This window comes from Staphylococcus sp. ACRSN (genome assembly GCF_022346615.1).
Taxonomy (GTDB): domain Bacteria; phylum Bacillota; class Bacilli; order Staphylococcales; family Staphylococcaceae; genus Staphylococcus.
Genome location: NZ_JAKRNS010000005.1, coordinates 115,343 through 173,013 on the forward strand (window position 1 = coordinate 115,343; position 57,671 = coordinate 173,013).

Genomic DNA, 57,671 nt, shown 5'->3' on the forward strand with positions numbered 1-57,671 from the left:
ATACAGTAACTGGAACAGGAAATGAACCAGGAAATACAATCACAGTAACATTCCCAGATGGAACAACAGGAACAGGTACAGTAGGTGAAGATGGAAGCTGGAGCGTCGAAGTACCAGAAGGTACAGAATTAAATAATGGTGATGAAGTCACAGCAGTTGAAACAGACGAAGCAGGTAATGTATCAGACGAAGGAACAGCAACAGTTGTAGATACAACAGCACCAGATGCGCCAACAGTGAACGTACCAGAATCAGGAGCAGATACAGTAACTGGAACAGGAAGTGAACCAGGAAATACAATCACAGTAACATTCCCAGATGGAACAACAGGAACAGGTACAGTAGGTGAAGATGGAAGTTGGAGCGTCGAAGTACCAGAAGGTACAGAATTAAATAATGGTGACGAACTAACAGCAGTTGAAACAGATAAAGCAGGAAATGTATCAGACGAAGGAACAGCAGTAGTCGTTGATGATAGTGACGCAGATGCAGACAGCGACTCAGACGCGGACTCTGATTCAGATGCAGACAGTGACTCAGACGCGGACTCTGATTCAGATGCAGACAGCGACTCAGACGCGGACTCTGATTCCGATGCAGACAGTGATTCCGATGCAGACAGTGATTCCGATGCAGACAGTGATTCAGACGCGGACTCTGATTCCGATGCAGACAGTGATTCCGATGCAGACAGTGATTCCGATGCAGACAGTGATTCAGACGCGGACTCTGATTCAGATGCGGACAGTGACTCAGACGCAGACAGTGACTCAGACGCAGACAGTGATTCAGATGCGGACAGTGATTCAGACGCAGATAGTGACTCAGATGCGGACTCTGATTCCGACGCAGACAGTGACGCAAGCAACGGATCAAATGCAAATACAGGTAGCGATGTAGATGCAAATAATGGTTCAAATACAGACATGAATTCTAATAATAACTCAAATGGCGATACTACTTCTAATGACAATAGTCAAAATAATAATCATAAAGATAATGGAAAACAAGATAGCCAATCTTTACCTGATACAGGTGAAACGACTAACCAAAACGGTACTATTTTTGGTTCATTATTTGCAGCACTTGGTTCATTATTATTGTTCAGAAGACGTAATAAAAAGAATGAAGACAAATAATAATTATTATTAATATTAGGCTGGGCCTTAAGGTCCGGCTTATTTTTTGAAATAAGCAAATAAATTTGTGTTATATTATATACATAATAAATTGTTTGAAATTTAAAATATTAATTCATTAATGAGTTATACATTTAATTGTGGGAGGTTAATAAATGAATATTGAAAGTAGGGTAAAAAAACTTGTAAGTAACATTGAGAAGTCCCGAATTTCATTTCAATATGCTTTTTTAAGTTTAGGAAAGCCAAACATTAAAGCGAATGTAAAGTTGCTTAAAAATCCAAGATATTTAGAGCGAGATATCTTAAAGCAATGTCAAAAATTTTATAAAAAATCTGGGGAGCAAGCAAAATGGATCAAAGTAGATTTAGTAACTGAAACTGAAAATATATTATTTGATCAGGTTGTTCATCATCTCATTGAGCGACGTAGAAATTATATTGACTATGGTATTGCACTCGATAAATTTTGGAATTTGGCATTTTTACCAGAAGAAATAAATGTAAATGCATTTGTTCGACCATCGAAACAAACTAAAGGTGAGTTTATTCTGTCTGAAGATAATATCAACAATTATTTAAGAAAATATACAAATCAAAAGAAATCATTCACAATAGATTTTTATCAAGGTAAAGAGATAACAAAATTTTATACTCAAGGATTTATTTTAGATGAAAATGATGTTTTTGAACTGGGTGATAGAGGACTAACTAGAGACCTAAGAAAAGTTGATAATCTACATACAGAAATTGATAGATTGATTAATCACAGTGTAGATTTTTTAAATGGCATGATGCAAGAAAATGGTAAGTTTATCTATGGTTACTTCCCTCATTTTGATAAAAATATAAATTTCTATAATAACTTACGTCACTCTTCATCTACTTATGCATTAATTGAAGGTTTAAATTATTTAAATAAAAATGTTAAAACAGCGGAAAAGGCAATAGAGTATTTAATGAATCATTATTTATATAAGAAAGATAATGCAGGTTATATTTTTGATGATACAAATGATATGAATGAGATAAAATTAGGCCAAAATGCAGCCTTTATCTTTGCTATATGTGAATACCTAAAAGTTAACCCGGGAAATAAATCATATCTAAGTGCTGCACAAAGTGTCGCAAAAGGTATATTTAATATGATTGATCAAAATACTGGTGAAACTGTGCACGTATTAAACTATCCTGATTTAACAGTTAAAGAAGCAAACCGAATTGTATACTATGACGGAGAAGCAGCATTGGCATTATTACGTTTGTATCAAATTGACCAAAATCCACAATGGTTAAAAACAGTAAAATTATTATTTGAACACTTTATCACAAATGATTACTGGAAATATCATGACCATTGGTTAGGATATTGTACAAATGAATTAGTTCAAATTGAACCTGAAGAAAAGTATTATCGTTTTGGTATTCAAAACGTTAGTGGTTATTTAGATTATATGCAACAGCGTGAGACAACATACCCTACATTCTTAGAAATGCTTATGGCAACATACCATTTAGTTAAAAAGGCAAAAGATACTGGGTATAATCATATTGTAGAAGAATTACTAGATGAAGAAAAATTTATGAAAACAATTCATATTCGAGCTGATTATGAAAGAACTGGTTTCTTCTATCCAGAAATTGCCATGTACTTCAAAAATCCTGCTAGAATATTAAACAGTTTCTTTATCAAACACCATGGATATCGTGTACGTATTGATGATATAGAGCACTATGTATCTGGTTATGTACAATATCAAAAGGCATTTAAACCGTCTAATTAAAATTAAATAATAAGTCGATTTTGAGGATGATAGTATGACTGAAAATAATAAACATACAGATGAACTAAAACAATCAAATAATGAAAAAAGTGCGATAGACAAAGAAATTGAAGATTAACTATTTCTAAATGAAAGATTTGAATATGGTTAATAATATTGGGAAATCATTTTAGTAACCTTATAGAATAGTCCTCTAAAATAATATTATTGATTAAATGAATGTCCTCAGTATTGAGATTAGACTATACAATTATATAGGAATAAATATAAAAAGCACACATAATTTATCATGTGTGCTTTTTAATGATGAGTAATTAAAGATTTATTATTTTAAAAAAGGGTAGGTGAAATAGAAAGTTATAAAAATGAATAATATTTTGTAAGCGTTTTCTTTAGAGGTGTGAATTATTAAAGGGGGAATGACAAGTGGAAGATAAGGTAATGATTGTAACAGGCGGTAGTAGTGGAATGGGAAAGGCAATGGCGAAAAAATTTGCTGAAGAAGGTTCAAAAGTAGTGATTACAGGACGTTCCTTAGAACGACTTGAGCATACAAAGGCAGAAATAGAAAAATTTGATGGTCAAATACTATGTATTGATATGGATGTTAGAGATCCTGAGCGTGTGCAATATACAGTAGATGAAACATTGAGACAGTTTGGACAAATAGATGGATTAGTAAATAATGCAGCAGGAAATTTTATTTGTCCAGCAGAAGATTTATCTAAAAATGCTTGGAACTCTGTAGTGGATATTGTATTAAATGGGACATGGTATTGTACACAAGCGGTGGGTAAGGTATGGATAGAAAGTAATTATCCTGGAAAAATATTAAATATGGTTGCTACATATGCTTGGGGTGCTGGGCCAGGAGTTGTTCATTCAGCTAGCGCAAAAGCGGGTGTGTTAGCAATGACAAGAACGTTGGCTGTTGAATGGGGGTCAAAATATGGTATTTGTGTAAATGCAATTGCACCGGGCCCTATTGAAAATACAGGTGGTTCAGAAAGACTGACAATTTCAGAAGAAGCGAGACAACAAACATTAGAGAGCGTACCGATTGGTAGAATGGGACAAGTTGAAGAAATAGCCAATTTAGCAAACTTTTTATTTTCAGAACATGCTAATTATATTAATGGTGAATGTATAACAATGGATGGAGGTCAATGGTTAAATAAAAATCCATTTTAAATCAAATAGTAAATGACGAATCTATATAATATTTGATTTTGATAAATAGTAATATTGAAGTATTTAAACTGGGCCATTATGGTCCAGTTTTTTATTAAAATTGTAATCAATATCATTAAATGTATATAATTTATGTATGTAGGGAAGACAATAATAACAGCGAATAAGTGTGAGGGGTGTTTATAATGGAAGTTAGATTTCCAATAGGAGCATTAGAATTACCAGATAAAATTACATTACGCCATATAGATGAATGGTTAAATGAAATAGAACAATATATAGAAGATTTACGAGCAACTGTAATAGATTTAGATGAAGATGCTTTACAGAAAAAGTATCGTGAAGGAAGTTGGAATGTAAGAGAACTAGTACATCATATAGCTGATTCACAATTAAATATGTATCAAAGATTAAAGCTGGCATTAACAGATGATAATCCTAAAATAGTACCATTTAATCAAGATGAATGGATACAAACTAAAGATAATGAATTGCCGGTTCAAATATCTTTGCAGTTATTAGAAGGTCTAAATCAAAGGATTGTAGCAGTTGGCAAGACATTAGATGAAGAACAACTAAATAGAACATTTTCGTTAATAGGTGAGGGAAATATATCTGTTGGTGAAACAATAGCAAAATTATCATGGCATGAATCTCATCATTTAGCTCATATTAAAATTGCTTTATCATAGAAAGAAACTTGAATACCGTCTTCTACTGAAGGTGGTATTTTTTTTGAAGTTATATTTATTAAAAATAGAAGGATATATAAATATAACTTTCTACATTCCAATATAAGATTTTTTAAAAGGTAAAAGAAGGCATTTTTGTTTACATATTACACTAACATTACAGAGTATTTTACTAGAAATTGATCCTTTAGTACTGGCATGAAAGACTTTTTAACCATAATAAGTAAATACAGATTGAAATTTTATGTAATTAGGATGTAAAAAATCGATTGTTTTTTTCACCTCACTGTAACCTACAGTCCTTTTATAGATGTTAGAGTTGTAACTAGCAAATTAATCAAATAACTAATTACCTTATAGGAGGATTTTATTAAAATGAAAAAAACAGTAATCGCATCAACATTAGCAGTAGGTCTTGGAGTAACAGGTGTAGCAGCAGGAAATTCAGCGGACGCTGCAGAACAAGGTCAAGGTGTCAATAAAGCAGAACTAGCACAATTAGCGCAATCAAACTCACAACAATTAAATGAATCTCCAGTTCAAGAAGGTTCATATAACTATAATTTCAATCAAGATGGTGTGAACTATAACTTTAAATCAGACGGTGAAAACTTTACATGGAGTTACGGTGAAGGTTCAGGAAATAGTTCAAGTGCATCAGAACAAACAGAACAAGCACAACCAACTCAAACAGAACAACCACAACAAGAAGCAGCTCCACAAACGGAACAAACTCAACAACCACAACAAGAAGCAGCAACTCAACAACAATCATCACAACAACAAGAAGCAACAACTCAACAACAATCATCAAATACTTCAAGCAGTGAAGAATCATCAGGTTCTTCTGTAAATGTTAACTCTCATTTACAACAAATTGCTCAACGTGAATCAGGTGGCGACTTGAAAGCTGTTAACCCTTCATCAGGTGCAGCAGGTAAATATCAATTCTTACAAAGTACATGGGATTCAGTAGCACCTGCACAATATCAAGGTGTATCTCCTACGGAAGCTCCTGAATCAGTACAAGATGCAGCAGCAGTTAAACTTTATAACTCAGCTGGTGCTTCACAATGGGTAACTGCATAATCAAAAATATAAATTTATTAAATGATATCGATTTTGATTTTTTAAAGTAATAGTTAAAAAGAAACAGTAAATGAGCCTAGGTATTGCTACTTAGGCTCATTTTTTAATGAATAATTATAGAAATGTCTTTAATGAACGTGATTTTTCAAATCTCTCTTGATTAAGCGCTTCTAGCTTTACTGTTAATTTATCATCAATGTCATTTAACTCTTTTATTTTATTCCTAATTTCTTGTTGATAATTTTTAATATATATTTTACTTTCTTCAATTGTTAAGTTAGGAAATTTCGCTATTTCATTAGTACTGATGTTTAATTTTTTTAAATATTGAACCAATATTAACCAGTTAATATTTTCTTCCGTATATTGTCTATAATTATTTCTATTTCGAATTACGTTGGAAATTATGCCGATTTTTTCATAGTAACGAAGTGTGTCTTTTGAAAATCCAGTAAGTTCAATGACCTCTTTTGTAGAAAAAAATTTTGTCATCATTCATATAACCACCTTGCTATGGAGTTTGGTCCCTAGTATACAATGAAATTATTTAAAATACCAAGTATAAATTAGGAGGATAAAATTATGAATAAAATTGCAGTTATAACTGGTGGAACTTCTGGGGTAGGAAAAAAAACAGCTATTGATTTAGCCAAAAATAATATGACTATTTTATTAATTGGTCGAAATAAAGAAAAAGGAAAACAAGCGAAAGAAGAGATTATACAATTAACTGGAAATACTCAAGTAACTTTCTATTCTGTAGATTTAACATCTAAAGAAGATATTGATGTCTTTTCAAATAAATTACAATCAAAAATAGAAAGAGTAGATATTTTAGTGAATGCAGCAGGGGCTTTTTTAAAAAAAGAAGAACAAACCAAAAATGGATATAATAAAAATTTTGTCGTGAATTATTTAGGTCACTTTTGGCTCACTGAATCTTTGTTACCATTATTAAAACAATCTGAACAAGGCCGTATTCTGACTGTAGGAGGGCTACCAATGCTTATTAATAGAGGGAAAAAGAATTTTCCATCTTTTCAACAAATTTGTAGTAATCAAAGTAATATGATTATAGAAGCATTGACTGCTAAAGTATTATATACAAAAGCTTTATCAAGAAGATTAAGTGAAACATCAGTTACTGTGAATATATTCCATCCTGGTTTTGTCACTGATTCGAATTATGCTAGTCCTCATTCTTTCATAGGATCATTATCATACAAAATATTTGGTAAATTATTGGGTATGGTGTTTAATGTCTTTTCAGAAACAAATCCTAAGATTGGGTTGAAACTAGCATTGGACAAGAATTTATCAACAACAACAGGTAAATTTTTTAATGAAAAAGGCAAAATAATACAATTATCTAGTCAATATACAGAGGAGAAAATAAGAAGTATTGTGCAATTTAGCCAACGATTTTAATCATAGAATTAAATGATACTGGTATATTTTGTAGTTCGTGTTCAGCTAAATATAGAATGATTAAATTGAGGTGTAAATACTTAAAAGCACGACAAATGCTATCAGAATATAATAGCATTTGTCGTGCTTTTAAGATTTAAGAGGGAAGGCATAGTCAATTTAATAAATTAAATCAATAAGTAAGTACGTGAGTAAGGATAAACAAATAGAAGTAATAGTAACAGAAATTAAAGGTTTGAGTGCCCGGTGTCTTAAATCTTTTAAAGAAACATTGAGTCCTAAAGCGACCATTGCCATAAGTAAGCAAATGGTAGTTAGAACGTTAATAACATTCATAACTGCAACTGGAATATTTACATAGGTGTTTATGATTGCCATTAGTATAAACCCTATTAAAAAATAAGGTGTATTAATATGTTGTGATTGTTTATTGGATTTATCTTTAACTTTCATAATAAAAATCAATATAAGGCTTACAGGTATTAATAAAAATACACGTCCTAATTTACTTAATAAGGCAATTTTCAATGCTTGATCTCCAGAAAAATCTGCTGCTAATATGACATGTGCAATTTCATGAAGACTGGCACCAGACCAAGCGCCGTAACTTTGCGGAGATATTGAAAATATAGAATATATTAATGTGTAAGCTAATGAAAAAACTGTACCAATTAAAGCGATAATACCAATACTAATTGCGGTATCTTTCTCTTTTGTTTTTAGTATGGGCGTAACTGCTGCGATTGCTGCTGCACCACAAATCCCTGTTCCAATACCTAACAGTAAGGTAAGACTCTGGTCACCTTTGATGAAACGATTAATGAATAGAATGAATAATATGCTAAATACAATCACAACACAATCTATGATTAATAAATGACTACCATTGCCAATAACATCATTAATATTTAACTTTAGTCCATATAATATAATTGCTAATTTCAATAAACGCTTGGAAGAAAAAGTGATTCCTGAACGATATGCTTCGGGATAACCTTTTAATTGTCTAAAAATAATTGCGATGATAATAGCAATTGATAATGCACCAATCTTATTGATTATAGGTAAATGAGAACTTAATAGGCTTATGATAGCAATGAAAAAAGTAAATAAAAGTCCAAAATAAAAAGATTTGCTTTGTAGATTTTTCATATCAGTGTGCCCCCTTGTTTAAAAGTCTAGCACCAGATGATTATAACGTTAAATAAATATATTGAATTATATGTATAACAAATTTGTTATGATATAATTTTTACAAATCAATAGAGGTGATATTATGGATCCATATAAAGTGCTAACTGAAGTGGTAAAGGAACGAAGTTTCACAAAAGCAGCTGAAAATTTATATACATCTCAACCTTCTGTAAGTAGAGATATCAAGCGTTTGGAGAATAAATATGAGATAAAGGTATTTGAGTTTAATCATTCAAAAATGAGCTTAACAAATGATGGGAAAAAGCTGTTTCGATATGCATTACAGAGAGCTCAAATGGAAGCTGAACTTTGGCATGATTTAAAAGAGGAGCATAATAAAGTAGCTGGTGAACTAACAATTGGTAGTAGTTACACATACGGGGAATATAAACTATCACAACATTTAACAGATTTAGTAACATGCTATCCAGATTTACGTATTAATGTAAGATTAGATAATTCAGAAACGATGATTGAAAATATAAAAAATAATACAATTGATTTAGGGATAGTTGAAAAAGAAATTCAAGATCATATGATAAATACTTCACGAATTGCTAAAGATGAAATGGTTTTAATTCGGCGTAATATAAATGTAAGTAATGAAGATAGATGTTTTATTAGAGAACGAGGATCTGGAACCCGAGTATATCAAGAAATAGGTTTGTCCCAATTGAAATTAAATCCATATTTAGTAGAAATAAATAATACTACACTAATCAAACATATGGTACATGCAGGTAATGGCTTTGCAATTGTTTCAAAATCAACACTAACGCCTACAGATTATAAAATTTTAGATATAACCCCATTAAATATAGAGCGTTATTTTTATCTATTGACGCATAAAAATAAATATATTGATACTAATTTGAAAATTTTAATTGAGAATTTAGAGCATTCGTAAATGGTCGGATGTTAACTGTAATCTCACAAAATGATTGATTAATATACGACAGAAAATAGAAGTGAATTTTTAGTTATATTTATTAATAATGGAGGCGTGAAAATGGATTATAGATTATTAAAATATTTTAAGACTATTGCCGAAGAAAAGAGTATTTCACGTGCTGCGAGTGTATTACATATCACACAACCAACATTAAGTAGACAATTGAAAGCGTTCGAAGATGAACTAGGAACATCACTATTTTATAGAGAAAAAAAGGAACTACATTTAACGGATGCAGGACATTTTTTAAAAGATAGAGCTGATGAGATATTGCACTTAACAGAACAAACTGAAAAAGAATTTACTACACATAAAGAATTATTATTTAGTGGCCATATTTCAATTGGATGTGTAGAAGCTGATAATTCAGATACGCTTGCATTAATTCTTGAAGAGCTCGTTACAGATTATCCTCAAGTTACTTTTACGATTTTTAGTGGAACGAGTCATGATATTACAGATAAATTAGACAAGGGATTATTAGATTTAGCTATTTTATTAGAGCCTACAACAACCAATAAATATGAAAAAATCCGATTACCTAGAAAGGAGCAGTGGGGACTACTTGTTCCTGAAAAGTCAACGTTAGCGAATAAGTCATATGTTGAACCGATTGACTTAACTTTTTCACCACTATTGTGTTCCGGGAGAAAAGAGATTCAAAATATGTTGGAAGCATGGTCTGGGAATTATTTTAAAAATATTAAAATCATAGGAACGTATAATCTGATTTTTAATATTATACCGTTGGTTGATAATAAGGTGGCCAATGCATTAGCAATAAAAGGTTCAGGGACGGATTGGAATTCACAAGGCATCAAGTTTTTACCATTAAACCCACCGATTGAAACAGAGTGTATAGTTGCTTGGAAAAAGCAACGCGCATTAACACCTGTGGTACATGAATTCATTAAAAGAATGAAATATGCTTTTGAGGCATAAAAGTAAAACTATATAAGCATTGGTCAGAGATGAAAATGAGTCTTATGATAATAACTGTACATTAAATGAGTTGGTTTATTCATGTAAGTTATTATAAGGCTCATTTTTTAATTATATAAAGCATTTATTGGTAGGAGGTATTTGTGGTGAAAAAACAAATAGCCGGAAGAGATAATTTGGGTGAATTTGCACCTCAATTTGCTGAATTGAATGACGATGTATTATTTGGTGAAGTGTGGTCGAGAGAAGAAAAATTGTCATTACACCAAAGAAGTTTAATTACGTGTTCAAGTTTGTTAACGCAAGGCGCATTTCCTCAATTACGAGCACATATGAAAATAGCGAAAGAAAACGGAATAACAAAGGAAGAAATGGTTGAAGTTATAACACATTTGGCATTTTACAATGGGTGGCCTAGTGCATGGACCGCTTTTAATATTGCCCAGGAAATATATGAATCATAGTTTGATAAGTAATTCGGAGGAAAAAGAAATGGATATTGAAAAAGATATGATATTCGATATAGGAAAAAAGAATGAAACATTTGCTGAATATTTTATAGGGCAAAGTTATTTAAATATGCTATCAACTGAACGTGTTGTAGTTGGTAACGTAACCTTTGAACCAGCTTGTAGAAATAATTGGCATATTCACCATGGCGGTGGTCAAATTTTATTGATAACAGCAGGTGAAGGATACTATCAAGCATGGGGAGAGCCAGCTAAGAAACTTAAAGCAGGAGATGTAGTGAATATACCTCCAGAAGTGAAGCACTGGCATGGCGCAACACATGACAGTTGGTTTACTCATATTGCGATAGAAATTCCAGCTAAAAATGCATGGAATGAATGGTTAGAACCAGTATCTGATGAAGTTTATGAAAAATTATAAGTTATATTTATTGACCTAGAGCCCACTCTAAGGATTATGATACCAATATACAAAAAATGGAGGTTTTACTGATTATGGCAAATCAAAATGATAAAGTTATAGTTATTACAGGTGCTTCCAGCGGTATAGGCGAAGCAGCTGCATTATTATTAGCAGAGCAAGGAAATAAAATTGTATTAGCAGCTAGAAGAGAAGATAAATTAAAAGAAATAGTGAATAAAATCAAGTCACAAAACGGCGAGGCAATTTATCAAGTAACGGATGTGACTCAAATAGAAGAAGTAGAGCAACTAGCAAAATTAGCGCAAGACGAATTTGGTAGTATAGATGTTTGGATTAATAATGCTGGCTTAATGCCACATTCCGAATTTATTAAGAAGCGTATTGATGATTGGAATCAAATGATTGATGTAAATATCAAAGGTGTACTGAACGGCATTGCGGCTGGCTTACCTTATATGCGAGAGCAACAAAGTGGGCAATATATTAACATTTCGTCTGTAGCAGGACATCTTACACACCCTGGTGGCGGCGTCTATAGCGGTACAAAATATGCAGTTCGAGCAATTAGTGAAGCATTGAGACAAGAAGAAGCACAAGCACAAAGTAATATACGTGTGACAATTGTTTCTCCAGGTGCGATTGATACAGAATTACCAAATTCCGTGACTGATGATGAAAATAAACAAGGTATTGATCAGATGTATGACGCATTTGCTGTCAGTCCTGAAAGAATTGCAAAAACAATTGCGTTTGCGATTAATATGGACGAAGATACAGCAGTTAATGAATTTATTGTAAGACCTACAGCACAACAAGTTTAGAAATGATCAAGCGTACTTTATTATAAAATAAAGTACGCAATAGTTGTTTAAGTTACTATAGAACAAAACGCTTAAAAAGAAAGGTAAAACCGTATGCTGATATCAGAAGTTAGTGAAAAAATGAATATAAGTATAGATACATTGCGATACTATGAAAAAATTGGCATCATTCCTAAAATAAGCCGTTCATCCAGTGGTATTAGAAATTATAGTGAAGCAGATTTAAATTGGATTAATCTTGCTAAGTGTATGAGGAAATCTGGATTATCAATTGATGCCCTTTCGAAGTATATTGATTTATATCACCAAGGTGATGAAACAAAGGATACGAGACGTGACATTTTATATAAAGAAAGAGAAGCACTATTAAATAATATAGAACAAATGAAAGAAACTTTGACGCTGTTAAATACAAAAATTTCAATGTATGACACTGAAGAAGTTAATATGTTGGAGTCAGTACTCAACAATAATGAAGAAACTGAAATAACAATGAGAGGATGATAATAATGACAAATGTAACATTAAATAATGGCATTTCAATGCCACAATTGGGTTTTGGTGTATATCAAATTGAAAATTCAGATGAAGCAGTAAATAGTGTAAAGGCTGCACTAGCTAATGGGTATAGACATATTGATACTGCTGCAGCATATATGAACGAACGTGAAGTTGGTCAAGCAATTAAAGCATCGGGTGTACCGCGTGAAGAAATTTTTGTTACAACTAAACTTTGGGTTCAAGATGTAGGTTACGAAAATACGAAAAAAGCTTTTGAAAAATCATTGCAAAGATTAGACTTAGATTATATTGATTTATATTTAATCCATCAACCATATGGAGATGTACATGGCAGTTGGAAAGCGATGGAAGAATTGTATAAAGACGGTAAAATTAAAGCGATAGGTGTTTCTAATTTTTCAGAAGATCGTTTAATGGACCTCATTGCATTTAATGAAATTACGCCTGCTGTAAATCAAATTGAAGTTAACGTATTCCATCAACGTGATGATTTAGATCAGTTTAATAAATCACAAGGTGTTTATACAGAAGCTTGGGCACCATTTGCTGAAGGCAGAAACAACTTGTTTGAAAATGAAGTATTAATTGAAATTGGCGAGAAATATAATAAATCTGTGGCTCAAGTAATTTCAAGATGGCTAGTTCAAAGAGATATAATTGTGTTAGCAAAATCTGTTAAAGAAGAAAGAATTCGTCAAAATATTGATGTATTTGATTTTGAATTAACGGATGAAGATATGAAACGAATTACTGATTTGAATACAGATCAAAGTCAATTTTTTGACCATAAAGATCCTGAACGCATTAAAAACATTTCAAATGTGAAGTTTGATATTTAGTTTGTTCAAGTAACTGTTCAATATGTAAGTTAGAAATTATATAGCAATAAAGTGAGACGCCACATTAACTTGTGGCGTCTCCTTATTTATATATTTATAAATATTCATTGAAGAATAATTCTATACGGTTAAATGGTATTTTGTCTAAGTTGTCATATAAGTCGGTATGAACAGCATCAGCAACAATCATCAATGATTTATTGTCACCTGTTAAGTTACTGTACGCTGTTTCACTGAAATATCTTGAATGTGCACTATCACCGTGAACTAATAAAACAGCACTATTAATTTCATTAATATAGCTTAGTAAATGAGAATTTAAAAACGATAGAGGCATAGTGATGTTCCAACCGTTATTAGAGTTTAATGATCGGGAATGGTAGCCGCGTTTTGTCTTATAATAATTGTGATAGCCATTTACAAATTCTGGCGCATCATTTGGTAAAGGATCAACGATGCCACCATCTACTTCATAAGTATTATTAACAAAATCAGTGATACGTTGCTCGTTTAACGAACGACGTTTCTTGTCACGTTGTTCTGCACTGTCTTCTTCATCAAAGTAACCATTTGCATTTACACGCGTCATATCATACATCGTTAAAGTTACTGTTGCCTTTACACGTGTATCGATCGCAGCAGCACTCAATGCCATACCACCCCAACCACAAATTCCGATAAGACCGATTCTATTTGGATCAACCTTGTCATGAACTGATAAGAAATCAACTGCAGCTTGGAAATCTTCAGTATTGATGTCTGGAGAAGCTACATAGCGTGGAGTGCCACTACTTTCACCTGTATAAGAAGGATCAAAGGATATGGTTAGAAAGCCTCTTTCAGCCATTGTCTGTGCATATAGTCCTGAAGATTGTTCTTTTACAGCACCAAATGGACCACTAATTGCTAATGCTGGTAGTTTCTCTGAACTTATTTTTTGCGGCACGTATAAATCTGCAGCAATCAGTATACCGAATCGGTTTTTAAAAGTAACTTTCTGATGTTTTACATTTACGCTTTTTGGAAAAACTTTGTCCCAAGTATTTGTTAATTCTATTTTATCATTTGCCATATCTATGGTCTCCTTTGTAAATTTTAATTTTATAAATAGTGAATTTAGAGAAATACTATAACTGATAATAATTAATGATAGAATGAAAATCATTATATGTTAAATGCTTATATCGTAATATTAGATATGCTTAAAATGCATTATAAAAATTTAGAAGTGTTAATGAAAGTGTATTGGATTAATAGGAAGGTATTATTAAAGAGGTACCATGAAAAGTTCGTAAAATAACAAAAAACTAGTCATACATATTTTGTGAATGACTAGTTTGTGAGATGTGTATTATTTAGTTGCTTAAAAGGGCAGTTAATTCAGATTTAAATACAATGATGTCATTTTGATTATAGGTAGTGAGCGCAACTGTTAACAGTCCGTTTTCTTTTTTTATAGAATGCTTATTAGTAACTTCAGCTACAACGCGTAATGTATCGTTTGGGTAAACAGGTTTCGAAAATTTAACATTGTTCATTTGTGTACCTGCAACAACATCTTCACCATATTTTCCTGTTTCAACCCATAGTTTAAAAGATAATGACATGGTGTGCATACCAGAAGCAATAATGCCATTGAAGCGGCCTTCTGATGCTTTTTTCTTATCTATATGCATATATTGAGGATCGAATTCACTTGCAAATTTTATAATTTCGTCCTCGCTGATTTGATATGTTGCTGTCTTAAATGTATCGCCTATTGAAAAATCATCAAATTTCATATGTAAACTCACTTTCTAATATATTTCTATAAATTAAATTACTACTTATAGTTATACACTTAAAATGAAGGACCTTTCAATTCATACGATTAACAGTTTGAACTGAAATATAGGCAAATTGATATTTGTAATAATTGCTAAAGTTTTCTATTCAAGCTATGGAATAAGTAGTAAAATATGAAACATATAATTGTTTGAATTTTCTAAAAAGAGAGGGTTATATATGCATGTACTAATAGTAGGTAGCGGTATCAGTGGTTTGAGACTAGCAGATTTATTATCAAACTCTGATATTACATTTAATATGATAGAAGCACGTGACAGAATAGGTGGACGTATTTTAACAGAAATACCTTCGAGCGATAATTATTATGATTTAGGTCCAACTTGGTTTTGGCCAGAAAAGGAACCAAAAATTGTCAAACTAATAGAAGAATTAAAGTTATCAACGATAGAGCAATATAATAATGGGCAAAGTTTATTAGAATTGAATGACAACAAACCTGTAAAGTTTATTAAATCATCAGAACTTAACAGCTATTGTATGCGTATTGAAGGTGGTATTAATGCATTAGTACAAGCGATTTATCGAAGAATACCATCACTAGACATTGAACTTAACACACGTGCTAACGCTATAAAACATAATAAAAATCAAACATATACTATAACGGCAGTAAACAAATTGTCAGGAGAAGTAAAAAAATATGATGCAGATGCGGTCGTATTTACATTGCCACCGAGATTACTATTTGAGAATATTGACTTTACACCAGAGTTACCAGAAGAAGTGAAGGTGGATTTGTTAAATAAACCGACATGGATGGGTGCTCAAGCTAAAGCAATCATTACATATGAACAAGCATTTTGGAGAATAGATGGATTATCTGGCAATGCAATCAGTTGGCAAGGCCCGTTACGAGAAATTTATGATGTGTCAACGCCGAATGGTGATAGTGCTCTGTTTGGGTTCTTTGGTATGACACCAGCGGACAGAAGTAGAGAAACGGAAGCAAGCATTGAGGACAAGGTAATTAGTCAATTAGTGAGATTATTTGGTGAACAAGCAAGAGATTATAAAGCTTTTTACTATAAAGACTGGTCTCAAGACAAAAATACGGTGACATCAGGAGATACATTAAATATTGAAAGCTTTCCTACTTATGGACAACCGCCAGCTTACTTGGATAACGTATACTTCGCAGGGACTGAGTATGATACCAATAATGGAGGGCATCTTGAGGGGGCGTTAGCTTCTGCAGAATATGCATTCAACAATTTAACAAAGTGATATATGTCTAAGTTAAAAATAAGTTATAATGATTTGAACTTTTACAATTGAAATGATTGTGTAATTGTATTAATATGTGTGTTTGTGTTGAAAAAAATAATAAATAGCGTATGAAATTGAACTTTTTAGTTATTAGCTAAGAAGTTCTTTTTATGTGAAAAAGCATAGTAAATAATAGTCATATATAACTTAAAAATATAAAGAAAGTGAGGCTTGTGAAGATGGTCTATAGAATTCATTTAAAAAATATTTGTTTTTGTATTTTGGGAACTTTTCTTATCGCAATAGGGATCAATGCGTTTGTAATTGCTTCTAATTTAGGTGAAGGTGGTACGGTCGGTATATCTTTAATATTAAAATACACTTTAGGTTGGTCTCCAGCGCTTACATCATTAATTATTAATGTAATTCTGATTATGGTTGGTTGGAAATTTCTAAGTAAAACGACAGCAGTTTATACGTTGATTACAGTTGTATCTAGTTCGCTGTTTATTGGTCTAACTGAACATTTGACATTAAATGTAGATTCGGACTTTATTAATACAGTGTTTTCTGGTGTATTGATTGGTATTGGATCAGGATTTGTAATATCAGCACGAAGTACACTCGGTGGTACATCGGTTATTGCAAAAATAATTAATAAATATTCAGAGATTAAAACTTCTCAAGCCTTATTTATTTTAGATACTTTAATTGTAGTGTCATTTTTATTAGTGTTACCAGTACAAAATGTACTTTATACAATCGTAATGTTGTTTATTGTAGAGAAAAGTATGACCTTTGTGATTGAAGGATTTAATCCGAAAAAGGCAATTACGATTATGTCTGCTTATAATGCGAAAATCAGCCGTCAAATTAATGAGGATACGGGCCGGGGGTCTACATTACTAAATGGTGAAGGCGGATATGGCCAGCAAGAAAGTAAGATATTATATGTTGTTGTACCTCAAAATCAATTATCGCAAATTAAAAAAATTGTTAATATTTATGATGAAAATGCATTTCTAGTGATTCATGATGTGAGGGATGTCTTAGGGAATGGTTTCATGAAAGTTCAATAATAAAACTCTAAAATAAAAAATAGAAACAGAGCTAATCCAACGTTATTACGGATTAGCTCTGTTTTTTTATGAATAGATAATGATGTTTTAAACTTTAAATCTGCATCGTTTTATAATTTAGAAATAATTAATTATTGATTGACTAAAGTATTGAAGTTTTCAAGACGTTTCGCTTTTTCAGCGTCACTAATATCATGTTTTTTTACATAGCGATTGTTATCATGAGCAGCACATTCATGAGAACAAGCACCTAAATAACGTGCTTCATTTTCTTCTGACACTAAAATTTGTTTGTTACATTCTGGGTTACTACAATTAATGTAGCGTTCGCAAGGTGTGCCATCAAACCATTCTTTACCTACAATTGTTTTTTCTACATGGTTTACATCAACACTAATTCTTTCATCGAAGACATACATTTTACCGTCCCATAATTCACCTTGTACTTCAGGATCTTTACCATAAGTGGCAATACCACCTTCAAGTTGTGCTACGTCTTCAAATCCTTCTTTTAATAAGAAACCTGAAAATTTCTCGCAACGAATGCCGCCAGTACAATAAGTAACAATTTTTTTATCCATGAATTGCTCTTTATTTTCTTTAATCCAGTCAGGTAGATCTCTAAATCTTGTAATGTTTGGTCGTACTGCACCACGGAAATGACCTAAGTCATATTCGTAGTCGTTTCTAGCATCAATTACGATTGTATCATCCTCTAACAAAGCATTTTTAAATTCTTTTGGTGATAAATACTTACCAGTTAATTCATTAGGATTTACATCATCTTCCAAATCTAAAGCAACAATTTCATTTCTTGCACGTACGTGCATTTTTTTGAAAGCATGTGCCTCTGCTTCGTCTACTTTAAAAGTAATACCTTCAAAAAGTGGGTCTGCTTTTAAAGTTTCCATATATTTGTCAGTTGCTGCGATTGTACCAGACACTGTGCCATTAATACCTTCGCCTGACACTAAGATACGGCCTTTTAATTCTAAATCTTTACAAAAATCTAAATGCTCAGTTGCAAATGTTTCGGGGTCTTCAATGGTTGTATATTTATAATATAATAATACTCTGTAATCCATTTTACATGCTCCTTCTATTTATTTTTTCTTATCAATTTATATTAAGATCAGCTTGAATTGAAATTAATTTGATTTATAAAGTATTGAAATGGCTTTTTTAGTGCAAAAGCTAATACAATGTTATTGATTTGTGTAAAAACACAAAATTCTCCTCAATATATTGTAACAAAAAAGGTGTATTATTCAATTCAAAAATTTTGAAAAGTGTAAAGTATTATTCTGAACCAATTTAATTTGGACAATATTTTTTAATAAAACAATAAACAAAAACCATTCAATATATTGTAGTGTGGCTATTTTGCACTTTGGTTTCTCGTTGACATTTTTTGAGCAAAATTACATAATAGGTTAAGAATATAATTATCCGAATATTCAAAACATTAAAGTTTGGAATGATGTATTGTGCAAACTACACGAGATATATGCAATACGTACACAAGTTTAAAGGAGATTGACATATTTAAGGTTGAACAATTGGCTAATCATTTACAAGATATAGCGAATTTAAATCATGCATTTGTTTTTATTGATTGCCCATCCACGGAACCGGATCACTATATTGTGGTAGCAGAAGCCAGACCAAAATATGACGATGCGTTATATCAAACTTCTGTGTTGACTCAAAATGTCTATAAAAAATTTGAACCAGCAGTATTTAAAACAATAGAGACAGGTATTCCAGTATATCAACATCGTGCTGTTTCTCAAGAGGGAAAAGTGGTTGAACAAAATGTGACACCTATATCTGTTAATGAGTCGATTGTTGGGGCATTAATTATGGAAAAAGATGTTAGCGATACAGTATTGGAAGAAGATAAACTTAAGGCATTAACTGAGGCGACTGATACTTTGAGTAGGATCGTGTCGCAATCAAATGAAAGTCGTATCGGTTTTCCAGATATGATTGAAGAAAGTATTTTTAATATTGATTATGATTTAAATATTCGTTATTACAATTTAACTGCAGATGAATTAGTGAAAAACGCTTTGGAGGTCAATTGTAAAACAGGAATCTCATTTATTGAACTTTTTCCGTGTATTGAAAACATGCTTACGGACGGACAAATTATTACAATAGAAGAAAGAGAAATAAACGGTTATTATTTTCGAGTTAAATGTATTAGATTATTTGAACATAATGTAGTAACGGGTCACTTAATTTTAATGCAAGATATTACGGATTTAAAACAAAAAGAAAAAGAAGTAATTTCTAAATCAGTAGCTATTCGAGAGGTTCATCACCGAGTGAAAAATAATTTGCAAACTGTTGCGAGTTTATTAAGACTTCAAATGCGAAGGGGCTTACCTGAAGAAAGCAAAGGGCATTTTCAAGAAAGCTTAAATCGAATATTGAGTATTGCATCAGTATACGAAGTGATATTAGACGAATCTCATACAGATAAAGTAAATATAGGAAAACTAATTAAAAAAATTGGTAATATGCTCATATATAATGAAACTTCAGAAACATGTGATATACATATCTCGTACCATATAAATCAAAAGATTTTACTACCTTCTAACATAGCAGTTTCATTAGCTTTGATAGCGAATGAATTGATATCTAATTGCGTAAAACATGCATTTAATCATCAGAGCGAAGGTAATATTGAAATGAAATTAATTTATGAATCATATAAAAATGAAATGATATTAGTGGTACAAGATGATGGTAAAGGGGAACAGAAATATAAAGAATCATTTGGTCTCAATATTATTAATACCATAGCTGAAAATGATCTGGAGGGATCGTTTAAAATTGAAAGAAATCGAATTGGCACTATAGGACAAATTAATTTTCAATACAAGGGGAGCAATTGTTATGAAGAAAATTATGGTGGTTGAAGACGAATCGATTGTGCGTCTCGATATTGTCGAGATGTTAAAATCAGCGAATTATGATGTTGTTTCGGCAGTGAGTAATGGTGAAAAAGCAATAGAAGCTACAGCAGAGCGCATGCCTGACTTAATTATTATGGACATTAAAATGCCGAAGTTAAACGGTTTGAAGGCGAGTAAAATTATTAGTAAAAAATATGATATACCAATATTGATATTATCAGCATACAGTCAAAGTGAATTTGTAAATGAAGCAAAACAATCAAATATTGTAGGCTATATTGTGAAGCCGATAGCTGAAGCACAACTATTGCCAGCAGTAGAGATTGCATTGTCACAGTCAAATCGTATGAATGCTTTGAAACAAGAAGTTACACAATCTTACAAGCAAATCGAAAATCGAAAGCTTATTGAACGTGCAAAAGGTCTTATCATGCAAAGATTAAGCATCTCTGAAGAGGCGGCGTATCAAAGGTTGAGGAAATTGAGCATGGATAATCAGATAGAAATTGAAAAAGTAGCAATGAAAGTTATTAAACAATTAGAATCATAGTATTGTATTGATACAAGTGAATATATAAGAGCAAAGATGCTTATTTGTTAGAACAAATAGGCATCTTTTTGTGCATTTGGAGTATGAAACAAAGGGGTGGAGTATATGGAACATATAGGTACGATAATTATATATATTATTATGATTTGTGCAGTTCTAGGCGCTTTCGGGGCAATCAAAGATGCCCAACATGGTATAGGTAAAGAATTTATGGAAGGTATTTATACGATTGGTCCTATTTTTGCTAATTCAGCAGGTATTATGGCCTCAATACCATTTATTTCTAAATTTATTGAACATGTGTTTGGACCGATGTTTGATAAAATTGGGGCGGATCCAGCAATTGCTGCAACATCAATATTGGCTACAGATATGGGTGGATACCAATTGGCAGATGTTTTAAAGGAAAGTTATGAAGGATGGATAATGGCAATGATTGTTGGCTTTATGGCTGGAGCAACAATTGTATTTACAATACCATTAGGCTTACCGATGCTTGATAAACGAGATCATAAGTATATGGCATTAGGTATTCTTTCAGGTTTGTTAGCAATACCGTTTGGAGCCTTTGTTTCAACTGCTATTATGTTATTTAGTCATATGAAAGTTAGGACATTTGTAGGTACGACTGGTGCCGCAACGCATGTCTTTTCAATCAGTTTTACTTCAGTATTTTTAAATTTATTGCCTTTGATTATTTTCGTAGTTATTACGGCAATAGGACTATATTTCTTTTCAGATTTGATGATTAAACTTTTTATCATTTTTGGAAAAATATTGGATACTTGTATAAAACTTGTCTTTGTATTTTCTGTTGTACAGATATTTACAGGTTTTTTCACAAATGTTTTTGGTGTATGGGGATTTGATCCGATTATGGCTGATAAGGAAGACAACTTTAGAGCGTTAGAAAATGCAGGGAATATTGCGATAATGCTATCAGGTGCATTTCCTATGGTTTATTTAATTAGAAAATATTTTTCTAATGGATTAACACAAGTTGGAGGAAAGATTGGATTAAGTGAAGCGGGAAGTGCCGGAATTATTGCCACGATCGCAAATATACTTGCAATGTTTAAATTAATTAAAGATATGCCTCCGAAAGATAAAGTCATTAATATATCTTTTGGCGTTAGTTCTGCATTTTTATTAGGTGACCATTTATCTTATACTGCAAATTTTCAACCGTCATTGATTCCGGCGGTGCTAATCGGAAAATTGAGTGCCGGTATACTGTCTATCTTATTTGCGTATATTTTATGTTTAACAAAAGCGAAGAAATTAGAAAGAATTGATCGACAAACCGGTATTATTGGTTTAGATGAGTACAAAAATAATTAGGCTTTCATTATAGTCATTCAATGAGATGGATTTTAGTATAGGTTAATATGCTAAAATCTGTTTTTAAATTTTCAGATAGATGAATTCAATTCTGAAATTTAGAAATAAGACGTCGGGCAGTTTCATTACGTAAAAATAAGCTGGACATGAATTGTGTCTCAGCTTATTTTTAGAATCAAGGTCATCCCAGATTAGTTAGGATAGCGCATGATTTAAGAACAATGAATTGTCGTTATTTAATGTATAACCCTTATGAGCATGGATAAGATGAACTGTTAAAAGTAGTTAGCTGTTATTCCACCATCGACATTAATATTGGCACCATTAGTCCAATCAGCTTCATCCGAAGCTAAGTACAGTGCACAGTTCACAATATCTTCAGGCTTTCCAAAGCGTCCAGAAGGTTGTCTTCCTAACCGAACTTTTTTAGCGTCTTCATCAGAAACAAGCCATTCCATTAAGAGCGGTGTTTCTATAGGTCCAGGACTGATTGCATTAGTACGTATGCCTTTTGGTCTAAATTGGATAGCGAGTGATTTTGTAAGTGATACTACGGCTCCCTTAGAAGCGGTGTACGCGTCTTGTGGCACGGAGCACCCCATTTCTGCAACGAAAGATGCGATATTAATAATTGAGCCACTATTATTTTTTTCCATTTCAGGAATAACATATTTTGTCATAAAGAAGATGCCTTTAACATTAATATTCATGACTAAATCCCATATTTCTTCACTTGTATTGACTACTGAATTGTCTGCTTCTGGCATTACACCTGCGTTATTATATAACACATCAATTTTGCCATAAGTTTGAACGGTATCTACTACGGCTTGCTTTACATCATTTTCATTAGCGATATCGACTTGGAAGAAAGAAGCCTGTCCACCGTCTTGAAGAATTTCATCTACTGTGTTTTTACCAGCCTGACTATCTCTTTCGAACACCGCTATTTTTCCGCCTTCTTTTGCAAATCGTTTCGCAGCTTCTTTACCCATACCGCCACCAGCACCTGTTATTATACAAACTTTATTTTCTAATCTCATAGTCATTTCCTCCATATCGTTATTAGCTTTGTTCGAAATATCTAGAACGCTCCCATGTTGTAACGTAAGAATCAAAGTCATTCTGTTCTGATTGTGCAGCATGCAAATAGTGTTGAGCCACATCTTCACCTAATACCTCTTTGACTACGTCACTTTCTTTCCAAGTGATAATTGCTTCGTGTAATGAGGAAGGAATACGTTCTATTGAATCTTGGTTATAAGCATTTCCTTTTAATTCTTCAGGTAAGGATAGTTTATGTTCTATGCCATATAAACCAGCACCAATTAGTGCAGAATATGCTAAATAAGGATTCATATCGGCACCAGATATACGAGATTCAAAACGTAATGCATTACCGCAACCAACCATACGATAACCAGCAGAACGATTATCTCTACTCCATGCAATACTTACTGGAGCCCATGAATTAGGTGCGAATCGTTTATACGAGTTAACATAAGGTGCAAACATTAACGCGAAATCTCGTGTATATTTGATAATACCTGCTAAAAAATGTTTCATCGTATCCGATATTGGATTTTCAGCATGATCACCAGCATAAAATGCATTGTTATGAGTCCCTTTTTCCATCATACTAAGGTGAATATGGCCGCTTGACCCTGTCCATTCTGCATAAGGTTTAGCCATAAAAGTAACTGCTTTGTCATTTTGGATACATATTTCTTTCATCCCATGTTTAAACATCAAATGTTGGTCTGCAGCTTTTAAAGCATCCGAATATTTTAAATTGATTTCGTGTTGTCCTTTATAGGCTTCACCTTTAGATGATTCAATTGTAATGCCCATCAAATGCATTTGTTTACGTATCTCTTGATAAATAGGTTCATTTTTAGATCCTTGTAAAAGGTTATAATCTTCGTTTAAATGACCAGCAGGTTCCAACTTACTGTAGCCTTTTTTATCTATATTTGAGAATGAATCATTAAATAAATAAAATTCTAATTCGCTAGCCATATGAGGAGATAAGCCATAATTTTCGGCTTTTTTAATTTGTTCTTTTAATATATTTCTTGGTGCAATTTTAATTTGTTCTTCACCGTCTACTGTATAGACATCACAGAATACTAAAGCAGTTTTATCTAGCCAAGGAACTACTTTTAAAGTATTCCAATCAGGTTTGGCTAAATAATCACCATAGCCTTTATCCCAATTCATATATTCATAGCCATCGTCTGTATCCATTTCGAAATTAGTGCCTAATAAATAATTACAAAAATGTGTACCTTCTGAAATATCATTTTCTAAAATAAAATCACCAGTAATACGTTTGCCCATTAGGCGACCTTGCATATCACAAAATCCAAGGACAACTGTATCGATTGCTTCGTTTTTAACAAGATCTAGTAATTTCTCCTTAGAAATACTTCCAGTTACATTATTATTATTACTATTTGTTTCATGAATTTCATTAATCATAATATCTAGCCCCTTTAGCAATTATTCTTGTAATGATAATGAGATATATTTCAATTCTAGGAAACCTTCTAATCCATGATGTCCACCTTCGCGTCCCATACCGCTTTCTTTAATGCCACCGAATGGAGCCTGTGGAACACTAAGCTGTGTACCATTTACTCCGATCATACCGAATTCTAATTCTTCACTCATTTTATATATTGTGTTGATATTATTTGAAAAGAAGTAAGCAGCTAAGCCAAATTGAGATGAATTAGCAATTCCTATCGCTTCATCTATTGTTTTAAATGTAATGATAGGTGCTACTGGTCCGAAAATTTCATCTTGTGCAATAGCCATTGTATGTTGCACATTAGTAATGACAGTAGGTTGATAGAATAACCCATGGCTTGAAATAGGTAATTTATGGCCGCCAACTTTTATGGTCGCTCCATTTTTTGTTGCATCTTCAACTAGCTGCTCGACTTTATCAACTGCGCTTTTATTGATTAATGGACCAACTTGAACACCTTCATCTGTACCTATGCCAACTTTTAATTGTTGTACTCTAGTTATGATTTTTTCAGTTATTGCATCTTTGATGTCTTCATGTACAAGTACAGTATTGATGCCATTACACATTTGCCCTGTATTTTCAAATTTATTTTCCACAATAGCATCGGCTGCACTATCTAAATTAGCGTCGGGTAAGACAATTGTTGGAGCATTGCCACCGAGCTCTAGTGAAATTCTTTTAACTTGATCTGCAGCTTGTTTCATCAAGGTTTTACCAATAGCAGTTGAACCAGTAAATGAGATTTTACGTACATTTGGATTACTAAATAATGTGTTTGAAATCATAGATGAATTTCCTGTCACGATATTCGCTACACCATTGTCTATATCTGTATTCATTAATTCATCAAATATTGCGATTGCAATACGTGGCGTTTCACTTGAAGGTTTTACAATAACTGTACAGCCAGCTGCTAAAGCAGGTGCAACTTTACGCGCAATCATTGCACCTGGGAAATTCCATGGTGTAATTAAACCGCAGACACCAACAGGTTGCTTAATTACTGAAATACGCTGCTGAGTTGAAGAAGGTGGTATGATTTCTCCGTAGATGCGTTTACCTTCTTCGGCATTCCAGCGAATAAATTTTGCACATACACCAATTTCTCCATATGCTTCAGCGTAGGGTTTGCCCTGTTCTTCACTCATGATCTGTGCGAGATAATCTTGCTTAGTTAATAGATTTTTTGCCCATTGTTCTAAAATATTGGCGCGGTATTCTGCAGTGTAGTTAGACCAAATCTTAAATGATCTGTATGCTGCTTGAATTGCATCATTAACGTCGCTTTCAGATGTTTTTGGTACTTCTCCAATCAGTTCACCTGTCGCTGGATTGGTTACAGAAATAGATTCATTTGAAGTGATTTTATTTCCGTTAATCCAATTATGATTATAATTATCGTCCATATAAAAATCCTCCTTTGAATATAAAAAAGAAGCTCATACAACACGACATGAATCGGCGTTTGTATAAGCTTCTTTGCTTTATATGTATTTACTTGTAAAAATAAAAATACTCTCATGAGACAGTTTGTCTCTCAAGTTGATTAAATATTACTAAATTTTCAAAACCTTGTCAATTTTCAGACAATAAATTATACTGTGTGAAAATTCAACCCTTGAAGGAGGGACTATTTATGTCAAAAACTTTAGACTTATTGAAAGATTTGATTTCGTATAATAGTTCGAATAAAGAAACAGCTAATGAGACAATTATGTACTGTTATGAATGGTTAAAAAAAGAACAACTAGAACCTCAAATATTGACCAATGATGGTTATAAAATGTTGTTGTGTGAAGTCGGAGAAGGAAAGCATAAATTAATATTAAATGGGCATGTGGACGTAGTAAGTGGTAAAGACCATCAATTTATTCCTCAAGTGAAAGATGGAAAGGTCTATGGTAGAGGAGCTGCAGATATGAAATCAGGTGTAAGTGCAATGATGGTGGCGATGAGAGAGTTGAGAGATGTAGATTTAGGTGACACAACGGTTCAATTGCAACTTGTATCGGATGAAGAAATTGGCGGTAAACATTGTGCAGCATACTTAACAGAAGAAGGTTATTTAGGAGATTTTGTTGTTTGTGGTGAAGCAACACAGATGGGGATAGGGTTTCAAGCGAAGGGAATATTACAGTTTGATATTACTTTAACAGGCGAATCTGCGCATAGCAGTAGACCATGGGAAGGTGTAAACGCAATTGCTAAAGCATTAAGGTTACACGAAGCGATATTAGACTTACCATTTGCGAAGGCGTCTACAGAAATATATGCACAGCCGTCCATAAATTTAGCTAAAATAGCAGGTGGTGACGTCTACAATAAGGTACCGGATACTTGTGAAGTATCGTATGATATTCGTTATTTACCTTCACAAGACTATGAGGAGATACTATCTCAAGTTAGAAGTGTTACGGATGGTGAAATTAAGGTCCATTTGGTAGGTCCTTCAGTTCAGAATGATGTTGATCATCCGCATATACTCAACTTGGTACGCTCGATTAAGAAGACTATAGATGTTGAAGATGTAGCTGTTTTTGGTCAACACGGATTTGCAGATACAAGATATTTTTCTAGGTTCGAGGTTCCAGCTATTGAGTTTGGACCCACAGGTGCTGAATGGCATGGGGATGGTGAATATGTTGAAATAGAATCTATTGATGCATATAAAGCTATTTTAGTGCAATTTTCCAAAGACTTTGATAAGTAATAATCATTGGTTAATTTGTTATTAATTTAATAGTAAATTACACTAAGTATATTACTGTCAATGTCATTAATAAGGTAGACGATTTTTAAATTAAAAAATTTAGATATGAAGTTTAGTTAAAGGTTAATCATACTTAACGGAGGGGATGTAAATTTTTGGATGATAAAATTTATGTCCACCTCTCATATTTTTCAGACAAAGTCATATAGAAATAGAGAAGGTAGTGTTAATAGATGGAAACAATATATTTAGCAGGTGGTTGTCTTTGGGGTGTCCAAGCTTATATAAAGACATTGCCAGGTGTGATTGAAACTGAAGCAGGAAGGGCTAATGGAACTACAAATAACTTAGATGGTGCTTATGATGGATATGCAGAATGCGTGAAAACAGTATTTAATCCAGAATTAACAAGTGTATCTCAATTAATTTCTCAGTTGTTTGAAGTTATTGATCCTTATAGCGTTAATCAACAAGGTAATGATGTAGGGCCAAAATACAGAACAGGTATTTACAGTGAAAATCAACAACATTTAAATGTGGCAACTCACTTTATCGAACGTAGGGAAGACAAAGAAAAAATTGTGGTTGAAGTCTTACCTTTAAGTAATTATGTTAAAAGTGCAGAGGTACATCAAGATAGATTAGAAAAATATCAAGACGACTATTGTCACATTCCAACGTATTTATTAAATAAATATAAACAGTGAAAGTGACATAACGCGGATAAAAAATTATTTTTTAAAAATATTTGTGAAACCTTGACATCTAAAATAGATGCGCGTATTATTTGTGAATGTACATGGGGTGTACTAATAGAAAAAGGATACACCCATAATAAATTTAATAGTAATTAAAGTATATCCAATATAAACTACCCACAATATTGGGTATCATTTTGCCTCGATAGTACATGGGGTGTACAATTTTAAAAAAGGAAGGTTCAAAATATGTTCAATGAGTTCAAATTTATATTTAGAAATAAGATGTTAATTGTATCCCTTGTGTCAATTGCATTAGTTTCATTATTATACGTTGCCCTTTTCGTAGGTTCTATATGGGATCCATATGATAAGACAGATCAGCTGAAAATTTCAGTCGTCAATCAGGATGAATCAGCGAAAATGAATGGTAAAAAAGTAACAGTCGGCGATGATTTAGTCGATAAATTAAAAGACAATGATAATTTTAAATTCCAAGAAGTTTCGGAAGATAAAGCACAAAAAGAGTTAAACAAAGGTAAAAGTGCTGGAACAATCATCATTCCTAAAAATGCGTCTCATAATACAACAACATTATTAGATAAGCATCCTAAGAAAATTAAGTTAGAAACGCAAGTTAACCCTGGTTCAAGTTATACTGAAAGTCAAACTGCACAAAAAGCACTTGATAAAGTTACAACAACACTTAAAGAAGATATTCGTTCTAAATATTTAAATCAATTGTTTGCAGGAACTAAAAAATCGCAGTCTGGTTACCAAGATACATCAGATGCGCTTGGTAAAATGTCAGATTCAGAATCTCAATTGATTAGTGGTAATCAACAAGTTACAGATGGCTTGAAACAATTAGAACCAGCTGTAGGTCAACCTGCACAGCAACTAGAGTCTGGAAATCAACAAGTTACAGATGGTTTAAATCAATTAAAAGCGAATAACGATAAATTGAAACAACAAATTGACAGTTCAATTTCACAACAAGAAGATAAATCATTTGAAAGTAAAAATGAAAAGGCATTGAATAAAGTAACTAAAATAGACGAAAACAATCCAACTGAAGCGGATAAATATGGTGAAACAATTGTGCCTTATATGGCGAGTGTCAGTTTATTTGTAGTAGCAGTATCATTTAGTGCTATCTACCCACTAAGAAAAACATTAGACAGAGATGTACTATCAATTAAACAAGCAATAGGTAAGTTATTACTATATATTGTACAAGGTTCATTAGCAGCTTTATTTATGAGTTGTTGGGTAATCTTCGTGTTTGATATGTCTATTGATAACATTGGTCAATTTTTAATAACAGGTATTTTATGGGCAATTGCAGCAATCACGATTACGACATTCTTAGGATTATTCTTAGATAGAATTGGTTTATTCTTATCTATGATTTTGCTAATCTTACAACTGAGTGCGAGTGAAGGTATGTTCCCAATCGAAATGTCTGCTAAATTCTTTAGATGGATTCACCCATTCTCACCAATGACTTATGCTATTCAAGGTTATAGAGAAGCGATATTTACGAATGCAGGACACTTTAATTTTACATTTGTAGTTGGCGTATTAGTCGGAATTATTGTAGTAATGATGTTATTGCAATACTTAATTCTACTATGGTTTAATAAACGAGACAGACTACCATTTTCAATGCAATTTAAATAAGCATTGAATTTAAGGGGAGAAATAAATGGAACATGTAGATAGCAAAATTGAAGAGGCTATTACAAAATTTCAAACTGTTATGCTAAGGTTGAATAAAGAAATTGTCGAAGTAGTGAAAGAAACGGGAGTTAGTAATCTGCTTTCAAGGGAACAAATTGAAGCGATGAGAATAATTCACACAGAAGGCAAGGTAACAATTAACGAACTTGCAGCATTGCAAAATATATTTAAGACGGCTGCTTCAAAGCGAATAGGGAAATTAGAAGAAATGGGCTATGTTCAGAGAGCATATTCTGATAATAAGCGAATCAAATTGATTCAATTAAGTGAAGAGGGTGCAACCTTTTTACAAGAAGCAACATCAAAGATGGCTAAAGCTGTAAAAGAACGTATAGGCGATAAGTTTACTTTGGAAGAGGTAGAACACTTTGTCGATCAACTATATATGATTGAGAATGCGTTTAGTGAGAATAAGCGTAAAGCATAGCCTGTTTATAGACTGGCCATTAGATTTAAATATAATCTAATGGCTTTTCTTATACTTTAAAGGGTATAGAAATATAACTAAGAAGTTTAACAAATTGTTATCGTGATTAATTGGAAGGTAGCTATAATATTGATTTTTCAACGAGATATGAAATAGACTTATAGTTAAGAGATTAGTATACTTATATTGACAAATTTTTGTTATTTAAATAGATTTTACTTTGCGTTTTGTCTTATTTTAAATTAGTTAAATAATCAAGCAGGAGGTGCTTAAAATGAAAAGAACAGTAGAAAAAGTCCTCGCTTGGATCGGTGTTGCGTTACAAATTATTGGTGTTTTAGCGATAGGGTTAATGATTCCATTTATGGGCAACAATGAATTCAAGCAATCGGCTATTCAAGCTATGCAACAAGAAGATGCAACCATCTCAACGACTAATGCTACTGATGGTATAAATATGATATTAGGCTTGTTGGGATTTGGATTAGCATACGGAATCGTAGTGCTAATAATTAGTTTAATTGGTGCGATATTAATTGGAAAAAAAGCTAAAGTAGCAGCAATTTTATTAATTATTGCAGGTGTTTTATCATTATTAGGTAATTGGATCAACGTAATTCTTTGGATTGTAGCGGGTATTATGTTACTTGTTAGAAAGCCAAATACGAACAACGATACTAATAATGCAGCAACGACAAACTTTAAAGATGATTTGTCATCATTCGATTCATTAAATAAGAAAGATTCAAATAATGACTATAAATATTAATAAATTTTTCTCAAATGCAATAGAAATATAAACTAGATCAGTTAATTTGAAATATTGACATGATTTTGATGTATATATTAAGTGACTTTAGAGCAATAAATGGGCTATGATTAATTTATTCATTGTGATATTACTCAATGAAACAGTGGGGGAAATGTTTAAAGCGATGTTGTCGATAAAGTATCGAACAATAAATAGAAACATCGTCTTTTATATAAATCATTACACAGTTTTAAATGAGGTGAGACAGATGATGGTATTAGTAATGCTATCACCCCTTTTAGTAGTTGGCTTCATCGTGATGGCAATTTTAGAAGAAAAAAAGAGAAACCGTAAAAAATAAAATACGGATAATATATGAAAGTGGCTGCTTTTAGAACTAAATTTACAGTTCTTAAGCAGCTTTTTTATATTAATTTAAATATATCAATGTATGAAGAACTATCATGAAACAGATAGAACTACCTTCTTTTTTGTTGTCTTTGAAGTAGTGTTCAAGGAACTAGAGGAACACTACCGTTTGTCTGACGTAAGACAAACGGTAGTGGATAGAACATTGGTATACCAGTATTTCATAGAATGATGTATTTTAATTATAAGTTAGACTATTTAGCAATGTTGTTTGTCACATGATCTATTGATAAGATTTAAAATATTTATATAATAGCGTCGGAGTTGTTTTGTCCGGTCAAATTTCAGTTATATTATATTGGTTTTATTACAAATGGTTATAACTCATGTATAATTTCTAGAAAAGGGGGTTATGTTGTGAGTGAAATGTTGTATATATTAGAAACGGTATTATTGCCTATCTTTATTATGATTATTTTAGGATTTATACTGCAGCATAAATTTGATTTAGATTTGAACACTTTAGCAAAATTAAATATATACGTGTTTGTGCCAGGGTTTATTTTTGTGAAATTCTACAAAACTCATTTTGCACTTAGTTTATTATTTTACATAATTATATTTTTTGTATTATACATAATCATTCTATATATTATTGGACGTTTACTTGCCAAGTTTTCAAAGGGTGACAAGGGGGAGGTCACAACATTAACGAATAGTGTACTCTTTTTCAATTCTGGAAATTACGGGGTACCTGTTAATGATCTTGTATTTAAAGGTGACCCTTTGGCTATGTCTGTTCAAGTGTTGGTATTATCAATGCAAAATATTTTCACATTTTCATATGGTGTATTTGCTATTCAATCGCTACGTATTGGTAAATTAAAAGCGATGTTAGGTTACTTTAAAATGCCAGTACTTTATGCATTGTTATCAGCAATTATATTAAATTATGCACATGTACCAATACCAAAATTCATTTGGACACCAGCAAATTATGTCGCGGATGCAATGATTGCAATTGCTTTGTTAATGTTAGGTGCACAAATTGCAAGAATTAACTTTAGTTTTAAGTGGTCAGCTGCATATGCTTTTATTTTTGTCCGATTAGTGATTGGTCCAGTTATTGCCTGGGGAATAATTGCATTGATGGGACTAGAAGGTGTAATTGCGCAAGCATTATTTATAACGTCAGCTATGCCTACTTCTGTGAATAGCTCAGTCATTGCCCAAGAATATGACAATCATCCTGAATTGGCAGCGGAAATTGTCTTTCTTTCAACGTTACTGAGCTCTGTGACAGTCGTTGTTGTCATATATTTCTCAAAAATATTGTTTTAAATCAAATAAACTTTAGCGAATTTAGTTTAGTAGTGTTTATTAAATTATACGAAAGGGCCTTATTTTCTGAATAGCAAACTATATATTGTGCCGATTTTATAACGTGCTGATGTCTAAGGGAATCGTATGAGTGAGAGATTACAGGTTGAACCATACCCCATGCAAGCATGCACGGTCACAATCGTAAGATTTTAAATATAAAGAGGACTAATCCATAAAGGATTAGCCCTCTTTTTTGAGATTGGGTATTTATGTCCCAAACTGTTTTATATTTTAAAATTCAACAACTGAATATTGTTTCAATACCTTTTTAAATGGGCTTGGTTCTGCTTCGCCAGACTTAATTTTTTTATTCATTTCTTTATGTTCTTCAACATGTTCAGGTCGTGCTACCCAAGTTTGAAAATCCTTTTTGTCTTGCCACTTACTAACGATGACATATTCAACTTCATCACCCTTGGATTTAGTCCATACTTCAGCATTGATAAGTCCTTTGACGTTGTCATTTAATTCAGCTAAATTCTTTTTGGCTTTGTTGTATAGTCTTTCTTCATTTTCTTTATTTGTAGAAAATGCTACTTCTGTTATAAACATGTACTGCCTCCTAAAGTTAAATATTATATTAATGCTAGCATTTTTAAAATTTTTTCTCTAGTAAATTTTTAGAATTTGATTTTTTAATTAAACATGTTATAAATATGTCGTATAAAAAATCAAAAAGTATAACATGCTATTTTTTATTAAAAAAATACTTTGAAAAAGGACGATGAGCATGATTGAAGCGGTATTAGGAATAGATATAGGAACTGGGTCAGTAAAAGTCATAGCAGTAAATAAAGCGGGTGATGTGATTCAAACTGTTAGTGAACAATTAGAAATCATACAGCCTCAAAATGGATACAATGAACAACACCCTGATGATTGGTTTAAAGCAACAAAAAAATGTATAAGCAAACTTATAAAAGATCCACAAATGGAAAATGTAGATATTAAAGGTTTGTCATTATCTGGTCAGATGCATAGTCTTGTTATTCTCGATAAGCATTATAAACCAATTCGAAATGCAATTTTGTGGAATGATACAAGGACAACGGAACAATGTGCGGAAATTAAAAAAATGTTGGGAGACTATGTTTTATCGAATCCTGTATTGGAAGGATTTACACTTACTAAACTATTATGGATTAAAGACCATGAACCAGAACATTGGTATCAAATTGAAACGTTTTTATTACCCAAAGACTATGTGCGATTTAAACTGACAGGTAAGTTGAATATGGAATACTCGGACGCATCCAGTACACTGATGCTAGATCCTAAGACACAAAATTGGTCTGAAGAAACAGCGGAAATATTTGGTGTTGGTGATATATTTCCGAATCTTGTGGCATCCGAAGCATACGTTGGCAATGTATCATTGGATTTAGCGCGTGAGTTAGGGTTGAATGAGGATGTTGCGGTCTTTGCAGGTGGCGGTGACAATGCTTGTGGCGCATTAGGGGCAGGTATTATAAAAAATGATCAAACGTTATGTAGTATCGGAACTTCAGGTGTAATTTTAAGCTGTGAGACAGACTCAACGATAAGGTATCGAAATAATTTACATTTCTTTAATCATGTACTTTTCAATCAATCTTATGTGATGGGTGTCACACTTGCTGCTGGTGATAGTTTGAATTGGTTACGCAGTAATATATTGATCGATTTCTCGTACGAACAAATTTTTAAAGAAGCGCAGTTATCAACAATTGGTAGTAATGGTTTATTATTCACGCCTTATTTATCAGGTGAACGTACGCCTCATGGTGATTCAAACATACGGGGTAGCTTTATTGGTCTGAGTGGATTACATACAAGAGGAGATATGGCACGTGCAGTGATTGAAGGTATTACATTTTCATTATTTGAAACAATTTGCTTTATGAGGGCGCAAGGAAAAGAAATTACTGAAATTGTAGCCATTGGTGGTGGTGCAAAAAACGATTTTTGGCTACAGTTACAAGCAGATGTGTTTAATGCTAAAATCCATAAGTTGAAGTATGAAGAAGGACCATGTATGGGGGCAGCAATACTCGCAATCAATGGTTTGAAATGGTATGACAATATTGAGTCAATTGTCGAAAATTTTATTTCTTTCAAGCAGACTTTTGAGCCTAATTTGGACAATCATAAGCAATATACACAATACTTTCAAGTTTATAAAAAAGTTTACACACAAACACATACATTAACTGCAAATTTATTAGAATTATCAAAAAAATAAAAATTGTCGCTTGCTAATTTAATTTGAAAGCTATAGCATAGAATTAACTTATAATTTACAAAATGAATTAAGTTGAACTTGAAAATAATTGCATAATAAGTTAAGTTTAAAATAATTATTTACTAAATCAGACAAGCAACAATAAATATTAAAATTTCATAGTAACCACTGGAAGTGCCTTTATTAAAGGCTGAGACCGATGTAGTGACGGAGGGATTCCTTGAACCTGATCCAGTTTATACTGGCGTAGGAAAGTGGCGTTATAAACAATTGATATCCGTTCATTCAACGTTATTTTTCTACACAGAAAAATAACGTTTTTTTATTTTATCGAGGTGAGCATCGTGTTTGTAGCAATAACTAAAAATAAATATCTATCAAAAAAAGATATTATGCACTATCTTGCAATTGAATCACATATTGATTATTTAATTGTTCGTACACCAATGACTTCAGACGAATTGGTGAATTGGATTAATTTATTAGTGCAATATCATTTCCCAAAGAAAAAAATCATTATTCATGAAAATATAGACGTATTAATGCGTTGTGAATTAACTGCAATTCATTTTAAAGCATTGAATAATCAAGATTTATTTATCAAACAGCGATTTCCGCATATACAAGTGAGTAAATCTACACATACAAGTGATGCAATCGCTGAGGCAGAGCGACGAAATTTAGATTTTGTGTTGTTTAGTCATATATTTGAAACAAATTCTAAACCCAATTGTTTACCGAGAACAGCAAACGAAATTGAAGCGGCATTACAATATTCAATTCCAGTTGTCGCTTTAGGAGGTATTAATCACCGTACTATGAGTGACTTACCATCTGGATTTAAGGGTATAGCGGGTATTTCACTATTTGAAAAAAATAGCGTCCCATTTTTAGAGCGACTAAAGGAGGTATGGAAGTCTTATGTATGATGTTGTAATTATTGGTTCTGGGGTAATGGGAATGTCAGTTGCAAGGGCTTTGAGTGAATATGATATGCGCATTGCAGTTATTGACCGAGACATACCTGGTATGCATGCCTCATATAAGGCTGGTGGTATGTTAGGCGCACAAAATGAATTTATTAAAGATTCTAGCTTATTTCATATTGCACGTAAATCTCAACTTATGTTTCCTGATTTGTCAGAACAATTATTAGATGAAGTAGCTATAGATATCGAATATTTAAAAAGTGGTTTGATTAAGGTTAATGCAACAGCTAGTGAAGCGGCTCAAATTCGCGAACAGTATCAGTTTTTGAAAAAATATAATGATGCGATAGCACTATTATCAGAGCACAGGGTGTCAACGTTAACCAATGGCAATGTTGACATCAATGGCCGAGATGCATTGCATATACCAGATGACTATCAAGTTAATGCGAATCGTTATACGAAAGCATTGCTTCAATCAATAACACAGCGGAAAGTTCAACGTTATTACAAGACCGAGGTTACTAGTATTGATTCCATTTCACAAGGATATAAGGTAAGCACTCAAGAAAGTTCAATTTATGGAAAAAAAGTACTAGTTGCCGGTGGTGCATGGAGTAGTAAATTACTGTCTTCTAAATTGGAAATGCATCAGGTTACGGGTGTTAAAGGAGAAGCACTACTCGTTGAACATCCAAATTTAGCTATGGATAATACATTGTTTATCACAAATGGATGTTATATCATACCCAAAATGAAGCAGCGGTTTATGATTGGTGCTACGAGTTATTTTGATGATTTTTCAGTAGGTGTGTCTAAAAGTGGTCAAGATTGGCTTGTTCAACAAGCGATTAAATATATACCGAAATTAGAAGAAAGTCGTTTGATACATAAGTGGTCAGGTGTTCGACCTTACTGTAAAGACGAACATCCTGTTATGGATGAAGTAGATAAAGGTTTGTTTGTTATTACTGGTCATTACCGTAATGGCATCTTATTATCACCCTACATTGGTGCTTTGATGAGTGAATGGATTGTGAAAGGTAAAAGACCAGATATTTTATCGGATTTTAAAATTGAGAGGAGTGCTATCGATGCAATGTATTATTAATGGTGATCATTTCAAATTTGCTAAAGAATTAAATATACAAGAACTTATCAGTGAAATAGGATTGGACGAAAATCGTGTCATTGTCGAACATAATGAAGTATTGGTACAGCGTCAACAATTTCATATTCAAGTAGTTAGAGATCAAGACTGTTTAGAGTTGTTAGAATTTGTAGGAGGCGGATAAAATGATTGAAATAGGTAAATTTAAATTAAATTCTAGATTATTATTAGGTACTGGAAAATTTGAAAATGAAAATATTCAACAACAAGCGATTCAAGCATCAGAAACAGAAGTATTAACTTTTGCAGTGCGTCGTATGAATCTTTATGACAAGGATTTACCGAATCCTTTGGCAAAAGTTGATTTAGCTAATTTTGTTACATTTCCTAATACAGCTGGTGCTAAGACTGCTAAAGAAGCTGTGAGAATTGCCGAGATTGCAAACCATGCTGGTGTATGCGACATGATTAAAGTAGAAGTAATTGGAGATGAAGAAACATTATTACCTGACCCAATAGAAACGTATGAAGCGTGTAAAATTTTATTAGAAAAAGGTTATACAGTTTGCCCATATATTTCGAATGATGTTGTATTAGCTAAGCGTTTAGAAACACTAGGTGTACATGCAATTATGCCTTTAGCCTCCCCTATTGGAACAGGTCGAGGTATAAATAATCCTTTGAATCTAAGATATATTATAGAAAGAAGTAATGTGCCAGTGATCGTTGATGCTGGTATAGGTTCTCCTAAAGATGCTTGTTATGCTATGGAACTTGGTGCAGATGCGATACTATTAAATACTGCAATATCTAGTGCAAAAGAGCCAGTTAAAATGGCTGAAGCAATGAAGTTAGGTATTCATGCGGGAAGACTAAGCTTTGAAGCTGGAAGAATTCCTGTGAAATATACTGCGCAAGCATCAAGCCCAACAGAAGGTATTGGATTCTTATGATGAATAAATACCAACGTCAAGCGATGTATAAGCCATTTGGTGAAATAGGTCAAAGCCGACTTCAAGATACACATATAATGATATTTGGAGCTGGCGCGTTGGGGAGTCATTGTGCAGAAATATTAACTCGAATGGGGGCGGGAAGTCTAACCGTAGTGGATATGGATGTTGTTGAACTATCTAACTTACATAGGCAAGCCGTCTTTGATGAAGCGGATGCAGCACAATTACTTCCTAAAGTTGTTGCACTAAAAAAGAAACTTCAAAAAATTAATAGCGATGTGCATATTACTGGCTTATATCAAGAAATAACGAATAATAATATTGAAGCGCTTTTGAAGTCATATCAACCAGATATCATTTTGGATGGTATGGATAATTTTGCTATGCGATATCTAATCAATGAAGCTTGTCACAAACAACACATACCATGGATATATGGGGCGGCAGTTGGCAGTAAAGGCTCAGTATATGGTATAGACTATAAAGGTCCATGTTTTAAATGCATGTTGGAAACGATGCCCCAAACAGGTGAAAGTTGTGCGATTAATGGTGTCTTGCCGACAGTGATATATCAAGTTGCTAGTATGGAAGTTTCAGAATTATTAAGATGGCTATCAGGGCATGGATTTTCAAAAAAAATGATTACAATAGATAGCTTTACGTTAACGTTCAAAACGATGAATATCGATGTGTTAAAGCAACCGCAATGCCAAGTCTGTGCCCGTCAAGACTATGAATACTTGAATAAAAAAAGTACGAATAAAGTTGAGAAACAGTGTGGGTATACATTTTTATTGAGGTTCAACGCAATGATTTTTGATCATGTGGATATACTTCCAACTAAAGTTGTTAAAACCAATGCTTTTGCTAAATTAATGACATACAAAGGATATGATATGACATTGTTTAAAGATGGCAGGATGAATGTCTATGGTATAGAAGATGAACTGGATGCATATACACTTTATGAAACGTTAAACAAAAGTTTAAAATAATTAATAAAAATCGGTAAAAATAAACTTTAATAATTGTGATTTTTAAAAGCTAAACGATCTAATAAATTATGACTTCCCTTCATCGTGACCACTAAGATGAAGGGAAGTAGAATGATTGTCCAATTTCATCCATTTGAGATTAAAGGCAATTAATTTAATTTTATAGGTATGTTAGGCTTTTTATTTTTGTCTTAATTAATAATTTTAAGTTGCAACTAAAGTTCAATAATAGTTCAAAAAGATTTGGCAAATTTGTTAACAACCTCAATCTCATTTGATAACACTATATATAGTATTTTATATTTAAAATAAACACAATATATAGAATTGAGAGGGGATAAAATGAATAAACTTGAACTAGATTTAAAACGCTTAATAACAAAGGACCCGACGGTCGTTAATGAAAACGCAAATAAAGATAGTGCCACATTTTCAACTATGAGAGATTTAACGGCGGGTGTCGTTTCTAAATCTTATGCATTAAACTATCTTTTGCCTGAAAATGTTGCCAATGCACATAAAAAAGGGGAAATACATTTTCATGATTTAGATTATCATCCATTTCAGCCACTAACAAATTGTTGCTTAATCGATGCCAAAAAAATGTTAGCAGAAGGTTTCCAAATTGGAAATGCAACGGTGACCTCACCTAAATCAATACAGACTGCGTCAGCACAATTGGTACAAATTATTGCTAATGTATCGAGTAGTCAATATGGTGGATGTACAATCGATCGTGTTGATGAATTGTTGAGTAGTTATGTTACTTTTAACGAGCAAAAGCATCGTAAAACTGCTGAAAAGGTTGTTTCAACAGCATCTATAGATGCATATATTGATGAACAAATTACACGTGATATTAATGATGCGATTGAAAGTTTAGAATATGAAATTAATACATTATATACATCAAATGGTCAAACACCTTTTGTAACATTGGGATTTGGTTTGGGAACAGATTGTTATAGTCGTAAAATTCAACAGGCTATTTTAAAAACAAGAATCAAAGGTTTAGGTAAAAATAGAATAACGGCAATTTTTCCCAAATTAGTTTTTTCTATAAAAAAGGGTGTAAATTTAGAACAACAAGATCCAAATTACGACATTAAACAATTGGCGTTAGAATGTTCTACAAAACGCATGTATCCAGACATTTTAAACTATGATAAAACAATTGAACTACTCGGAGATTTTAAAGCGCCGATGGGTTGTCGCTCATTTTTACCGGCATGGAAAGATGAAAATGGGAATTTTGAAAACAACGGACGTTGTAATTTAGGTGTTGTAACTTTAAATGTGCCACGTATCGCGATTGAATCTAAAGGAGATATTGAGTTATTCTGGAAATTATTTCATGAACGTATGCAAATTATGCATGACGCATTGGTCTATCGCATTGACAGAATCAAACAAGCTACACCTGATAATGCACCAATTTTATATAAAAATGGAGCCTTTAAATATAAACTGACAGATGAAGATGAGGTATTTTCAATATTTAAAAATAAAAGAGCAACTTTATCGATAGGATATATCGGTTTATATGAAGCAGCTACGGTGTTTTATGGTCCTAACTGGGAAACAAAATCAAAGGCAAAAGCATTTACATTAGATGTATTAAAGGCTATGAAAGAGTATCAACTGAAATGGACTGAAATATACGATATATGGTTCAGTATTTATAGCACGCCAAGTGAATCACTTACAGATAGATTTTGTAGACTCGATCAAGAAGCGTTTGGCGAAATCCCAGATATTACAGATAAAGGTTATTATACAAATTCATTCCACTATGATGTAAGAAAGGATGTGAGTCCTTTTGAAAAAATAGATTTTGAAAAAGATTATCCGGTGTATGCAAGTGGTGGTTACATACATTATTGTGAATATCCAAAATTAAATCATAATATAAAGGCATTAGAATCAGTTTGGGATTACGCATATGACAAGGTGAGTTATTTAGGTACGAATATTCCAATTGATCATTGTCATGAGTGTGACTTTAAAGGTGATTTTAAAACGACAGAAACCGGCTATCAATGTCCGGATTGTGGTAATGATAATCCAAAAACTGTGGATGTTGTTAAACGGACATGTGGTTATTTGGGCAATCCTGTACAACGTCCTACGATTAAAGGTCGACATAAAGAAATATGTGCACGTGTAAAACACTTGAAAGATAAAACAGTATGAAAATACTTAACTTAATCCATGGGCAAGGTTATATAGCTAGAATTGAATCACAAAGTTTTGTTGATGGAGAAGGTGTGAGATGTAGTGTTTATGTCTCAGGGTGTCCCTTTGATTGTAAGGGATGTTATAACAAAGCAGCACAAAATTTTAGATATGGTGAGCAATTTAATAATGATGTATTGGAAGAAATATTGGATAATTGCGCACCAGATTATATTGATGGATTAAGTATATTAGGTGGAGAGCCATTTTGTAATTTAGATATTACATTGAAGTGTGCACGTGCATTTAGAGAAAGATTTGGTAATGGTAAATCTATATGGGTATGGAGTGGATTTTTATTTGAATATTTGGCACATGAAAATACGGAAAGACGTGCATTTTTAGAGTTGATTGACGTACTTGTAGATGGGCCTTTTATGTCACATTTGTATCGATCAAATTTACCTTATAAAGGATCGCTTAATCAGAGGATTATTAATGTGCAAGCATCATTGCAACAGGCATGCTTGTGTGAATATATTGCGACATAGGTTAAGTACATATTAAAAATAGCCCCTAAATGAATTTGGAAAATTCATTTAGGGGCTTATTTTATAACCTAATATGTGATATAGATTACTATTTTTTTAAATGTTTTTTTACTTCAGGTATGATTTTATCGCCAATTAATTCAATGTTTTTCATAATTTTATCAAAAGGCACGCCACCAAAATCAATTTGTGCCATAAAGCGTTGATGTTGATAAAGTTCATGTTGATAGAGTATTTTTTCGACTATTTGTTGAGGGCTTCCTACCATTAATGCATCTCGATAATCAGTAGCATGTTCAAATTGGTCTTTAGGATAGCCTTGTCCACGGATGAATGAAAAACCAACATTGAGATGTGGATAGTATTCATTTAGTGCTGCTTGTGATGTGTCCGCTGTATATAATAAGCTCGCTGTAGCAACCGGCATTTTTGATGGTGAAATGTCGTATCCACTTTCTTGAGCTGAAGTTCTATAGGCATCAATAGAATCTTTAAACATATTAGCAGGTCCACCCAATGTTGTAATCATCATGGGAATTCCTTGTTTACCAGCTTTAATTGCACTTTCTTGTCCCCCACCAACTGCACGCCATATAGGAAGTGAATTGTCTACAGGTCGTGGGAATATTTTTATATTATTTAAATCAGATCTGAATTTCCCAGACCATGTGATACGTTCAGATTCATTTAATTTACGTAATAAATCTAATTTTTCTTCATATAGTGCATCATAATCATTTATATCTAAACCAAATAATTCAAATAACCCTGTACGTGAAGCACGGCCTGCTACGATTTCTGCACGACCATGTGAAATTAAATCAAGTGTTGCAAAATCCTCAAAGACTCTCACTGGATCAGCCGCACTAATAATAGAAGAGGAGCTAGAAATTTTTATATTTTTAGTGGCTTGGGTAATCGCACCTAACACAACACTATGTGCTTGTGTAGTGAAATGTTCTTGGTGACTTTCTCCGACAGCAAAAACATCCAACCCAGCTTGATCAGCCAATTTACTTGCTTCAATTAATTCTTGAATACGTTGTTCATAGCTTACTTTTTTACCATTGTGTGGATTTAATAAATGATCTCCTAATGAATAAATTCCAAATTCAAGTGGTGTGTTTTTATTTATATCTAGTCGTGCCAATTTAATTACCTCCTTGTTATAAATCGTGTAAATTTCTTTCTATTTCGTCACGTCTGTCTTCCATAAAGTCTGGAAGATTAAGATTTTCGCCCAAATGCTCTGGCGCAGTATCTACTGTGAATCCAGGTTGTTCGGTAGCAAATTCAAAAAGAATCCGATTTTGTCTAAAGTATAATGATTTAAAGAAATAGCGATCAATGATACCAGAATTAGGCTTTGAATAACGGTTGATTGTTGATAGTACAGCATTTAAATCTTCATCTTGAGGTGTAGTTACAGCAATATGATGCACGTAGCCTTGGCCAGGGCGAGCGCGCTCACCTTGTTGTTCTATAACAACAAAATCAGTGTATAGTCCATCGCTATCTAATGTCATTACAGTTGTGTGTTCATCATTGTCTATTGTTCTATGTTGGTAATTTAAATCATTTTTTAAAAATTCTATTGTAGGTTTACTATCTCTCACTCTTAATTCGACTGGTCCCATGCCAAGAATTTGGTGTTGCATAGGTATATCAGTATATGGATTTTTACGCCAAATTGATGGGATTTTGTAATCGTTATTTACTAAAAGTAATAAATTTAATCCGTCTGGATCTTTAAAATTAATTGCGGGTTGAGATAAATAAGTAATAGGTTCCCATTGTACGTCATTTTCCTCGAAACGTGTTTTGTAGAAATCTAAAGCATCCACATTAGGTACAAGTAGTGATAGTCGATAAATGGAGTCTGTACCTGGACGGTTCTGTCCGATATTGGGTATTTCAAAAAAACTTAATAATGTTCCTGGTGCGCCTAGCTCATCACCAAAGAATAAATGATACATTGTTGGATTATCTTGATTCACAGACTTTTCAACTAAACGTAATCCGAGAACTTGAGTATAAAAATTTTTATTGATTTGTGCATTTTTTGTATACATTGAAATATGATGATGACCTGTTACGTGCATTTGAAGAACCCCCTAATAAATTGACAGTTAATAATTATTTACTTGCTAATAGCCATAATTTATAGATATAAAACATTAATAGATATAAAAAGTATACTTCGTACATATAATATACTACTTGTTTTTATAAAAAGCAACAGTCGTTGTTTAAAGGTGTATTTAAAAAGCAGCAACACATATACAAAGCTAGTGTTGCTACTTAATTAAGATTAATCATGCATTTTGAAATTTAAGTAGTATAAACTAAATTCCAAATCTTTTTTTAGGTGATCTTCTAACAATGAAACTGCGAGTTCAATATTTCTATTAAACAGAGCGTCAACAATGGCACGATGTTCCTCAATTAAACCAGGACGTCTTTTATTTATTACAGTTTGACTAAAGAGATAAATAAAACTTTTGTATTTTTGATATGTGTCTAAAATAAATTGATTATTTGTAGCATGCATAATCTTTTGGTGAAACTTATCATTAATATCGATGATTTTATCTTCGGATTCATGATCGATATCTATCTCGGTGTAACTACGTAATTCCTCTAAATCAGACGAAGTATAAACAATTGCAGCTTTTCTCAACGCATGACTTTCCAACATAATACGCATTTCGAAAATTTGTCTATATTCTTCTGTAGTAGGACTAAAGATATATGAATTTTTGATAAAATATTCTAATTCTAACTGTTTCAAAGCTTCTCTGATTGGCGTACGACTAACGTTATATTTCTTAGCTAGTTTAGCTTCTGTTATTTTTTCATTTTTACTTAATTCTCCAGAAATAATGTCATTTCTAATCTTCTCATAGACTGATAGTTCATTTATATTCAATTGCTTCACCTCATCATTTATAGTGTACTATAAAAAATTATGTATTAAAATGTATACATTTTATTTGTTTTAGTATACACTAATTATTGAAAGCGATTTCAGAAAGGGTGTTCAATTATGAATATAGGATTTATTGGTTTAGGTATTATGGGCAAACCCATGGTTAAAAATTTATTAAAAGCAAATGTCACAGTATACGTGAATGATTTAAATAAAGATGCAGAAGAAGAGGTTGCACAATTAGGTGCTAAAGCAGTTTCTATACAAAAAATGGCTGCAGAAGTGGAACATATCATTATTTCACTACCTAATGGCGCTATCGTTAAGTCTGTTTTATATAGTGGAGAAGCAGCATTGCTGAAAGAGAATGTAAGTAATGTGAAATCAATTATCGACACGAGTTCATTAACACCAAATGAATCTTTAGAAATTAGTAAAGTGCTTGGGGAACGTCATATCAAATATATAGATGCACCTGTAAGTGGTGGTGAACCACTAGCTATCAGTGGCGAGTTATCTGTCATGATCGGTTGTGATATAGCAGATGTAGCAGTGACACAACAAGTGTTGGAACCTATTGCTGTATCAGTGATTAGAGTGGGGGATGTTGGATCAGGTAGCGTCGTTAAATTAGCCAATCAAATTATAGTTAACACTAATATTGCGGCATTGTCAGAGGCAGTAGTATTAGCTAAACGCTTCGATATTGACTTAGAAAGTATGCATGAAGCTATTAAAGGTGGGCTAGCAGGTTCAAGCGTTATGGAAGCTAAATTTCCAAAAATGATAAATGAGAATTATCAACCAGGCGGTACTTTAAATATTAATCTTAAAGATATGAAAAATGTAGCTTCGACAGCAGATACTGTAGGTCTTACATTACCAATAGCCAATCAAATTAAAGAAATTTATAAATCAGAAGTTGCACACGGCAATGGTATGAATGATCATTCTGGTATTATTAAATATTTTGAAAAAATTAATCATATGTAGGTGAAATAATGTTAACAAATGAACTAATTCAAGCAACTGTAAAAGACAATATAGATAAAAACTTGGAGAATTTTAACTACAAAATTATTGTATTAGATGACGACCCAACTGGAACTCAAACGGTTAAGGACTTGCCAGTATATACAGAATGGTCAGAAGATTTAATAGAAGATGGGTTTAAACAAACGAATGGCATGTTCTATATCTTAACAAATTCTAGAGCATTAAATGATGAACAGACGATTGATTTACATCAACAAATTAGTAAGAACATTGAAGCTGTTTCCCAAAAACTTGGTCATCCATATATCGTCATTAGTAGGGGTGATTCGACCTTGCGTGGACACTTCTATTTAGAACCTAAAGTTTTAAGCGAAGCAACAGATGTGCAATTTGATGCAGTATTTTATTTGCCTGAATTTTTTGAAGGTAACCGATACACATATAATGGTACGCATTACTTGAAGGAAGGCAATGATTATATACCTGTTGCCCAAAGTGAATTTGCTACAGATACGACATTTGGTTTCGAATCAGTAACAATGGCAGATTTTATTGAAGAGAAGAGTAATGGTGAAATTAGCGCACAAGATGTCTATCACATTGATTTGGAGACGATACGACGTCGAGACCAATCATTTTTATGGCATGTGTTTGAATCTGTTTCCAATTTCGATGCGGTTGTAGTAGATGCATTGAATGATGAAGATATGGATTACTTTGTCAGTTGTTTAACTGCATTTTTAAATGAAAATGACAAAAAATTCATGTTTCGAACAGCTGCATCATTTGTTAAGGCGATTTGTCAAACACCAGGAGAAATAATCAATTTAAATACATATAGTAGCAACGATAATGGTGGCATTATAATCGTTGGTTCTCATGTGAAGAAAACATCTACACAGTTAAGACATTTATTAGCGCATACGTCATTAACTAGTATTGAATTTGATGTGAAACAAGTGACAAAAGCAACTTTAGACGATTATATTCAACAACAAATTCAAGTTGCTGAGAGATTAATTAAACAAGGTGAAGATGTTGTCATCTATACTTCGAGGGATGTTATTAAAACTGAAGATTTGAATAATAACTTAAGTATATCGACTAATATTTCCAATGCGTTAGTAGCTATTATTCAAGGATTGATGATACAGCCTCGCTTTATTATTGCTAAGGGTGGTATTACTTCTAGTGATGTTGCAACGAAGGGATTAAATATCAAGAAAGCAATGGTCATAGGTCAAATTACGCAAGGTGTACCAGTTTGGTTGACTGGAGAAGAAGCAAAATATAGCGCTATGCCTTATGTGATTTTCCCGGGAAATATCGGTGAGGAAAGTACATTAACAGAAGTTTATCAAATTAATTCTAAAGATAGAGATAAATAGAAAGTAGGGGTTCACATGATGGGAGAAATTTGGCCACTCATTGCAGTTGTCATTGGTGTCATCGTATTGTTGATATTAATAATGGGATTCAAGCTCAATACATTTATCGCATTAATTATTACATCCATGGTAACAGGTATTTTACTTGGCATGAGGCTAGATACAATCGTTACTACAATTGAAAAAGGCATGGGTGATACTTTAGGGCACATCGCTATTATATTTGGTTTAGGATCTATATTAGGGAAGTTGCTATCAGATGGTGGTGGTGCAACACGAATTGCAGATACATTAATCAACGTTTTTGGTAAGAAGTATGTTACATGGGCAATGATTGTTGCTTCATTTATAATTGGTATTTCTTTATTTTTAGAAGTAGCTTTTGTATTGTTAGTACCACTTGTATTTACACTGGCAAAAAGAATGAAGATATCAAATTTAAAAGTAGGTTTACCTATGGGTACATCTATTGCAGTGACACATGGGTTCTTGCCACCACATCCAGGACCAGTTGCGATTGCAGAAGCGGTTCATGCTAATATTGGACATGTATTAATGTATGGCATTATTATCGGTGTCCCATTAGCAGCAATTGTCGGCGGTATTTTTCCAAAAATCGCATTGAAAATTGCACCAACTGCATTTGAGCGATTGGGGAATCAAGCTGCGGTAGGTGAAGTGAAATCATTGAAACACAATGAACTACCGAGCTTTGGTATTAGCTTATTAACTGCTTTATCGCCAGTTATACTTATGTTACTTGCTACAGTTGTTCAATTAATAACAGGTAATGAAGATGGGCATGCACAAGGTATTGAAGGGTTCATTTACTTTATTGGAACATCAGTCACTGCGATGTTAATTGCAGTATTGTTTGCCATCTATACGATGGGAATTAGAAGGCAACAAAGTATGAAAGAAATTATGGATACCGTAACGAATGCGATAACGCCAATTGCTATGTTAATACTAATTATTGGTGGTGGTGGTACCTTTAAACAAATATTAATTGACGGTGGTGTTGGGGACACGATTTCAGAAATATTTAAAGGTAGTGAGATGTCTCCGCTTATACTTGCATGGTTGGCTGCAGCATTATTGCGTACTGCACTTGGTTCTACTACGGTTGCAGCAATATCATCTGTGGGAATTGTTTTACCACTATTACAAACCACAGATGTAAATCTTTCGCTAGTGGTATTGGCGATTGGAGCAGGAAGTATATTTTGTTCTCATGTTAATGATGCAGGATTTTGGATGTTTAAAGAATACTTCGGATTAACAATCAAAGAAACATTTTTAACCTGGACATTATTAGAATCCATACTATCCGTTGTTGGTTTAGGATTGATTTTAGTATTAAATTTTGTAATCTAATCATTTGATAAAAAATAGTAAAAATCTTTGTGCACAAGTCAGATGATGCGCAAAGATTTTTAATTTTTGCAAAGTTTGAGTGTATTTCTACATTGACTTAATCTTCAGAAAATGGTAATTTATTACCTATTAAATTAATCGGAATAATAACTAATTTTGGAGGAGTCAAAATGGGGAGAATGAAATTAGGTCTTTTTTTAGCAGGATATGGGCATCATTTAGCGAGCTGGCGTCATCCAAAGTCGGTAGAACAAGGTCCAGTAGATATCGATCATATTGTAAATATTAGCAAGATTGCAGAACGTGGAAAATTTGATTTAGTATTTTTATCAGATGCATTATATATAGATGAAAATGCACATCCAGATTTAATGAGCCGTTTAGATCCATTCACTTTAATGACAATTATAGCTAGAGAAACATTAGACATTGGTTTAGCAGCAACTGTTTCAACAACGTACTCTCAACCGTTTCATCTAGCTCGTGCATTTAGTTCTTTAGATCATGTCAGTGGGGGACGTGCAGCATGGAATATTGTGACATCGGCAGTCAACAGTACGGCGCAAAATTTCAATGGTACTGTGAATGTTGAACACGATTTGAGATATGAACAAGCAGGCGAATTTGTCGATGTTGCTAATAAGTTATGGCACTCATGGGAAAAAGATACATTTGTTAAAGATAAAAATCGTGGTGTCTTTGTAGATCAATCAAAGTTACAACCTATTAATCATGATGGTAAATATTATAAAGTGAAAGGGCCACTTAATTTGGAGCGTTCACCACAAGGTAGCCCATTATTGATTCAAGCAGGTTCTTCATCTGCAGGTACAGATTTAGCATCACGTATCGCTGATGTTGTTTTTACCGCACAAACAAGTGCTGATGAAGCAAAGCAATTTAATGATGGTTTACGTGATAAGATTACCAATCAAAGTCGTAAGCAATCAGATGTTTCCATTATGCCTGGACTATTTCCTGTGATTGGTGACACAGAAGAGGAAGCTAAAGCAAATTACGAAGAATTACAAGATTTAATCTTGCCAGAAGAAGGATTGAAATTATTGTCTCCATATGTAGGTGATGTTGATTTATCTAAATATGATATAAAAATTCCATTTGAACAAGTAGAATCTTCGGATGGTAATGGAATCAAAAGTAGATATGAGCTCATTAAAAAAGAAGCGATTGAACATAATCTAACATTAGAAGATGTAATGAAAAAAATAGCTGGTGCAAGAGGACACTTTATGGTCATCGGTACACCAGAACAAATTGCGGATACAATGCAATATTGGTTTGAACAAGGTGCTGCTGATGGTTTTAATATTATGCCACCACTATTACCAACGCAATTAGAATTATTTGTTGATAAAGTTATACCAATCTTACAAGCACGTGGCTTAGCACAAACCGAATATGTTACAGGTACGTTGAAAGAAAAGTTTGGTTTGGAAAACGATTAATAAATAGATGAAATAATTTTTTGGAAAACGATATCTAATAAATAACGCGCTCACTAATTATGGCAGTGAGCGCGTTATTTTTGCTTGTCTAAATTTCAGCTAAACAAAAGTCTAGCCAGTCGATATAGGATTGTTCTCTTAATAGGGCTTTTTTTAAAATCAGAATATGTTGTAAGTCTGCTTTAGGATCTAATTGATTGTAAATTGCTTGCAAATGTATTAATTTTTGTTCTTTTTCAACTTTCTTTTGAGTAAGCAATTGTTGTTTACTTTCATCTTCTAAACTATCGAAAAAATAAACTTTTATTGCAAATGGATCTTTATTACTTTCGTCTTCTTCAGCATTTTCAATCCAGTGAAATAGAGTTTCCTTACCTAAATCAGTAATACTATAAACCTTCTTAGTCACTTTACTCGTTTCGTCAATATTTGAAATATAAATATGTTCACTCTTTAGTAATTTTTTAAGCTCATTATAAATTTGACTATGCTTAGCATTCCAAATCTCGCCAATGACTTCACTGAATGATTTATAAATTTCGTATCCGGTCAGCGATTGATTATTGAGTAATCCTAAAATTGTATATTGAAGCACGTTTTTCATAAAGTTCCTCCTGTGTTCTTTGACAGAATTAGTTTATAGGATTATCATGTAAAAGTAAACATGTAATTAATTACATGTTTTAGAAGGAGGAAATGTTAATGAATACTTTAAACGACTTTATAGGATCACATATGATTTATACTTATGATAATGGATGGGAATATGAAATGTATGTAAAAAATGAAAATACCATCGATTATCGAATCCATTCAGGTATGGTTGCCGGTAGATGGGTGAAGAACCAACAAGCAGACATAGTTCAAATTATTGCAGGTGTCTATAAAATTTCTTGGACAGAGCCAACAGGCACAGATGTCTCACTCAATTTCGTTCCAGACCAAAACATCATGCATGGCGTTATATTTTTCCCTAAATGGGTACATGAACGACCAGATATCACAGTATGCTACCAAAATGATTATATCGATTTGATGGAAACATCAAGAGAGAAATATGATACTTATCCAAAATATGTTGTTCCAGAATTCGCTAACATCACTTATGTGGGTCAACCAGGAATTAACAATGAACAAGTTGTTTCTGAAGCGCCATACGACGGTATGACTCAAGATATTAGAGATGGTAAATTCGCTATTTTAAATAGCTAGAGAGCAGTGTTATTGATGATGGAAAAGGTTTTTGAAATTAAAATGCATGTCGGAAAACCGATTGTAGTTGGTCAAGATAATCAAGTTGGTAGACGACAATTGATACCAATCGTCTCAGGCACAGTAAAATCTGCCCATTTTTCTGGTGAAGTCTTACCAGGAGGCGTTGATAGTCAAAGGATTGATTCAAATGGTAAATGCACTCTCTCCGCAAGGTATGCTATACGATTAACTGATGGCGCAACGATTTATATTGAAAATAATGGTATTAGAACAGTACCGGAAAGTTATAAAGAAACAGTAATCCATGGTGGATTTGTGGATCCCGAATTATATTATTTTCGCACTACACCAACTTTTGAAACCTATGATGCATCATATAAATGGTTAATGGAAAAAATATTTGTCGGTTACGCGACTAGAACGACAGATGAAGTTCTATTAACGATTTATATGGTTTGATATGACTAGGTTGAAACTATTATGATTTTTGTATAAAAAAGAATTATAACTTGTACTAAGCATGAATAATGACTAAATAAAATGAATTTAATATTATAAGAACTAAAGCAAATCTCACATTCATATATAGTTGTAATGGATGGCAACCTCTACTAAATAACATATTAGAGGTTGCTATTTTTTTGTGTTGAATGAACACGGATTGCATTTGAATTTGATAATGATTTATATAATAGGGTATGTGAGAAGAATATTTCTGAATAGCAAGCGACAATCATTTTAAAGGTGGATATAATAATGATTCTAGAAGCGGCAATATTAAATGTAAAAGAGCATAAACGAGACAACTTTGAAGAAACATTTCGCAAAGCTTCAAAGATAATTGAAGCAATACCTGGTTACATTCAACACACGCTAAATAAATGCTTAGAAGAAGAAGGTAAATATTTATTACTAGTCGAATGGCAGAATCTAGAAGATCATACAATTGGGTTTAGAGAGTCTGAGGCGTATAAGGAGTGGAAAGCATTATTGCATCATTACTATGAGCCGTTTCCTACTGTAGAACATTTTGAAAAAGTAGATTTAGCAAATTCATAACTTAATAGATGTACTAGTAACAGATGAAGTAACAGGAGAAAGTTTACTAGAACAAAATTAACGACGTTCCAATCAGTGTATTGGGGCGTTTTTTTATTAATGGCGTTGATATATAACATTACGAACGTAAATATTTTTAAAAATTCAATAAATTCAGAAATTATATTGACGCTTAAAAGATAATAGCCTATAATTTCATTATTCTTATTGAAATGGTAAGGATTAGTGAGGAGGATACACAGTGATTGAATTTGAGAACGTAAATAAAGTGTTTCATAAGAAAAAAGAACGTATCCACGCTTTGAAAGATATATCATTTACTGTTAATAAGAACGATATCTTTGGCGTAATTGGATATAGCGGTGCCGGTAAAAGTACATTGGTTCGATTGGTAAATCAATTGGAACGTGTAAGCGAAGGTAAGGTCATCGTTGACGGACATGAGTTAGATACATATAAAGAAAAAGAATTGAGAAACGTAAAAAAGGAAATAGGCATGATCTTTCAACATTTTAATTTGTTGAATTCTAGTACAGTATATAAAAATATAGCGATGCCATTGATATTAAGTGGTGTCGATAAAGCTGAAATAAAAAAGAAAGTTGAAGAAATGCTCGCATTTGTCAATTTATCGGATAAGATGTATCAATATCCGGATGAACTTTCAGGTGGACAAAAGCAACGTGTCGCAATTGCGCGTGCATTAGTTACAAATCCTAAAATTTTACTGTGTGATGAGGCAACGAGTGCCCTTGATCCAGCGACAACAAGCTCAATTTTAGATTTGCTAAAACGTGTTAATGAAACGTTTGGTGTAACTATTTTAATTATTACTCATGAAATGGGTGTGATTCAAAAAATATGTAATAGAGTTGCAGTTATGGAAAAGGGTGAAGTTGTTGAGATAGGCAATGTTAAAGATGTGTTTAGTCATCCACAAACGACCACAGCACAAAACTTTGTTTCAACGGTAATTAATACAGAGCCATCTGAGGCACTAAAAAATACTTTTAATCAACGTAAAGATAATGCGTATATTGATTATCGATTGTTCTTAGAAACTGAGCAAATAGAACAACCAATTATTAATGAATTAACAAACCAATATCAAGCAGAAGTAAATGTGCTGTTTTCATCTATGTCCACGATACAAGATGACACAGTTTGTTACTTATGGTTGAGATTTGAAACAAATCAACATTTTAATCAAGAAGCCATTGAATCGTATTTTAAAAATAAATCAATAACATTTGAGGAGGTGTAGTCATATGCTTGGTTCGAGTATTGATAGCGCACAGTTATTTGAATCTTTATATCAGACCTTATATATGGTTACAGTCTCGTTAATCATAGGTTCGATTATAGGTATACCATTAGGCATTTTATTAGTTGCGACTCGAAAAAAAGGAATATGGCCAAACGCAATCGTACATCAAATCTTAAATCCAATTATTAATATATTAAGATCGATACCTTTTATTATCTTATTAATTTCTATTGTGCCATTTACCAAATTATTGGTCGGAACTTCGATTGGAACGACAGCTGCAATTGTACCGTTAACAGTTTACGTTGCACCATATATTGCACGCCTTGTAGAGAATTCATTGCTAGAAGTTGATGAAGGTATTGTTGAAGCGGCTAAAGCAATGGGGGCTTCTCCTGTACAAATTATTAGATACTTCTTATTACCAGAAGCATTAGGGTCACTTGTATTAGCGATTACGACTGCAATCATTGGATTGGTCGGAGCTACTGCAATGGCAGGTGCCGTTGGTGGCGGTGGTATAGGTGACTTGGCACTCGTATACGGTTATCAACGTTTTGATACATTAGTTATTATTATTACGGTTGTTGTATTAGTCATTATTGTGCAAATTATACAAACACTTGGAAATTACTTATCTAAAAAAATTAGACGAAATTAATAGGGAGGATATTGATTAATGAAGAAGTTATTATTTTTAATTGTGTCAGCATTATTTATATTAGCTGCATGTTCTGGAGGTAAGGAAAAAGTTACAGTTGGCGTCGCATCAAATGACACGAAAGCATGGGAAAAAGTAAAAGAATTAGCAAAAGATGAAGACATCGATTTAGAAATCAAACAATTTTCAGATTATAACGTACCAAATAAGGCTTTAAGTGATGGGGATATTGATATGAATGCCTTTCAACATTTTGCATTTTTAAATGAATATAAAAAGGCACATAAAGATGCAGATATTTCAGCTGTTAGTACGACGGTATTAGCACCATTAGGTATTTATTCTGATGATATTAAAGACATCAAAAAAGTGAAAAATGGTGCAAAAGTTATTGTACCAAATGATGTATCTAATCAAGCACGTTCGTTGAAGTTATTGGAAGATGCAGGATTAATTCAATTAGATAAAAACTTTGGATTAAGTGGTTCGATCAAAGATATTAAATCCAATCCTAAGCATTTGAAGATTAAGGCGGTAGATGCTCAACAGACTGCACGAGCATTATCGGATGTAGACTTATCAGTAATCAATAATGGTGTTGCTACTAAAGCAGGTCTAGATACGAAAAAAGATCCAATTTATAAAGAAGATTCTAAAAATGATGCAGTAAAACCATATATCAATGTTATTGCTACAAAAGATAATAAACAAGATGACAAAACATACAAAAAAATCATTAAATTATATCATTCAAAAGAAGCACAACAAGCACTTAAGAAAGATACAAAAGAGGGAGAATATCCTGTAGACTTATCTAAAAAAGAAATTAAGAAAATTGAGGATAGTTTAGAAAAATAAATGAAAGTTAACTGTCTAGAAAAATAGTGTAATTATTTTTTGAAACTATAGAATATGGTCATAAATATATATTAATAAAGAGAGCTAATCCATTTGGATTAGCTCTCTTTTGATCATTAGTCATTAAAAATGATTGAATTAATAATATCTAAAACCGAAGAAATTCATAATGAAATCCATCCACAGTCCTCCTCTCTCTGCGTATTGAGGATTTTATTATATCATTATATTAAAATATATCAATAAAATTCTATAATAAAATTATAGAAAACAAGAGGATCTATATCGTGTTTTATAATAATACAATTGTGGAATGAATGTATGCATGCTTATATAGGTGTATTTTGCTAATAATTTATCAGTGAAATGCGCCGCTAGATTTAACTAAATATCATACTTTAATAAATTATCAGGATTAAAAGCATTATTACTTAAATTAATTAGGAATAGTCGGAACTTCAGATATGAGTTTTTGTGTATATGAAGCTTGAGGATGTTCAATGATACTTTCTGAATCATTAATTTCGACGATATTACCATTTTGCATTACTGCAATGCGGTCGCACATTTCCTTTATAACACCCATATCGTGTGTAATGAATATATAAGTAATTTCCATTTCTTCTTGAATACTTTTGAGCAATTGAATGATTTCTTTTTGAACGGAAACATCTAATGCAGATACAGCTTCATCGCAAACAATTATTTTCGGGTTAATGGCAATTGCGCGTGCGATGCTAACTCTCTGACGTTGTCCTCCAGAAAGTTCATGAGGATAGCGATATAAAAACGTTTCATCTAAATCAACCTTTTGTAGAAGTTCTTTTACTTGTTCTTTTAAAGTATGTTCATTTGACACTAGATGATGAATTTTTAATGTACGTCCAATAATATCGATAACTTTAAATCTAGGATTTATAGAAGCAAATGGATCTTGGAAAATCATCTGTATATCTTTCCGTAATGGTTGCATTTCTTTAGAACTAAATAGACTTAAAGGAATATCTTTATACCATACATAACCATCTGAAACGGAATTAAGACCGACTACCGTTTTTGCTAATGAAGACTTTCCTGAACCTGATTCACCAACAATACCTAATGATTCACCCTTTTTAATATCTAAATCAATATGATTAACAGCTGTAAATGTATCATTATTTCCTATTGGATATTCTACACTGACATTTTCAAATTTTAGAATAATTTCATCGCTAATTTGTCTTGGGTATTTAGGCGCATGTAAATTAGGTACAGAATTTATAAGTTTTTGTGTATAAGCAGATGTTGGATTGTTAAAAATATTCTCTACTGAACCTGACTCTACTACCTCACCTTGCTTCATCACAATCATTTCATCGCAAAATTGATAAACAACGCCCAAGTCGTGTGTAATAAATATAATTGAGGTATCGATATAGTCATATAAATCTTTCATCAATTCTAGTAGTTGATTTTGAGTGCTAACATCTAGTGCTGTGGTTGGTTCATCTGCAATTAAAATTTGTGGTTCTAGTACAAGGGCCATAGCAATCATTACACGTTGTCGCATACCTCCAGAAAATTCATAAGGATAAGCATTAAAATTACGCTCGATATTCTGTATACCAACTTTTTGTAAAATATCTAAAGCCATTGTCTTTGCTTGTCGTTTATTTATTTTTTTATGTTGAAGTATAACTTCTGTAATTTGTTTACCGATTGTGGTTCTAGGATTTAGTGACGATATAGGATCTTGGAAGATCATCGCAATATCTTTACCGCGTATTTTTTGAAAGGCTTTACTATTAAATTGAGTTAAATTTTGATTGTTAAATGAAATTTCACCAGAAATAACAGGAGCAGGAGAATCTGGCAGTAGACCCATAATTGATTTAGCAGTAATACTTTTACCAGAACCTGATTCACCAACGATTCCCAAAATTTTCTTCTTATCTAATTTGAAACTTACATTTTTGACTGCATTAATTGCATTATTGCCGTGATTGAATGTCACACCTAAATTTTTAACATCTAATAATGGTGGCATGTGGCAATCCTCCCTATTCACAAATATATGTTTTTAATCTATACTTTATATATCATACTAATCTACTCGAGTATAACTTACAAGGAGGGATATTTATCTATCAATATAGTCAGGCATTCAACTCATTGTATAATCAACTGTTGTATCGTATTTTATTTTCAATATTAAGTTTACCTATTTTTTTATATGCCATTATAAAATATTTATTTTCTGATAATAACAGTGTAGGCAAACAACAGACTTTAGAGATTGAAAAAATTGTTCAAGCATTACAACAAAAATATGTATATCTAAAAGAGCAAAAGTCAAAGCATCAATTAACTAAAGAAGCACAGCATATTTATAATAGAAGAAATCGTTATGATGATAGCAAAATAACGAATGACTTTACTTCATTTTATAAAAAACTACTGTTTAATAATCATCTGATATT

The 57,671-nt window shown here is 32.6% G+C and carries 57 protein-coding genes, 1 pseudogene and 1 riboswitch (2 of these 59 running past the window's edge); of the genes and pseudogenes, 44 read left to right on the forward strand and 14 right to left on the reverse strand.

The genetic code is table 11. The features are described 5' to 3' along the window. The 5 genes from MHZ36_RS06480 to MHZ36_RS06500 all read left to right on the forward strand — a co-directional run. Nucleotides 1-1,139 carry the 3' portion of an Ig-like domain-containing protein gene (locus MHZ36_RS06480; RefSeq protein ID WP_239230423.1) on the forward strand. The gene continues 3,316 nt to the left of window position 1, outside the view, so the window shows 1,139 of its 4,455 coding nt (coding positions 3,317-4,455); the start codon falls outside the window, past its left edge; its stop codon occupies nt 1,137-1,139. A gap of 155 nt (nt 1,140-1,294) precedes the next feature. Beyond that, complete coding sequence (locus tag MHZ36_RS06485; protein ID WP_239230425.1) at nt 1,295-2,923, forward strand: poly(glycerol-phosphate) alpha-glucosyltransferase; 1,629 nt, start codon at nt 1,295-1,297, stop codon at nt 2,921-2,923. Between the two features lie 426 nt (nt 2,924-3,349). Continuing rightward, nucleotides 3,350-4,114, forward strand: a complete 765-nt coding sequence (fadH, locus tag MHZ36_RS06490; RefSeq protein WP_239230427.1) for a 2,4-dienoyl-CoA reductase — start codon at nt 3,350-3,352, stop codon at nt 4,112-4,114. A gap of 185 nt (nt 4,115-4,299) precedes the next feature. After that, complete coding sequence (locus MHZ36_RS06495; RefSeq protein WP_239230429.1) at nt 4,300-4,806, forward strand: YfiT family bacillithiol transferase; 507 nt, start codon at nt 4,300-4,302, stop codon at nt 4,804-4,806. 375 nt (nt 4,807-5,181) lie between these two features. Next, nucleotides 5,182-5,895 (forward strand): transglycosylase family protein, encoded by a 714-nt coding sequence (locus MHZ36_RS06500; RefSeq protein WP_239230431.1) that lies wholly within the window; start codon nt 5,182-5,184, stop codon nt 5,893-5,895. Between the two features lie 114 nt (nt 5,896-6,009). On the opposite strand, the gene MHZ36_RS06505 is transcribed toward MHZ36_RS06500, so the two are convergent. Next, complete coding sequence (locus tag MHZ36_RS06505) at nt 6,010-6,390, reverse strand: MerR family transcriptional regulator (protein ID WP_239230433.1); 381 nt, start codon at nt 6,388-6,390, stop codon at nt 6,010-6,012. Nucleotides 6,391-6,477: 87 nt separating this feature from the next. Here MHZ36_RS06505 and MHZ36_RS06510 point away from each other — a divergent pair, with 87 nt between their 5' ends. After that, complete coding sequence (locus MHZ36_RS06510) at nt 6,478-7,323, forward strand: SDR family NAD(P)-dependent oxidoreductase (protein WP_239230435.1); 846 nt, start codon at nt 6,478-6,480, stop codon at nt 7,321-7,323. A gap of 159 nt (nt 7,324-7,482) precedes the next feature. Here MHZ36_RS06510 and MHZ36_RS06515 read toward each other — a convergent pair whose 3' ends face one another. Continuing rightward, on the reverse strand, nt 7,483-8,475 hold the full coding sequence (locus MHZ36_RS06515; RefSeq protein WP_239230437.1) for a YeiH family protein: 993 nt from the start codon (nt 8,473-8,475) through the stop codon (nt 7,483-7,485). 124 nt (nt 8,476-8,599) lie between these two features. Here MHZ36_RS06515 and MHZ36_RS06520 point away from each other — a divergent pair, with 124 nt between their 5' ends. From MHZ36_RS06520 to MHZ36_RS06550, 7 genes are all read left to right on the forward strand, one after another. Continuing rightward, on the forward strand, nt 8,600-9,424 hold the full coding sequence (locus MHZ36_RS06520; RefSeq protein WP_239230438.1) for a LysR substrate-binding domain-containing protein: 825 nt from the start codon (nt 8,600-8,602) through the stop codon (nt 9,422-9,424). Between the two features lie 102 nt (nt 9,425-9,526). After that, nucleotides 9,527-10,411 carry a LysR family transcriptional regulator gene (locus MHZ36_RS06525; RefSeq protein ID WP_239230440.1) on the forward strand — a complete coding sequence of 295 codons (885 nt, stop codon included), beginning with the start codon at nt 9,527-9,529 and terminating at the stop codon, nt 10,409-10,411. A gap of 143 nt (nt 10,412-10,554) precedes the next feature. Beyond that, nucleotides 10,555-10,875 (forward strand): carboxymuconolactone decarboxylase family protein, encoded by a 321-nt coding sequence (locus tag MHZ36_RS06530; protein WP_239230442.1) that lies wholly within the window; start codon nt 10,555-10,557, stop codon nt 10,873-10,875. Between the two features lie 28 nt (nt 10,876-10,903). Next, the gene (locus MHZ36_RS06535) at nt 10,904-11,302 is read left to right on the forward strand and encodes a cupin domain-containing protein (RefSeq protein WP_239230444.1); all 399 of its coding nucleotides are present in this window, start codon (nt 10,904-10,906) and stop codon (nt 11,300-11,302) included. 74 nt (nt 11,303-11,376) lie between these two features. Continuing rightward, complete coding sequence (locus MHZ36_RS06540) at nt 11,377-12,126, forward strand: SDR family oxidoreductase (protein ID WP_239230446.1); 750 nt, start codon at nt 11,377-11,379, stop codon at nt 12,124-12,126. 93 nt (nt 12,127-12,219) lie between these two features. Further along, nucleotides 12,220-12,630: a MerR family transcriptional regulator gene (locus tag MHZ36_RS06545; protein WP_275432153.1), complete on the forward strand. Its 411-nt coding sequence runs from the start codon at nt 12,220-12,222 to the stop codon at nt 12,628-12,630. Nucleotides 12,631-12,635: 5 nt separating this feature from the next. Next, on the forward strand, nt 12,636-13,487 hold the full coding sequence (locus tag MHZ36_RS06550; RefSeq protein ID WP_239230450.1) for an aldo/keto reductase: 852 nt from the start codon (nt 12,636-12,638) through the stop codon (nt 13,485-13,487). Nucleotides 13,488-13,581: 94 nt separating this feature from the next. Here MHZ36_RS06550 and MHZ36_RS06555 read toward each other — a convergent pair whose 3' ends face one another. Beyond that, nucleotides 13,582-14,559 carry an alpha/beta hydrolase gene (locus MHZ36_RS06555; protein WP_239230452.1) on the reverse strand — a complete coding sequence of 326 codons (978 nt, stop codon included), beginning with the start codon at nt 14,557-14,559 and terminating at the stop codon, nt 13,582-13,584. 283 nt (nt 14,560-14,842) lie between these two features. Further along, nucleotides 14,843-15,268, reverse strand: coding sequence for a MaoC family dehydratase (locus tag MHZ36_RS06560; protein ID WP_239230454.1), 426 nt, complete (start codon nt 15,266-15,268; stop codon nt 14,843-14,845). Nucleotides 15,269-15,491: 223 nt separating this feature from the next. Here MHZ36_RS06560 and MHZ36_RS06565 point away from each other — a divergent pair, with 223 nt between their 5' ends. Next, on the forward strand, nt 15,492-16,559 hold the full coding sequence (locus tag MHZ36_RS06565; protein WP_239230455.1) for a flavin monoamine oxidase family protein: 1,068 nt from the start codon (nt 15,492-15,494) through the stop codon (nt 16,557-16,559). 221 nt (nt 16,560-16,780) lie between these two features. Then, a complete protein-coding gene (locus MHZ36_RS06570) occupies nt 16,781-17,620 on the forward strand; it encodes a YitT family protein (RefSeq protein ID WP_239230457.1) in 840 nt (279 codons plus the stop codon). Between the two features lie 131 nt (nt 17,621-17,751). On the opposite strand, the gene trhO is transcribed toward MHZ36_RS06570, so the two are convergent. Then, nucleotides 17,752-18,705, reverse strand: coding sequence for an oxygen-dependent tRNA uridine(34) hydroxylase TrhO (gene trhO, locus MHZ36_RS06575; protein ID WP_239230459.1), 954 nt, complete (start codon nt 18,703-18,705; stop codon nt 17,752-17,754). A gap of 402 nt (nt 18,706-19,107) precedes the next feature. On the opposite strand from trhO, the gene MHZ36_RS14380 reads away from it, so the two are divergent. The 3 genes from MHZ36_RS14380 (at nt 19,108) to eutH (ending at nt 22,438) form a co-directional block, all read left to right on the forward strand. Beyond that, a complete protein-coding gene (locus tag MHZ36_RS14380; RefSeq protein WP_343237202.1) occupies nt 19,108-20,550 on the forward strand; it encodes a sensor histidine kinase in 1,443 nt (480 codons plus the stop codon). Continuing rightward, entirely contained in the window at nt 20,528-21,097 is a 570-nt protein-coding gene (locus tag MHZ36_RS06585) for an ANTAR domain-containing response regulator (RefSeq protein ID WP_239230463.1), read from the forward strand. The genes MHZ36_RS14380 and MHZ36_RS06585 overlap by 23 nt, the downstream gene beginning before the upstream one ends. Before the next feature lie 105 nt (nt 21,098-21,202). Next, nucleotides 21,203-22,438 (forward strand): ethanolamine utilization protein EutH, encoded by a 1,236-nt coding sequence (eutH, locus tag MHZ36_RS06590; RefSeq protein ID WP_239230465.1) that lies wholly within the window; start codon nt 21,203-21,205, stop codon nt 22,436-22,438. 275 nt (nt 22,439-22,713) lie between these two features. On the opposite strand, the gene MHZ36_RS06595 is transcribed toward eutH, so the two are convergent. Genes MHZ36_RS06595 through MHZ36_RS06605 form a run of 3 tightly spaced genes read right to left on the reverse strand, consistent with a single transcriptional unit; the run spans nt 22,714 to nt 26,380 of the window. Continuing rightward, complete coding sequence (locus MHZ36_RS06595; RefSeq protein WP_239230467.1) at nt 22,714-23,481, reverse strand: SDR family NAD(P)-dependent oxidoreductase; 768 nt, start codon at nt 23,479-23,481, stop codon at nt 22,714-22,716. Between the two features lie 22 nt (nt 23,482-23,503). Continuing rightward, entirely contained in the window at nt 23,504-24,919 is a 1,416-nt protein-coding gene (locus tag MHZ36_RS06600) for a glutamine synthetase family protein (protein WP_239230469.1), read from the reverse strand. Nucleotides 24,920-24,940: 21 nt separating this feature from the next. Further along, nucleotides 24,941-26,380, reverse strand: coding sequence for an NAD-dependent succinate-semialdehyde dehydrogenase (locus tag MHZ36_RS06605; RefSeq protein ID WP_239230471.1), 1,440 nt, complete (start codon nt 26,378-26,380; stop codon nt 24,941-24,943). Nucleotides 26,381-26,610: 230 nt separating this feature from the next. Here MHZ36_RS06605 and MHZ36_RS06610 point away from each other — a divergent pair, with 230 nt between their 5' ends. From MHZ36_RS06610 to MHZ36_RS06640, 7 genes and pseudogenes are all read left to right on the forward strand, one after another. Then, nucleotides 26,611-27,684: a M20 family metallopeptidase gene (locus MHZ36_RS06610; protein WP_239230473.1), complete on the forward strand. Its 1,074-nt coding sequence runs from the start codon at nt 26,611-26,613 to the stop codon at nt 27,682-27,684. A 233-nt stretch (nt 27,685-27,917) separates the two neighbouring features. Next, complete coding sequence (locus MHZ36_RS06615) at nt 27,918-28,391, forward strand: peptide-methionine (S)-S-oxide reductase (RefSeq protein WP_239230475.1); 474 nt, start codon at nt 27,918-27,920, stop codon at nt 28,389-28,391. A 240-nt stretch (nt 28,392-28,631) separates the two neighbouring features. After that, entirely contained in the window at nt 28,632-30,065 is a 1,434-nt protein-coding gene (locus MHZ36_RS06620) for a YhgE/Pip family protein (protein WP_239230477.1), read from the forward strand. A gap of 25 nt (nt 30,066-30,090) precedes the next feature. Continuing rightward, nucleotides 30,091-30,552, forward strand: coding sequence for a MarR family winged helix-turn-helix transcriptional regulator (locus tag MHZ36_RS06625; protein ID WP_239230479.1), 462 nt, complete (start codon nt 30,091-30,093; stop codon nt 30,550-30,552). Nucleotides 30,553-30,826: 274 nt separating this feature from the next. Then, nucleotides 30,827-31,321, forward strand: coding sequence for a DUF4064 domain-containing protein (locus tag MHZ36_RS06630; protein WP_239230481.1), 495 nt, complete (start codon nt 30,827-30,829; stop codon nt 31,319-31,321). 253 nt (nt 31,322-31,574) lie between these two features. Next, nucleotides 31,575-31,661: pseudogene (locus tag MHZ36_RS06635) on the forward strand (hypothetical protein); the annotation flags it as partial. A gap of 428 nt (nt 31,662-32,089) precedes the next feature. Then, complete coding sequence (locus MHZ36_RS06640) at nt 32,090-33,013, forward strand: AEC family transporter (protein ID WP_239230483.1); 924 nt, start codon at nt 32,090-32,092, stop codon at nt 33,011-33,013. A gap of 273 nt (nt 33,014-33,286) precedes the next feature. On the opposite strand, the gene MHZ36_RS06645 is transcribed toward MHZ36_RS06640, so the two are convergent. Beyond that, a complete protein-coding gene (locus MHZ36_RS06645; protein ID WP_239230485.1) occupies nt 33,287-33,607 on the reverse strand; it encodes an antibiotic biosynthesis monooxygenase family protein in 321 nt (106 codons plus the stop codon). Between the two features lie 178 nt (nt 33,608-33,785). On the opposite strand from MHZ36_RS06645, the gene xylB reads away from it, so the two are divergent. The 8 genes from xylB (at nt 33,786) to nrdG (ending at nt 41,993) form a co-directional block, all read left to right on the forward strand. Further along, nucleotides 33,786-35,276 carry a xylulokinase gene (gene xylB, locus MHZ36_RS06650; RefSeq protein WP_239230487.1) on the forward strand — a complete coding sequence of 497 codons (1,491 nt, stop codon included), beginning with the start codon at nt 33,786-33,788 and terminating at the stop codon, nt 35,274-35,276. A 160-nt stretch (nt 35,277-35,436) separates the two neighbouring features. Then, nucleotides 35,437-35,546: riboswitch (TPP riboswitch) on the forward strand. 74 nt (nt 35,547-35,620) lie between these two features. Further along, nucleotides 35,621-36,205: a thiamine phosphate synthase gene (locus MHZ36_RS06655; RefSeq protein WP_239230489.1), complete on the forward strand. Its 585-nt coding sequence runs from the start codon at nt 35,621-35,623 to the stop codon at nt 36,203-36,205. After that, on the forward strand, nt 36,198-37,316 hold the full coding sequence (locus MHZ36_RS06660) for an NAD(P)/FAD-dependent oxidoreductase (protein WP_239230491.1): 1,119 nt from the start codon (nt 36,198-36,200) through the stop codon (nt 37,314-37,316). The genes MHZ36_RS06655 and MHZ36_RS06660 overlap by 8 nt, the downstream gene beginning before the upstream one ends. Then, a complete protein-coding gene (gene thiS, locus MHZ36_RS06665; protein ID WP_239230493.1) occupies nt 37,300-37,500 on the forward strand; it encodes a sulfur carrier protein ThiS in 201 nt (66 codons plus the stop codon). Before MHZ36_RS06660 ends, thiS begins: the two co-directional genes overlap by 17 nt. Before the next feature lies 1 nt (nt 37,501). Further along, nucleotides 37,502-38,269, forward strand: coding sequence for a thiazole synthase (locus tag MHZ36_RS06670; protein ID WP_239230495.1), 768 nt, complete (start codon nt 37,502-37,504; stop codon nt 38,267-38,269). Continuing rightward, nucleotides 38,269-39,267 (forward strand): HesA/MoeB/ThiF family protein, encoded by a 999-nt coding sequence (locus MHZ36_RS06675; RefSeq protein WP_239230590.1) that lies wholly within the window; start codon nt 38,269-38,271, stop codon nt 39,265-39,267. The genes MHZ36_RS06670 and MHZ36_RS06675 overlap by 1 nt, the downstream gene beginning before the upstream one ends. A 342-nt stretch (nt 39,268-39,609) precedes the next feature. Next, the gene (gene nrdD, locus MHZ36_RS06680; protein ID WP_239230497.1) at nt 39,610-41,460 is read left to right on the forward strand and encodes an anaerobic ribonucleoside-triphosphate reductase; all 1,851 of its coding nucleotides are present in this window, start codon (nt 39,610-39,612) and stop codon (nt 41,458-41,460) included. Continuing rightward, nucleotides 41,457-41,993 (forward strand): anaerobic ribonucleoside-triphosphate reductase activating protein, encoded by a 537-nt coding sequence (gene nrdG / locus MHZ36_RS06685; protein WP_239230499.1) that lies wholly within the window; start codon nt 41,457-41,459, stop codon nt 41,991-41,993. Before nrdD ends, nrdG begins: the two co-directional genes overlap by 4 nt. A gap of 88 nt (nt 41,994-42,081) precedes the next feature. On the opposite strand, the gene MHZ36_RS06690 is transcribed toward nrdG, so the two are convergent. The 3 genes from MHZ36_RS06690 to MHZ36_RS06700 all read right to left on the reverse strand — a co-directional run bounded on the left by MHZ36_RS06690 (nt 42,082) and on the right by MHZ36_RS06700 (nt 44,922). Further along, the gene (locus MHZ36_RS06690) at nt 42,082-43,143 is read right to left on the reverse strand and encodes an LLM class flavin-dependent oxidoreductase (protein WP_239230501.1); all 1,062 of its coding nucleotides are present in this window, start codon (nt 43,141-43,143) and stop codon (nt 42,082-42,084) included. Nucleotides 43,144-43,159: 16 nt separating this feature from the next. Next, the gene (locus MHZ36_RS06695; RefSeq protein WP_239230503.1) at nt 43,160-44,095 is read right to left on the reverse strand and encodes a VOC family protein; all 936 of its coding nucleotides are present in this window, start codon (nt 44,093-44,095) and stop codon (nt 43,160-43,162) included. 209 nt (nt 44,096-44,304) lie between these two features. Beyond that, nucleotides 44,305-44,922 (reverse strand): GntR family transcriptional regulator, encoded by a 618-nt coding sequence (locus MHZ36_RS06700; RefSeq protein ID WP_239230505.1) that lies wholly within the window; start codon nt 44,920-44,922, stop codon nt 44,305-44,307. Nucleotides 44,923-45,039: 117 nt separating this feature from the next. On the opposite strand from MHZ36_RS06700, the gene MHZ36_RS06705 reads away from it, so the two are divergent. The 4 genes from MHZ36_RS06705 to MHZ36_RS06720 all read left to right on the forward strand — a co-directional run bounded on the left by MHZ36_RS06705 (nt 45,040) and on the right by MHZ36_RS06720 (nt 50,149). Beyond that, entirely contained in the window at nt 45,040-45,915 is an 876-nt protein-coding gene (locus tag MHZ36_RS06705; RefSeq protein ID WP_239230507.1) for an NAD(P)-binding domain-containing protein, read from the forward strand. A gap of 8 nt (nt 45,916-45,923) precedes the next feature. Beyond that, nucleotides 45,924-47,306, forward strand: a complete 1,383-nt coding sequence (locus tag MHZ36_RS06710) for a four-carbon acid sugar kinase family protein (protein WP_239230509.1) — start codon at nt 45,924-45,926, stop codon at nt 47,304-47,306. A 15-nt stretch (nt 47,307-47,321) separates the two neighbouring features. Beyond that, on the forward strand, nt 47,322-48,683 hold the full coding sequence (locus MHZ36_RS06715; RefSeq protein WP_239230511.1) for a gluconate:H+ symporter: 1,362 nt from the start codon (nt 47,322-47,324) through the stop codon (nt 48,681-48,683). Nucleotides 48,684-48,853: 170 nt separating this feature from the next. Then, nucleotides 48,854-50,149, forward strand: coding sequence for an LLM class flavin-dependent oxidoreductase (locus tag MHZ36_RS06720; RefSeq protein ID WP_239230513.1), 1,296 nt, complete (start codon nt 48,854-48,856; stop codon nt 50,147-50,149). An 88-nt stretch (nt 50,150-50,237) separates the two neighbouring features. Here the strand turns inward: MHZ36_RS06720 and MHZ36_RS06725 are convergent, their stop codons facing one another. Continuing rightward, a complete protein-coding gene (locus MHZ36_RS06725; protein WP_239230515.1) occupies nt 50,238-50,753 on the reverse strand; it encodes a PadR family transcriptional regulator in 516 nt (171 codons plus the stop codon). Between the two features lie 98 nt (nt 50,754-50,851). Here MHZ36_RS06725 and MHZ36_RS06730 point away from each other — a divergent pair, with 98 nt between their 5' ends. From MHZ36_RS06730 to gmpC, 6 genes are all read left to right on the forward strand, one after another. Further along, entirely contained in the window at nt 50,852-51,361 is a 510-nt protein-coding gene (locus MHZ36_RS06730; RefSeq protein ID WP_239230517.1) for a phenolic acid decarboxylase, read from the forward strand. A gap of 15 nt (nt 51,362-51,376) precedes the next feature. Next, nucleotides 51,377-51,823, forward strand: coding sequence for a DUF3237 domain-containing protein (locus MHZ36_RS06735; protein ID WP_239230519.1), 447 nt, complete (start codon nt 51,377-51,379; stop codon nt 51,821-51,823). A 297-nt stretch (nt 51,824-52,120) separates the two neighbouring features. Next, nucleotides 52,121-52,423: an antibiotic biosynthesis monooxygenase family protein gene (locus MHZ36_RS06740; RefSeq protein ID WP_239230520.1), complete on the forward strand. Its 303-nt coding sequence runs from the start codon at nt 52,121-52,123 to the stop codon at nt 52,421-52,423. A 241-nt stretch (nt 52,424-52,664) separates the two neighbouring features. After that, nucleotides 52,665-53,687, forward strand: a complete 1,023-nt coding sequence (locus MHZ36_RS06745; protein WP_239230522.1) for a methionine ABC transporter ATP-binding protein — start codon at nt 52,665-52,667, stop codon at nt 53,685-53,687. A gap of 4 nt (nt 53,688-53,691) precedes the next feature. Further along, nucleotides 53,692-54,351 (forward strand): methionine ABC transporter permease, encoded by a 660-nt coding sequence (locus MHZ36_RS06750; protein ID WP_239230524.1) that lies wholly within the window; start codon nt 53,692-53,694, stop codon nt 54,349-54,351. Nucleotides 54,352-54,369: 18 nt separating this feature from the next. Beyond that, on the forward strand, nt 54,370-55,209 hold the full coding sequence (gene gmpC, locus MHZ36_RS06755) for a dipeptide ABC transporter glycylmethionine-binding lipoprotein (RefSeq protein ID WP_239230526.1): 840 nt from the start codon (nt 54,370-54,372) through the stop codon (nt 55,207-55,209). 436 nt (nt 55,210-55,645) lie between these two features. Here gmpC and MHZ36_RS06760 read toward each other — a convergent pair whose 3' ends face one another. Next, nucleotides 55,646-57,238 carry an ABC transporter ATP-binding protein gene (locus MHZ36_RS06760; RefSeq protein ID WP_239230528.1) on the reverse strand — a complete coding sequence of 531 codons (1,593 nt, stop codon included), beginning with the start codon at nt 57,236-57,238 and terminating at the stop codon, nt 55,646-55,648. Between the two features lie 125 nt (nt 57,239-57,363). On the opposite strand from MHZ36_RS06760, the gene MHZ36_RS06765 reads away from it, so the two are divergent. Continuing rightward, a protein-coding gene (locus tag MHZ36_RS06765) for an ABC transporter permease (RefSeq protein ID WP_239230530.1) crosses the window boundary here: on the forward strand, nt 57,364-57,671 show its beginning. 994 nt of this gene lie beyond the right edge of the window; only the first 308 of its 1,302 coding nucleotides appear in the window; it begins with the start codon at nt 57,364-57,366; its stop codon lies off the right edge, out of view.

Excerpts from the sequence above, each read along its gene's own strand:
- MHZ36_RS06735 (WP_239230519.1), top strand. The coding sequence starts at position 51,377 with ATGATGGAAAAGGTTTTTGAAATTAAAATGCATGTCGGAAAACCGATT.
- MHZ36_RS06550 (WP_239230450.1), top strand. The coding sequence starts at position 12,636 with ATGACAAATGTAACATTAAATAATGGCATTTCAATGCCACAATTGGGT.
- MHZ36_RS06500 (WP_239230431.1), top strand. The coding sequence starts at position 5,182 with ATGAAAAAAACAGTAATCGCATCAACATTAGCAGTAGGTCTTGGAGTA.
- MHZ36_RS06510 (WP_239230435.1), top strand. The coding sequence starts at position 6,478 with ATGAATAAAATTGCAGTTATAACTGGTGGAACTTCTGGGGTAGGAAAA.
- nrdG (WP_239230499.1), top strand. The coding sequence starts at position 41,457 with ATGAAAATACTTAACTTAATCCATGGGCAAGGTTATATAGCTAGAATT.
- MHZ36_RS06485 (WP_239230425.1), top strand. The coding sequence starts at position 1,295 with ATGAATATTGAAAGTAGGGTAAAAAAACTTGTAAGTAACATTGAGAAG.
- MHZ36_RS06660 (WP_239230491.1), top strand. The coding sequence starts at position 36,198 with ATGTATGATGTTGTAATTATTGGTTCTGGGGTAATGGGAATGTCAGTT.
- nrdD (WP_239230497.1), top strand. The coding sequence starts at position 39,610 with ATGAATAAACTTGAACTAGATTTAAAACGCTTAATAACAAAGGACCCG.
- MHZ36_RS06495 (WP_239230429.1), top strand. The coding sequence starts at position 4,300 with ATGGAAGTTAGATTTCCAATAGGAGCATTAGAATTACCAGATAAAATT.
- trhO (WP_239230459.1), bottom strand. The coding sequence starts at position 18,705 with ATGGATTACAGAGTATTATTATATTATAAATATACAACCATTGAAGAC.
- gmpC (WP_239230526.1), top strand. The coding sequence starts at position 54,370 with ATGAAGAAGTTATTATTTTTAATTGTGTCAGCATTATTTATATTAGCT.
- MHZ36_RS06585 (WP_239230463.1), top strand. The coding sequence starts at position 20,528 with ATGAAGAAAATTATGGTGGTTGAAGACGAATCGATTGTGCGTCTCGAT.
- MHZ36_RS06630 (WP_239230481.1), top strand. The coding sequence starts at position 30,827 with ATGAAAAGAACAGTAGAAAAAGTCCTCGCTTGGATCGGTGTTGCGTTA.
- MHZ36_RS06620 (WP_239230477.1), top strand. The coding sequence starts at position 28,632 with ATGTTCAATGAGTTCAAATTTATATTTAGAAATAAGATGTTAATTGTA.
- MHZ36_RS06605 (WP_239230471.1), bottom strand. The coding sequence starts at position 26,380 with ATGGACGATAATTATAATCATAATTGGATTAACGGAAATAAAATCACT.
- MHZ36_RS06535 (WP_239230444.1), top strand. The coding sequence starts at position 10,904 with ATGGATATTGAAAAAGATATGATATTCGATATAGGAAAAAAGAATGAA.
- MHZ36_RS06715 (WP_239230511.1), top strand. The coding sequence starts at position 47,322 with ATGATGGGAGAAATTTGGCCACTCATTGCAGTTGTCATTGGTGTCATC.
- MHZ36_RS06595 (WP_239230467.1), bottom strand. The coding sequence starts at position 23,481 with ATGAGATTAGAAAATAAAGTTTGTATAATAACAGGTGCTGGTGGCGGT.
- MHZ36_RS06760 (WP_239230528.1), bottom strand. The coding sequence starts at position 57,238 with ATGCCACCATTATTAGATGTTAAAAATTTAGGTGTGACATTCAATCAC.
- MHZ36_RS06520 (WP_239230438.1), top strand. The coding sequence starts at position 8,600 with ATGGATCCATATAAAGTGCTAACTGAAGTGGTAAAGGAACGAAGTTTC.
- MHZ36_RS06570 (WP_239230457.1), top strand. The coding sequence starts at position 16,781 with ATGGTCTATAGAATTCATTTAAAAAATATTTGTTTTTGTATTTTGGGA.
- MHZ36_RS06675 (WP_239230590.1), top strand. The coding sequence starts at position 38,269 with ATGAATAAATACCAACGTCAAGCGATGTATAAGCCATTTGGTGAAATA.
- MHZ36_RS06625 (WP_239230479.1), top strand. The coding sequence starts at position 30,091 with ATGGAACATGTAGATAGCAAAATTGAAGAGGCTATTACAAAATTTCAA.
- MHZ36_RS06545 (WP_275432153.1), top strand. The coding sequence starts at position 12,220 with ATGCTGATATCAGAAGTTAGTGAAAAAATGAATATAAGTATAGATACA.
- MHZ36_RS06730 (WP_239230517.1), top strand. The coding sequence starts at position 50,852 with ATGAATACTTTAAACGACTTTATAGGATCACATATGATTTATACTTAT.
- MHZ36_RS06710 (WP_239230509.1), top strand. The coding sequence starts at position 45,924 with ATGTTAACAAATGAACTAATTCAAGCAACTGTAAAAGACAATATAGAT.
- MHZ36_RS06555 (WP_239230452.1), bottom strand. The coding sequence starts at position 14,559 with ATGGCAAATGATAAAATAGAATTAACAAATACTTGGGACAAAGTTTTT.
- MHZ36_RS06720 (WP_239230513.1), top strand. The coding sequence starts at position 48,854 with ATGGGGAGAATGAAATTAGGTCTTTTTTTAGCAGGATATGGGCATCAT.
- thiS (WP_239230493.1), top strand. The coding sequence starts at position 37,300 with ATGCAATGTATTATTAATGGTGATCATTTCAAATTTGCTAAAGAATTA.
- MHZ36_RS06670 (WP_239230495.1), top strand. The coding sequence starts at position 37,502 with ATGATTGAAATAGGTAAATTTAAATTAAATTCTAGATTATTATTAGGT.
- MHZ36_RS06565 (WP_239230455.1), top strand. The coding sequence starts at position 15,492 with ATGCATGTACTAATAGTAGGTAGCGGTATCAGTGGTTTGAGACTAGCA.
- MHZ36_RS06695 (WP_239230503.1), bottom strand. The coding sequence starts at position 44,095 with ATGCACGTAACAGGTCATCATCATATTTCAATGTATACAAAAAATGCA.
- MHZ36_RS06610 (WP_239230473.1), top strand. The coding sequence starts at position 26,611 with ATGTCAAAAACTTTAGACTTATTGAAAGATTTGATTTCGTATAATAGT.
- MHZ36_RS06600 (WP_239230469.1), bottom strand. The coding sequence starts at position 24,919 with ATGATTAATGAAATTCATGAAACAAATAGTAATAATAATAATGTAACT.
- MHZ36_RS06525 (WP_239230440.1), top strand. The coding sequence starts at position 9,527 with ATGGATTATAGATTATTAAAATATTTTAAGACTATTGCCGAAGAAAAG.
- xylB (WP_239230487.1), top strand. The coding sequence starts at position 33,786 with ATGATTGAAGCGGTATTAGGAATAGATATAGGAACTGGGTCAGTAAAA.
- MHZ36_RS06750 (WP_239230524.1), top strand. The coding sequence starts at position 53,692 with ATGCTTGGTTCGAGTATTGATAGCGCACAGTTATTTGAATCTTTATAT.
- MHZ36_RS06615 (WP_239230475.1), top strand. The coding sequence starts at position 27,918 with ATGGAAACAATATATTTAGCAGGTGGTTGTCTTTGGGGTGTCCAAGCT.
- MHZ36_RS06505 (WP_239230433.1), bottom strand. The coding sequence starts at position 6,390 with ATGATGACAAAATTTTTTTCTACAAAAGAGGTCATTGAACTTACTGGA.
- MHZ36_RS06705 (WP_239230507.1), top strand. The coding sequence starts at position 45,040 with ATGAATATAGGATTTATTGGTTTAGGTATTATGGGCAAACCCATGGTT.
- MHZ36_RS06740 (WP_239230520.1), top strand. The coding sequence starts at position 52,121 with ATGATTCTAGAAGCGGCAATATTAAATGTAAAAGAGCATAAACGAGAC.
- MHZ36_RS06725 (WP_239230515.1), bottom strand. The coding sequence starts at position 50,753 with ATGAAAAACGTGCTTCAATATACAATTTTAGGATTACTCAATAATCAA.
- MHZ36_RS06560 (WP_239230454.1), bottom strand. The coding sequence starts at position 15,268 with ATGAAATTTGATGATTTTTCAATAGGCGATACATTTAAGACAGCAACA.
- MHZ36_RS06645 (WP_239230485.1), bottom strand. The coding sequence starts at position 33,607 with ATGTTTATAACAGAAGTAGCATTTTCTACAAATAAAGAAAATGAAGAA.
- eutH (WP_239230465.1), top strand. The coding sequence starts at position 21,203 with ATGGAACATATAGGTACGATAATTATATATATTATTATGATTTGTGCA.
- MHZ36_RS06540 (WP_239230446.1), top strand. The coding sequence starts at position 11,377 with ATGGCAAATCAAAATGATAAAGTTATAGTTATTACAGGTGCTTCCAGC.
- MHZ36_RS06515 (WP_239230437.1), bottom strand. The coding sequence starts at position 8,475 with ATGAAAAATCTACAAAGCAAATCTTTTTATTTTGGACTTTTATTTACT.